The sequence below is a fragment of the Micromonospora sp. LOL_013 genome (genome assembly GCF_048060315.1).
In the GTDB taxonomy this organism is placed as follows: Bacteria; Actinomycetota; Actinomycetes; order Mycobacteriales; family Micromonosporaceae; genus Micromonospora_E.
Genome location: NZ_JBHMIQ010000036.1, coordinates 1 through 57451, shown reverse-complemented (window position 1 = coordinate 57451; position 57451 = coordinate 1). Strand labels below are relative to the sequence as shown.

49 protein-coding genes and 1 riboswitch (1 of these 50 cut by a window edge) are annotated in these 57451 nt (G+C 72.0%); of the genes, 20 read left to right on the top strand and 29 right to left on the bottom strand.

All coding sequences use genetic code 11. The features are described from left to right. The 3 genes in view from ACFHWS_RS22290 to ACFHWS_RS22280 are tightly spaced (at most 30 nt apart) and all read left to right on the top strand, a layout consistent with a single transcriptional unit that may run on beyond the window. Positions 1–588: the 3' portion of an arsenate reductase ArsC gene (locus ACFHWS_RS22290; RefSeq protein ID WP_416568946.1), read on the top strand. It extends 93 nt beyond the left edge of the window; 588 of the gene's 681 nt are visible here — the last part of the coding sequence; its start codon lies beyond the left edge, outside the window; the stop codon is at positions 586–588. Beyond that, the gene (locus ACFHWS_RS22285) at positions 585–1409 is read left to right on the top strand and encodes an aquaporin (protein WP_416568945.1); all 825 of its coding nucleotides are present in this window, start codon (positions 585–587) and stop codon (positions 1407–1409) included. The genes ACFHWS_RS22290 and ACFHWS_RS22285 overlap by 4 nt, the downstream gene beginning before the upstream one ends. A gap of 30 nt (positions 1410–1439) precedes the next feature. Next, positions 1440–1853, top strand: a complete 414-nt coding sequence (locus ACFHWS_RS22280) for an arsenate reductase ArsC (protein WP_416568944.1) — start codon at positions 1440–1442, stop codon at positions 1851–1853. Here ACFHWS_RS22280 and ACFHWS_RS22275 read toward each other — a convergent pair. From ACFHWS_RS22275 to ACFHWS_RS22260, 4 genes are all read right to left on the bottom strand, one after another. Then, positions 1846–2850 carry an anion permease gene (locus tag ACFHWS_RS22275; RefSeq protein WP_416551863.1) on the bottom strand — a complete coding sequence of 335 codons (1005 nt, stop codon included), beginning with the start codon at positions 2848–2850 and terminating at the stop codon, positions 1846–1848. The genes ACFHWS_RS22280 and ACFHWS_RS22275 overlap by 8 nt on opposite strands. A 5-nt stretch (positions 2851–2855) precedes the next feature. Then, entirely contained in the window at positions 2856–3482 is a 627-nt protein-coding gene (locus tag ACFHWS_RS22270; RefSeq protein ID WP_416551864.1) for a DUF47 domain-containing protein, read from the bottom strand. A gap of 138 nt (positions 3483–3620) precedes the next feature. Then, on the bottom strand, positions 3621–4529 hold the full coding sequence (locus ACFHWS_RS22265; RefSeq protein ID WP_416551865.1) for a PPK2 family polyphosphate kinase: 909 nt from the start codon (positions 4527–4529) through the stop codon (positions 3621–3623). Between the two features lie 85 nt (positions 4530–4614). After that, positions 4615–5121, bottom strand: coding sequence for a DUF402 domain-containing protein (locus ACFHWS_RS22260; RefSeq protein WP_416551866.1), 507 nt, complete (start codon positions 5119–5121; stop codon positions 4615–4617). 111 nt (positions 5122–5232) lie between these two features. On the opposite strand from ACFHWS_RS22260, the gene ACFHWS_RS22255 reads away from it, so the two are divergent. Continuing rightward, positions 5233–7374, top strand: a complete 2142-nt coding sequence (locus ACFHWS_RS22255) for an ATP-dependent DNA helicase (protein WP_416568943.1) — start codon at positions 5233–5235, stop codon at positions 7372–7374. Positions 7375–7428: 54 nt separating this feature from the next. Here ACFHWS_RS22255 and ACFHWS_RS22250 read toward each other — a convergent pair whose 3' ends face one another. After that, positions 7429–8709 carry an AI-2E family transporter gene (locus ACFHWS_RS22250; RefSeq protein ID WP_416551868.1) on the bottom strand — a complete coding sequence of 427 codons (1281 nt, stop codon included), beginning with the start codon at positions 8707–8709 and terminating at the stop codon, positions 7429–7431. 189 nt (positions 8710–8898) lie between these two features. Here ACFHWS_RS22250 and ACFHWS_RS22245 point away from each other — a divergent pair, with 189 nt between their 5' ends. Next, positions 8899–9237 carry a GroES family chaperonin gene (locus tag ACFHWS_RS22245; protein ID WP_416551869.1) on the top strand — a complete coding sequence of 113 codons (339 nt, stop codon included), beginning with the start codon at positions 8899–8901 and terminating at the stop codon, positions 9235–9237. Between the two features lie 365 nt (positions 9238–9602). Next, a complete protein-coding gene (locus tag ACFHWS_RS22240; RefSeq protein WP_416551870.1) occupies positions 9603–9857 on the top strand; it encodes a hypothetical protein in 255 nt (84 codons plus the stop codon). A gap of 7 nt (positions 9858–9864) precedes the next feature. Here the strand turns inward: ACFHWS_RS22240 and ACFHWS_RS22235 are convergent, their stop codons facing one another. Then, the gene (locus tag ACFHWS_RS22235; protein WP_416551871.1) at positions 9865–11538 is read right to left on the bottom strand and encodes a PrsW family intramembrane metalloprotease; all 1674 of its coding nucleotides are present in this window, start codon (positions 11536–11538) and stop codon (positions 9865–9867) included. A gap of 74 nt (positions 11539–11612) precedes the next feature. Further along, complete coding sequence (locus tag ACFHWS_RS22230; RefSeq protein ID WP_416551872.1) at positions 11613–12779, bottom strand: FUSC family protein; 1167 nt, start codon at positions 12777–12779, stop codon at positions 11613–11615. A 99-nt stretch (positions 12780–12878) separates the two neighbouring features. On the opposite strand from ACFHWS_RS22230, the gene ACFHWS_RS22225 reads away from it, so the two are divergent. Further along, on the top strand, positions 12879–14273 hold the full coding sequence (locus ACFHWS_RS22225; protein ID WP_416568942.1) for an FAD-binding oxidoreductase: 1395 nt from the start codon (positions 12879–12881) through the stop codon (positions 14271–14273). A gap of 3 nt (positions 14274–14276) precedes the next feature. Here ACFHWS_RS22225 and ACFHWS_RS22220 read toward each other — a convergent pair whose 3' ends face one another. After that, a complete protein-coding gene (locus ACFHWS_RS22220) occupies positions 14277–16112 on the bottom strand; it encodes a glycerol-3-phosphate dehydrogenase/oxidase (protein WP_416551874.1) in 1836 nt (611 codons plus the stop codon). A 107-nt stretch (positions 16113–16219) separates the two neighbouring features. Between ACFHWS_RS22220 and ACFHWS_RS22215 the strand changes: the two genes are divergently transcribed. After that, positions 16220–18676, top strand: a complete 2457-nt coding sequence (locus ACFHWS_RS22215; protein ID WP_416568950.1) for a S8 family serine peptidase — start codon at positions 16220–16222, stop codon at positions 18674–18676. Between the two features lie 92 nt (positions 18677–18768). Here the strand turns inward: ACFHWS_RS22215 and groL are convergent, their stop codons facing one another. Continuing rightward, positions 18769–20391 (bottom strand): chaperonin GroEL, encoded by a 1623-nt coding sequence (gene groL, locus ACFHWS_RS22210; protein WP_416551875.1) that lies wholly within the window; start codon positions 20389–20391, stop codon positions 18769–18771. Positions 20392–20900: 509 nt separating this feature from the next. After that, a complete protein-coding gene (locus tag ACFHWS_RS22205) occupies positions 20901–21104 on the bottom strand; it encodes a cold-shock protein (protein ID WP_067305333.1) in 204 nt (67 codons plus the stop codon). Between the two features lie 236 nt (positions 21105–21340). On the opposite strand from ACFHWS_RS22205, the gene ACFHWS_RS22200 reads away from it, so the two are divergent. Continuing rightward, the gene (locus tag ACFHWS_RS22200) at positions 21341–22267 is read left to right on the top strand and encodes a serine hydrolase (protein ID WP_416551876.1); all 927 of its coding nucleotides are present in this window, start codon (positions 21341–21343) and stop codon (positions 22265–22267) included. A 194-nt stretch (positions 22268–22461) separates the two neighbouring features. Beyond that, complete coding sequence (locus ACFHWS_RS22195; protein WP_416552084.1) at positions 22462–22965, top strand: GNAT family N-acetyltransferase; 504 nt, start codon at positions 22462–22464, stop codon at positions 22963–22965. A 70-nt stretch (positions 22966–23035) separates the two neighbouring features. Here ACFHWS_RS22195 and paaN read toward each other — a convergent pair whose 3' ends face one another. The 6 genes from paaN to ACFHWS_RS22165 form a co-directional block, all read right to left on the bottom strand. Beyond that, entirely contained in the window at positions 23036–24712 is a 1677-nt protein-coding gene (gene paaN / locus ACFHWS_RS22190) for a phenylacetic acid degradation protein PaaN (protein WP_416551877.1), read from the bottom strand. 14 nt (positions 24713–24726) lie between these two features. Continuing rightward, positions 24727–25740 (bottom strand): GNAT family N-acetyltransferase, encoded by a 1014-nt coding sequence (locus tag ACFHWS_RS22185; RefSeq protein WP_416551878.1) that lies wholly within the window; start codon positions 25738–25740, stop codon positions 24727–24729. Positions 25741–26065: 325 nt separating this feature from the next. Next, entirely contained in the window at positions 26066–27370 is a 1305-nt protein-coding gene (gene thrC / locus ACFHWS_RS22180) for a threonine synthase (RefSeq protein WP_416551879.1), read from the bottom strand. A gap of 10 nt (positions 27371–27380) precedes the next feature. After that, positions 27381–27521: riboswitch (SAM riboswitch) on the bottom strand. 118 nt (positions 27522–27639) lie between these two features. Further along, the gene (locus ACFHWS_RS22175) at positions 27640–28011 is read right to left on the bottom strand and encodes an STAS/SEC14 domain-containing protein (RefSeq protein WP_416551880.1); all 372 of its coding nucleotides are present in this window, start codon (positions 28009–28011) and stop codon (positions 27640–27642) included. 113 nt (positions 28012–28124) lie between these two features. Continuing rightward, positions 28125–28943, bottom strand: coding sequence for an inositol monophosphatase family protein (locus ACFHWS_RS22170; protein WP_416551881.1), 819 nt, complete (start codon positions 28941–28943; stop codon positions 28125–28127). A 68-nt stretch (positions 28944–29011) separates the two neighbouring features. Further along, positions 29012–29272 (bottom strand): hypothetical protein, encoded by a 261-nt coding sequence (locus ACFHWS_RS22165; RefSeq protein ID WP_278171781.1) that lies wholly within the window; start codon positions 29270–29272, stop codon positions 29012–29014. 282 nt (positions 29273–29554) lie between these two features. On the opposite strand from ACFHWS_RS22165, the gene ACFHWS_RS22160 reads away from it, so the two are divergent. Next, on the top strand, positions 29555–29758 hold the full coding sequence (locus tag ACFHWS_RS22160; RefSeq protein WP_416551882.1) for a hypothetical protein: 204 nt from the start codon (positions 29555–29557) through the stop codon (positions 29756–29758). A 223-nt stretch (positions 29759–29981) separates the two neighbouring features. Here ACFHWS_RS22160 and ACFHWS_RS22155 read toward each other — a convergent pair whose 3' ends face one another. Both ACFHWS_RS22155 and ACFHWS_RS22150 read right to left on the bottom strand, forming a co-directional pair. After that, positions 29982–32006: an Hsp70 family protein gene (locus ACFHWS_RS22155; protein WP_416568941.1), complete on the bottom strand. Its 2025-nt coding sequence runs from the start codon at positions 32004–32006 to the stop codon at positions 29982–29984. 166 nt (positions 32007–32172) lie between these two features. Next, positions 32173–33642 (bottom strand): dynamin family protein, encoded by a 1470-nt coding sequence (locus ACFHWS_RS22150; RefSeq protein ID WP_416551884.1) that lies wholly within the window; start codon positions 33640–33642, stop codon positions 32173–32175. A gap of 396 nt (positions 33643–34038) precedes the next feature. Between ACFHWS_RS22150 and ACFHWS_RS22145 the strand changes: the two genes are divergently transcribed. From ACFHWS_RS22145 to ACFHWS_RS22135, 3 genes are all read left to right on the top strand, one after another. Further along, the gene (locus ACFHWS_RS22145) at positions 34039–36399 is read left to right on the top strand and encodes a LuxR C-terminal-related transcriptional regulator (protein WP_416568940.1); all 2361 of its coding nucleotides are present in this window, start codon (positions 34039–34041) and stop codon (positions 36397–36399) included. Positions 36400–36563: 164 nt separating this feature from the next. Further along, entirely contained in the window at positions 36564–38213 is a 1650-nt protein-coding gene (locus ACFHWS_RS22140; RefSeq protein ID WP_416568939.1) for a hypothetical protein, read from the top strand. A gap of 161 nt (positions 38214–38374) precedes the next feature. Next, positions 38375–40195 carry a dynamin family protein gene (locus tag ACFHWS_RS22135; protein WP_416551887.1) on the top strand — a complete coding sequence of 607 codons (1821 nt, stop codon included), beginning with the start codon at positions 38375–38377 and terminating at the stop codon, positions 40193–40195. Positions 40196–40267: 72 nt separating this feature from the next. On the opposite strand, the gene ACFHWS_RS22130 is transcribed toward ACFHWS_RS22135, so the two are convergent. From ACFHWS_RS22130 to ACFHWS_RS22120, 3 genes are all read right to left on the bottom strand, one after another. After that, complete coding sequence (locus ACFHWS_RS22130) at positions 40268–40939, bottom strand: hypothetical protein (RefSeq protein ID WP_416568938.1); 672 nt, start codon at positions 40937–40939, stop codon at positions 40268–40270. Between the two features lie 75 nt (positions 40940–41014). Beyond that, a complete protein-coding gene (locus ACFHWS_RS22125; protein ID WP_416551889.1) occupies positions 41015–41917 on the bottom strand; it encodes an ABC transporter permease in 903 nt (300 codons plus the stop codon). After that, positions 41917–44730, bottom strand: coding sequence for an alpha/beta fold hydrolase (locus ACFHWS_RS22120; protein WP_416568937.1), 2814 nt, complete (start codon positions 44728–44730; stop codon positions 41917–41919). Before ACFHWS_RS22120 ends, ACFHWS_RS22125 begins: the two co-directional genes overlap by 1 nt. A 75-nt stretch (positions 44731–44805) precedes the next feature. Here ACFHWS_RS22120 and ACFHWS_RS22115 point away from each other — a divergent pair, with 75 nt between their 5' ends. Continuing rightward, positions 44806–47046, top strand: a complete 2241-nt coding sequence (locus ACFHWS_RS22115; protein WP_416551891.1) for an AAA family ATPase — start codon at positions 44806–44808, stop codon at positions 47044–47046. Between the two features lie 70 nt (positions 47047–47116). On the opposite strand, the gene ACFHWS_RS22110 is transcribed toward ACFHWS_RS22115, so the two are convergent. Together ACFHWS_RS22110 and ACFHWS_RS22105 are read right to left on the bottom strand one after the other, a co-directional pair. After that, positions 47117–47638, bottom strand: coding sequence for a GNAT family N-acetyltransferase (locus ACFHWS_RS22110; protein WP_416568949.1), 522 nt, complete (start codon positions 47636–47638; stop codon positions 47117–47119). A 203-nt stretch (positions 47639–47841) separates the two neighbouring features. After that, a complete protein-coding gene (locus ACFHWS_RS22105) occupies positions 47842–48708 on the bottom strand; it encodes a hypothetical protein (protein ID WP_416568936.1) in 867 nt (288 codons plus the stop codon). Between the two features lie 160 nt (positions 48709–48868). Between ACFHWS_RS22105 and ACFHWS_RS22100 the strand changes: the two genes are divergently transcribed. Continuing rightward, complete coding sequence (locus ACFHWS_RS22100) at positions 48869–49081, top strand: hypothetical protein (RefSeq protein ID WP_282232450.1); 213 nt, start codon at positions 48869–48871, stop codon at positions 49079–49081. A gap of 51 nt (positions 49082–49132) precedes the next feature. On the opposite strand, the gene ACFHWS_RS22095 is transcribed toward ACFHWS_RS22100, so the two are convergent. The 4 genes from ACFHWS_RS22095 to ACFHWS_RS22080 are packed head-to-tail and all read right to left on the bottom strand — an operon-like array spanning position 49133 to position 52501. Continuing rightward, the gene (locus ACFHWS_RS22095; RefSeq protein ID WP_416568935.1) at positions 49133–49612 is read right to left on the bottom strand and encodes a DUF3263 domain-containing protein; all 480 of its coding nucleotides are present in this window, start codon (positions 49610–49612) and stop codon (positions 49133–49135) included. Between the two features lie 31 nt (positions 49613–49643). Continuing rightward, positions 49644–50654: an ABC transporter permease gene (locus ACFHWS_RS22090; RefSeq protein WP_416551895.1), complete on the bottom strand. Its 1011-nt coding sequence runs from the start codon at positions 50652–50654 to the stop codon at positions 49644–49646. After that, positions 50651–51655: an ABC transporter ATP-binding protein gene (locus ACFHWS_RS22085; RefSeq protein WP_416551896.1), complete on the bottom strand. Its 1005-nt coding sequence runs from the start codon at positions 51653–51655 to the stop codon at positions 50651–50653. The genes ACFHWS_RS22090 and ACFHWS_RS22085 overlap by 4 nt, the downstream gene beginning before the upstream one ends. A gap of 60 nt (positions 51656–51715) precedes the next feature. Further along, positions 51716–52501 carry a DeoR/GlpR family DNA-binding transcription regulator gene (locus ACFHWS_RS22080; RefSeq protein WP_416551897.1) on the bottom strand — a complete coding sequence of 262 codons (786 nt, stop codon included), beginning with the start codon at positions 52499–52501 and terminating at the stop codon, positions 51716–51718. Between the two features lie 250 nt (positions 52502–52751). Between ACFHWS_RS22080 and ACFHWS_RS22075 the strand changes: the two genes are divergently transcribed. The 3 genes from ACFHWS_RS22075 to nagA are packed head-to-tail and all read left to right on the top strand — an operon-like array spanning position 52752 to position 55818. Beyond that, positions 52752–53684, top strand: coding sequence for an SIS domain-containing protein (locus ACFHWS_RS22075; protein ID WP_416551898.1), 933 nt, complete (start codon positions 52752–52754; stop codon positions 53682–53684). Beyond that, positions 53681–54703: an ROK family protein gene (locus ACFHWS_RS22070; protein ID WP_416568934.1), complete on the top strand. Its 1023-nt coding sequence runs from the start codon at positions 53681–53683 to the stop codon at positions 54701–54703. The genes ACFHWS_RS22075 and ACFHWS_RS22070 overlap by 4 nt, the downstream gene beginning before the upstream one ends. After that, the gene (gene nagA / locus ACFHWS_RS22065; protein WP_416568933.1) at positions 54700–55818 is read left to right on the top strand and encodes an N-acetylglucosamine-6-phosphate deacetylase; all 1119 of its coding nucleotides are present in this window, start codon (positions 54700–54702) and stop codon (positions 55816–55818) included. The genes ACFHWS_RS22070 and nagA overlap by 4 nt, the downstream gene beginning before the upstream one ends. Before the next feature lie 7 nt (positions 55819–55825). Here nagA and ACFHWS_RS22060 read toward each other — a convergent pair whose 3' ends face one another. After that, complete coding sequence (locus ACFHWS_RS22060; RefSeq protein ID WP_416568932.1) at positions 55826–56083, bottom strand: hypothetical protein; 258 nt, start codon at positions 56081–56083, stop codon at positions 55826–55828. A 22-nt stretch (positions 56084–56105) separates the two neighbouring features. Further along, positions 56106–56363, bottom strand: coding sequence for a hypothetical protein (locus ACFHWS_RS22055; RefSeq protein WP_416551902.1), 258 nt, complete (start codon positions 56361–56363; stop codon positions 56106–56108). A 425-nt stretch (positions 56364–56788) separates the two neighbouring features. Between ACFHWS_RS22055 and ACFHWS_RS22050 the strand changes: the two genes are divergently transcribed. Further along, positions 56789–57418 (top strand): XRE family transcriptional regulator, encoded by a 630-nt coding sequence (locus tag ACFHWS_RS22050; protein WP_416568931.1) that lies wholly within the window; start codon positions 56789–56791, stop codon positions 57416–57418. Positions 57419–57451 lie beyond the last annotated feature (33 nt).

Genomic DNA, 57451 nt, shown 5'->3' with positions numbered 1-57451 from the left:
GACGGCACCTACAACACCGAGACGATCGAACGGTTCCTGGCATCCAGCTACGACCAGTTCGCCACCGGCAGCACCATCCCCAACTATCTGCCGCTGCTCGCCGAGCGGTTCGCCCGGCAGCGGCTGCAGGCCCTGGCCCGGGTCGAGGGCCTGCACTCCGACGGCCGCCCGGTGGTGCTCTTCCTCTGCACCCACAACGCCGGCCGCAGCCAGATGGCGCTCGGATTCCTCACCCACCTGGCCGGCGACACGGTGGTCGCCTGGTCCGGCGGCAGCAAGCCGGGCCACGACGTCAACCGGGCAGCGATCACGGCGATGGCCGAACGCGGCATCGACATCTCCGGCGAGTACCCGAAGCCGTGGACCGACGAGGTGGTCCGCGCCGCCGACGTGGTGGTCACCATGGGCTGCGGTGACGCCTGCCCGGTCTTCCCCGGCACCCGGTACGAGAACTGGGAGCTGGACGACCCGGCCGGGCAGGACGTCGACGGCGTACGGCCGATTCGCGACGAGATCGAGCGCCGGGTCCGCCGGCTGCTGGACGACCTACAGAAACTGGACGACCTACAGAAACTGGAGAACGCGTGAACCCGATCGCACTCTGGCGACGGCTGCTGGCCGAGTTCGCCGGCACCGCCCTGCTGGTCACCTCGGTGGTCGGTTCCGGGGTGATGGCCCAGACGTTGTCGCCGGACGACATCGGGCTGCAGCTGCTGCAGAACTCGATCGCCACCGCCTTCGCGCTCGGCGCGCTGATCCTGATCTTCGGCCCGGTCTCCGGCGGGCACTTCAACCCGGTCGTCTCGACCGCCGACTGGTTCCTCGGACGACGCAGCCGCACCGGTCTGACCCTGCCGGATCTGACCGGCTACGTCGCCGCGCAGGTGACCGGCGGCATCGCCGGGGCGATCCTGGCCAACCTGATGTTCGCCCTGCCGGCGGTGACCTGGTCGGCCAAGGAGCGGTCGGCGGGCAACCTGTGGCTCGGCGAGGTGGTCGCCACCGCCGGCCTGGTCCTGCTGGTCTTCGCGCTGGCCAGGTCGGGCCGGGCCGGCGCGGCACCGGCTGCGGTCGGTGCCTACATCGGTGCCGCCTACTGGTTCACCTCGTCGACGTCGTTCGCCAACCCGGCGGTGACGATCGGCCGGGGCTTCACCGACACCTTCGCCGGCATCCAGCCCGCCTCGATCCCGGCGTTCCTGGTCGCCCAGGTCGTCGGGCTCGCCGTCGGAGTCGCCCTGCTGCTGTCGCTCTACCCGGGGGTGGGACGCGCCGCCGACCAGGTCGTGGTGCCGGCCGAGCCCGCCCAGCCGACCGTTCCCGCCCAGCCGGCAGATCCCGCCCAGCCGGCAGATCCGGGCGGATCGGCGACCGACGAGGCCGACACCCTGGCGACCGCCCGACGCTGACCGACCGCCCCACCCCTCGAAGGAGATACCGTGAGCAAGCCCAGTGTGCTGTTCGTCTGCGTACACAACGCGGGCCGGTCCCAGATGGCCGCCGGCTGGCTGCGTCACCTCGGCGGCGACGCGGTCGAGGTCCGCTCGGCCGGCTCGGCGCCGGCCGAGTCGGTCAACCCGGCGGCGGTCGAGGCGATGCGCGAGGTCGGCATCGACATCACCGACCAGACCCCGAAGCGGCTGGAGTGGTCCACCGCCGAGTCCTCGGACGTGGTGGTCACCATGGGCTGCGGCGACGCCTGCCCGGTCTTCCCCGGCAAGCAGTACGAGGACTGGCAGTTGACCGACCCGGCCGGCAAGGGTGTCGAGGCGGTCCGGCCGATCCGCGACGAGATCCGCCGCCGGGTCGAGGCGCTGCTCGCCGACCTGGTGTCGACGACCCGGGTCAGCTGAACAGCGGGCGGACGACGAAGTACATCACCGCGCCGATGCTGCCGGCCGCCGGGAAGGTCAGAATCCAGGCGCCGACGATGTTGCCGGCGACGTTCCACCGTACGGCCGACAGCCGCTTGGTCACCCCGACGCCCATGATCGCCGAGGTGATGGTGTGCGTGGTGGAGATCGGCGCGCCGAGCACCAGGGCGTTGAAGTAGAGCACCGAGCTGGCGACGGTCTCGGCGGCGAACCCCTCGGGCGGCCGCAGGTCGATGATCTTGCGACCGAGGGTACGGATGATCCGCCAACCGCCGGCGTAGGTGCCCAGCGCCAACACGGTCGCCGAGGTCCAGAAGACCCATTCCGGGATCGTCTCGGCGTCGGACTGGAACCCGCCGACGAACAGGGCCAGCACCACGATGCCGATGGTCTTCGCGGCGTCCTGCATGCCGTGCCCGACCGACATCGCCGCCGCCGAGACCGACTGGGCGATCCGGAAGCCCCGGTTGAGCTTACCGGGCTGTCCGTTACGGAAGATCCACTGCACGGCGAGCATGACCAGGAAGCCGAGCGCGAAGCCGACCAGTGGGGAGAGCACCATCGGCACCACCACGTCGCCGGCGATGCCGCCCCACAGCACCGTGCCGGAGGCGGCGATGGTGGCGCCGACCAGGCCGCCGATCAGCGCGTGGGACGACGACGACGGCAGCCCGAAGTACCAGGTGATCAGGTTCCAGGTGATCGCGCCCACCACACCGGCGAAGACGATGCCGAGGCTGGAGACGCCGGCCGGCAGCTCGACCAGGCCGCTGCCGACGGTCTTGGCCACCTCCGCACCGAAGTGGGCGCCGATGAAGTTGCCGACCGCGGCCATGATCAGGGCGACCCGTGGGGTGAGCGCCCGGGTGGAGATGCTGGTGGCGATGGCGTTTGCCGCGTCGTGGAACCCGTTGGTGTAGTCGAAGACCATGGCAACGGTGATCACCGCGAGGACGGCGATGAGTTCGGCGCTCACCCGGCTCAGGACTCCTTGACCGCGATGGTCTCGACGGTGTTGGCCACGTGCTCGAAGGCGTCGCAGGCAGCCTCCAGCTCGTCGGCGACCTCCTTCATCTTCAGCACGGTGAGCGCGTCGTACTCGCCGGAGAAGAGCCGGACCAGCAGCATCCGGTACGCCCGGTCACCCTCGTTCTCCAGCCGGTTGCACTCGATCCAGTAGTCCTCCAGGTCCTTCATCGCCCGTAGCCGGGGCATCGCCTCGGCGGTCACCCGGGCCTGCTGATCGAGCACCGCGATCAGCTCGTGCATCTCCCGGGGCAGCGACGGCAGCTGGGTCAGCCCGTAGAGGTAGAGCAGGTTGCCGACCGCCTCCAGGTGGTCCATCACGTCGTCGAGCTGACTGCCCAGCCGGTAGATGTCCTCCCGGTCGAACGGGGTGATGAACGCCGAGTTGATCTTCTTGTAGAGGTCGTGGGTGATCTGGTCGCTGTCGTGCTCGACCTCGGTGAGCCGCTCGCTGACCGACTGGACGTCGACTCCGGGCAGGGCGAGTTCGTTGAGCAGCTCGGTGCCCCGCACGAGGTTCCGCGCGGCCTTGGTGAACAGTTCATAGAAGGCGCCCTCGACCGGGCGGAAGGAGAACTTCACAGCGCAGACCTCGTCGGAGACGGTGGGGAACAGGGGCTGGCCACGGGTAACGCCCGCGCGCTCTGCAGGGAATGCTAGGTAACAGCGAATCACGCCTGCTCGCGGCCCACCCCTGTACACCTACGAGTCAGTCTCTGTTCATCCGCCGTTTACTTTCGGTCCATCCCCGGCGAGCAGCCGAGCATGCTCCTTGCGCAGGTCGAAACGAGCTGGCGGGTAGCTCAGGTCCAGATCCGCGAAATGTTCCCGGAGCAGGTGCGCCAACGCCCAGTCCCGGTACCACTTGCGGTCGGCCGGCACCACGAACCAGGGCGCGGCGTCCGTGGCGCAGCGGCTCAACGCCTCCGTGTACGCGGCCTGGTAGTCCGGCCACTTGGTGCGGGCGTCCACGTCCCCCGGGTGGTACTTCCAGTGCTTGGTCGGATCGGTCAACCGGGACAACAGCCGCTCCCGCTGCTCCGCGTACGAGATGTGCAGGAACACCTTGATCAGCACGAACCCCTCGTCGACCAGCCCGGCCTCGAATTCGTTGATCTCGTCGTAGCGGGCCCGCCAGGTCTCCTCCGGCACCAGCGACTCGACCCGTACCACCAGCACGTCCTCGTAGTGTGACCGATCGAACACCCCGACCTGGCCGGCGTCCGGCAACGCCCGGCGGATCCGCCACAGGAAATGGTGCGCCAACTCCTCCTCGGTAGGCGGCCCGAACGCCCGGATCCGCAGGCCGAGCGGGTTCATCGCGCCGGCGACCCGCTTCACCGCGCCGCCCTTGCCGCCGCAGTCCATGGCCTGCAGCACCAGCAGCACCCGCCGACCGGCCGCGCTGCCGGCGACAGCCTGGGCGTGCAGCATCTCCTGCTGCTCGGCCAGTTCGTCGCCGATGCGGCGGACCTCGGCGCGGGCCCACGACTTGCGGTCCGGCCCGGTCACCGACAGCGCCGGCAGCCCCGGCGTCGACCTCGGGTCGATCGCGGAGAGGTCGACCGGCCGGCCGGCGCCGACCCGTAGCAGTTCCCGGACAGGTGGCTCGTACAGGTCAGCAGTCATCCGACGATCATCACCCAGCCGGCCCCCGGCCGACCAGCCGACCGCTACCCGACCGGCCGGCCGGCCGACCGGCGAGCCAGCCGGATCAGCAGACCAGCGCCAGCCACTTCCGGTAGGCCGAGGCGAACGGCTCGGTGCCGTCGCCGAGCGCGTCCTGCAACCAGCGGGCGGCGGCCCAGGCCGACTCCACCACGTCCTCCGGGTAGCCGTACCGCACCCGGTGCTCGGCGAACTCGTCCTCGTCGCGCAGTTCCACGAGGCCGGTTGCCCGGCGCCGTACCACATCAAGATCAAGATCAATGAGGTGTACGGTGGAATCGTCCTCCCAGCGGGCCGGGCTGGCGATGTCGCAGTAGACCTCGCTGGTGCGCGGCGGCGGGTTGAACATGCAGGTCCACCACTGCTCACGCGGCACCAGCAGGACGAACGGGATCTGCTCCACCGACGGGCGACCGTGGTAGATCGACTCGGTGCCCCGGGGCACGCCGAGCCACACGCCGACCTCGTCCTCAGTCAACCGGCGGGCCGGATAGTCCCGGTGGGCCGAACCGTCGTACTTGCGATAGACCACCCGTACGACACCGCTCGACATGTGTCGCACCTTAACCGATGGCCGCTCACCGGAAGGCAACGTGCAGGTGACGCCCCAGTGCCGGCGCCAGCACCCGGGCGTCACCGGGCGACACCGGCCGGCACGCTGTGGATGACCGCCGAGGACGACGGTGGTGATCGGTACTGTCACCGGGTGACCCCTGCGACGACCACCAGCACCGCGTCCGCTCCGGCGGCCCCGCCGCGCCCGGCCGGCCGCTCCGGCACCGGTCGGCCGAGCGCCGCCCAGTTGCTCGCCGCCGCGGTCGGCGCGGTCCCCGGCGGCGCGGCCCGGCCCGGCCAGCAGGAGATGGCGTCGGCTATTGCCGACGCCATCCGTACCCGGCACCACCTGCTCGTGCAGGCCGGCACCGGCACCGGCAAATCGCTGGCCTACCTGGCACCCGCGCTGACCGTCGACGGCCCGGTGGTGGTCTCCACCGCCACCCTGGCGCTGCAGTCGCAGCTGGTCGAGCACGACCTGCCCCGACTCGCCGACGCGGTCGAGCCGATCCTGCGCCGCCGGCCCACCTTCGCCGTCCTCAAGGGCCGGCACCACTACCTGTGCCTGGCCCGGCTGGAGGACTCGGCCGAGGAGGAGCCGACGGACCTGTTCGACGCCGCCGGCGACAACGGCGACAGCGGCGGTAGCAACGGTGGCGGCGGCACCCGCTGGCTGGGCGCTGCCAACCGGCTCGGCAAGCAGGTGCAACGGTTACGTGACTGGGCGATGGAGACCGACACCGGCGACCGCGACGAGCTGGACCCCGGCGTCGACGACCAGGTGTGGCGGCAGGTGTCGATGCCGGCCCGGGAGTGCGTCGGGGCGGCCCGCTGCCCGTACGGCGAGGAATGCTTCGCCGAGGCGTCCCGGTTCCGGGCCCGCGAAGCCGACGTGGTGGTCACCAACCACAGCCTGCTCGCCGTCGACATGCTCGCCGACCGGCACATCGTGCCGCCACACAAACTGCTGATCGTCGACGAGGCCCACGAGCTGGCCGACCGGGTCTCCTCGGCCGCCCAGGCCGAGCTCACCCCGGACGTGATCGACCGGGCCGCCCGGCGGGCCCGGCCGCTGCTGCCGCCGGAGACCGCCGAGCAGCTCACCGAGGCCGGTGACGCCCTCGCCGTCGGGCTGGGCGAGTCGCCGGCCGGGCGGCTGACCAGCGGTCTGCCGCCGGCGCTGCGCGAGGCGTGCACCCTGCTGGAGTCGGCGACCCGGGCCGCGCTGGACAAGATCGGCGACATCAAGGCCGACGACCCGGACCCGGTGCGCAAACAGCAGGCCAAGTCGGTGCTGGACGAGCTCTCGACAACCGCCCAACGGCTGCTCGACGAGGCCGAACACGACGTCGCCTGGGTGGAGAAGCCGGACGGTCCGGCCGCCAACCGCCGGGCGCTGGTGGTGGCACCGCTGTCGGTGGCCGGCACCCTGTCCAGCCACCTCTACGAGGAGCGGACCGTGGTGGCCACCTCCGCCACCCTGACCCTGGGCGGGCGGTTCGACACGGTGGCCCGGTCGCTGGGTCTGGAGACCGCCGCCCCGGCCACCGAACAGACCGAGGCGGTCACGGCCGACGATCTCAGCTGGCGGTCACTCGACGTCGGTTCCCCGTTCGACTACCCCAAGCAGGGCATCCTGTACGTCGCCGCGCACTTGCCCCGGCCGACTGTCTCCGGGCTGCCCGCCCAGGCCGGCGAGGAGCTGCTGTCGCTGATCGGCACACTCGGTGGCCGTACCCTCGGATTGTTCTCGTCCCGGCGGGCCGCGCAGCAGGCCGCGGAGCTGGTCCGGGCGCGGACCGGGCTGACCGTGCACGTGCAGGGCGAGCAGGCGTTGCCGCTGCTGGTCCGCCGGTTCCGGGAGGACCGGGCGAGCTGCCTGTTCGGCGTGATGTCGCTGTGGCAGGGGGTGGACGTGCCCGGCGACGCCTGCCAGCTGGTGGTGATCGACCGGCTGCCGTTCCCCCGGCCGGACGAGCCGCTGGCCGCCGCCCGCGCCGCCGCCGTGGACGCCGCCGGCGGCTCCGGGTTCGCGGCGGTCAGCGTGCCGATCGCGGCGGTACGCCTGGCGCAGGGAGCCGGGCGGCTGATCAGGTCGACCGGTGACCGGGGCGTCGTGGCGGTGCTGGACTCCCGGCTGGAGACCGCCCGTGGCTACGGCGCGTTCCTGCGCCGGTCGCTGCCGCCGTTCTGGTACACCACCCGGCCCGAGGTGGTGCAGGGCGCGCTGCGCCGACTCGCCGCCAGCTGACCGCCGCGAACGCCGCGAGTCAGGCGGGTCGGCCGCCGGCCGGCGGCGTTCAGATCACGGTGGGCTGGTGCCGGTCACCACGGACTCCGGCGGTGGCGGCGGCGGCGGGACGTGCCGGCGGCGGGCCAGCCGGCGTACCGCCGTGTTCAGCACCGCGATCAGCGGTACGGCGACCAGCGCGCCGACGATGCCGGCCAGCACCACACCGGAGGTCACTGCCAGCACCACGGCCAGCGGGTGGATCGCCACCGCCCGCCCCATGATCAACGGCTGCAGGACGTTGCCCTCCAGCTGCTGCACCGCGATCACCGCACCCAGGATGATCAACGCGGTGACCCAGCCGCTGTCCACCAGGGCCACCAGGATGGCCACCGCGCCGGACAGGGTCGCGCCGACGATCGGGATGAACGCCCCCAGGAACACCAGCGCGGCCAACGCGAACGCGAACGGGATGTCGAACAGCACCAGGAAGATCCCGATGCCCACGGCATCGATGAACGCCACCAGCACGGTCGCCCGGACATAGGCGACCAGGGTCGTCCAGGCCGCGCTACCTGCGTCGTCGACCCGCCACCGGGCACCGGTCGGGAACAGCCCCACCAGGAACCGCCAGATCCGCTGCCCGTCCCGGAGGAAGAAGAACGTCGAGAACAACACCAGCAGCGCACCGGTGAACAGTTCGACGACCGTCCCGGCGGTGGAGACCGCGCCGCTGGTCAACGTCTGGGTGTTCTCGTTGATCCAGTTCTGTCCGGCCTCGACGTACTGGTCGAGCTGTCCATCGTCGAGCTTCAGCGGACCGGTGCGCAGCCACTGCTGGATCTCCCCGATGCCGCTGGACGCCTTCTCGCTCAGGTCCGGCAGTCCGGTGATGAACTCGTTGACCACCAGGGTCAGCGTGCCGACCACCCCGGCCAGCCCGGTGATCAGCACCACCGCCGTGGCCAGGGTGCGGGGCACGTGGGCCCGCAGCAGCCAGCCGACCGCCGGGGCGAGCAACGCGGCGAGCAGCAATGCCACCAGCACCGGAATGATGACGATCCGGACGTTGCCGATGACCCGCAGCAACGCCCAGCCGACGATGCCGATCACGATCAGCCGCCACGACCAGGCGGCGGCGATCCGGAGCGCGTGCGGCACGTCCGCGTCGTCGCGGCTCGTGGTCGACAGGTGCCCGTCGCCCGGCGGCGGGGTCTCCGCGCCCGGCTCGGCACCCGCGCCGGCCAGCTCGTCGGCGGCACCGGCCGCGGCGGCCCGGCGGGACCGTTCCCGCTCCCGGGCGGCCCGCACCGATTCCCGCCCAGCCTCGTACGCCTGGCGTAGCCGCCCTCTCATTTGTTGCAGCCGGCTCAAGCCAACCCCCGGAGTCAAGTAATCGGTCCGTACACGGTAACGGGCACATGTCCACCGTTGTTGCCGCTACCTCCCTGAACTCTCCCCGAAGTGCCCCGTACGGGCATCGGGCAACCATCCGGCCGACCCACCCGCGACCGGCCGGCACACCCCACGCGGTACGGTTCGGTCGTGACCGCCGACCCACCGCACGACAACGGTTTGCCGATCCGCCTGCTGCACGACCGAGTGCTGGTCAAACTCGAAGGCGGCGAGGGCGAACGCCGCTCCACCGCCGGCATCGTGATCCCGGCCACCGCGTCGGTGGGCCGGCGACTGTCCTGGGCGACCACGGTCGGGGTCGGGCCGAACGTACGCTCGATCGTCACCGGCGACCGGGTGCTGTTCGACCCGGAGGACCGCTCCGAGGTCGAGCTGCACGGCCGGGGTTACATCCTGCTCCGCGAACGCGACGTGCACGCGGTGGCCGCCCAACGGGTCGAAGAGGACTCCACCGGCCTCTACCTGTAGTTCAAAGGCCCACGCCGTCTCTGCACGCCAGCGGCGGGGCCCGTTGCGGTGGCATCCGACAGCTCGCCGGGAACCTACAGCGGTCTACGCGTTCCGTTGCTGGTGGTGTAAGCGCAGGCGCCGCCTTCTCTGCCCGCGCGTCGCTGACCAGCCCGCGACACCGTACGCATGATCAGCACCAGTCGACGTCGGGCGATGGGCCAGGAGCTGGCGAAGCTCGCCACGTTGATGGACGGCCAGGCCGCCTGACCTGACACCGCCGCTCTGCGTTGATCCAGTGCGCCCCATCAACTCGACACGCCGACCCCACCTCAGATCACCCCTGCAGGCCGGGTTGGCCGCTGCCGGCTGCGGCGACACTCACGGTGTCAGTGGGCTGCTCGGCCGGGCTGCCGGCCGAGCACCGGGCAGCGTACCTGGTGGACGCCGCACGCGCGTACCTCGACGTCGCTGACTTCACTGCGGCAGGACGGTGGGTAGTCGAGGCGGACCGCGTCGCACCGGCTGAAATCCGCTCCCGGCCTTCCGCCCGTACCCTCGTGGCTGAGATTTCCCGCCACGGACCGCAGGTCGCCGGCGTCGCCCGGCTGGCGACGGCGCTCGGGTTGACCCGCTGCTGATCTCCCGCTAGCCCGGGGGCGGGCCGTAGCCGGGCGGCGGTGGGTTGTAGTAGCCGGGCCGGACCTGATATCCGGACGGCGGACCGTACCCAGGCGGGGGCGGAGCGCCGTACCCAGGTGGCGGAGCGCCGTAGCCGGAGAACGGGGGCGGGCCGTAGCCGGGCGGGGTGCCCGGACCGGCACCGGGCCAGCCTGGGTAGCCGGCGAACATCGGCGGCGGAGGGGGCGGTGGCGCGGTGAGCACCACCGGGATCGGCACCACCGGCTCATCCGGCGCGGGCACCTGCCGCTGGCTGCCGTCCGGGAAGGTAATTTGGTAGTCCGCCCCGTTCCACAGCGCGTGCGGCGCCTGCGGGTCCCGGCCGACGAACGCCTGCCGGTAGGCGGCCAGCGCGGTCAGCAGCCGCTGCTCCTCCTTGGCATGGCGGGCCAGCTCCTCCGGTTTGCTCTCCAGGCCGCGCAGCAGCCCGTCGCGCAGCAGCGCCAGCTCGGTGGCGGCGGCCTGGAAGTCGCGCATCGCCCGTACGCCCGGCTCGCCGGCCACCCGGCTGGCCCAGCGGCGCGCCGAGTGCCGCCGGCCCAGGCTGCCCAGCGCCGCCACCTCCGGCGGGGTAAACCAGCCGGCCCGGACATAGTCGGGCAGCACCCGCTCGGTCAGCCGCCCTTCCCAGCTGCGCAGCCACACCGCCAGGCCGACCATGCCGAAGAAGATCGGCACCATCAGGCCGATGTAGCCGTACAGCAGGATCAGGGTCTGGCCGGTCGCCTCGACCAGCGTCGGGATCAGGTTCCAGGCCCCGTGCAGCATCATCGCCAGCAGCAGCCCAGCGGTCGGCGCGAGCACCCGGATCCGCCGGTCGGCACTGCGCGCGGCCACCCCGAGACCGACACCGGCCATCGAGGTGAACAGGGGGTGGGCGAAGCCGGTGAAAAGGATCCGGACGATGAAGATGGCGAAGACGTTCTGCGCGCCGGTCGCCGGGCCGTACTGCTCGGCTCCGGCGGCGTAGCCGTATCCGCCGAGGTAGAGGATGTTCTCCACCATCGCGAAGCCGATCGCGGACATGCCGCAGTAGACGATCCCGTCGGTGATGCCGGACCACTCGCGGCGGCGGGTCAGCAGCAGCAGGATCGGGCCGAGGGTCTTGGTCAGCTCCTCGATGAACGGCGCCACCAGCACCGCCACCAGCGCTTCCGAGTAGCCCAGATTGTAGAGCAGATCCGCCGAGAAGGTGTTCACGTTCAGCGAGGCGTACGTGGAGACGAACGCCCCCCAGGCGAAGCAGAAGGCGAGGTAGCGCACCGGCTCCGGTTCGTACCGGTCCAGCCACAGGAAACAGGCGACCAGCACCGGTACGGGCAGCACTGCCGCGATGACGCCGACGGTCAACGCGACCGGGCCGAGCGCGGTGCCGAGGTAGACCAAAATGGCGACGCCGCAGCCGGCGATCAGCACCACGATGCCGGCCAGGGTCAGCCAGCGCAGCCAGACGCTGCGCCGCAGCCGATCGGCCGGCACGGTCCCGTCCGCCGGCTCCGCCGGAACGGCCGCTGGGGCCGCTGGCTCAGCCGTTGAAGCCGCTGGCTCAGCTGCGGTTGGCGGGTCCGCCGCAGGTACCGGCTCGGTCGAAGCCGCCGCAGGGCGGGAGCCGGATGGACCACCGGGGACAGTGTCGGACATTGGGCTAGCGTAGCCAGCGTCGACGAACGGCGGGCAGCGTGTCACCCGGTGGGTACGCCAGGAATGCTGACCGGTTAGTCCGATTCCTCGTTCCCGAACGCCTCGCTGATCATCTCTTCCACCACCCCGGCCTCGGTGCCACTGGCCCGGACCAGGTCGCTCGCGGTAGCCCTGATCTGGGCGACCACCACGCTGCCGTTGAATCCCACCCCGGCGCCGTACGCCGCACCGGCGCACCTGGCGGCGTCCAATGCCCGACGTCGGGTGCGCACCGGGTCGGTACCCGTGTCGAGTTCGTGGCGCAGGATGCGCACCGCGTCGCCGAGGTGGCAGACCGCCTCCGGCAGAGCAGACGGCACCGGCTCGTCCTCGGTCAGCAGGGAGACCACCCGCCGGGTGAGCACCCGCGAGTTGCGCAGCCCTCGGGTGACGTACTCGGCGCTCTCGGCGTACTGGGCCAGTGGGCCGCGGGCCCGCCAGCGCGCCGGCGCCAGGACCGCCGTCTCGTGTCCCGCCTCGACCGCCTCCCGGAACTCGGACAACTCCTTCTCCGCATCGTGCAGCCGCTTCGATGCGGCCTCTGCCCGGCGGCGGTCCCGCCCAGCCAACGCCTTTCCGCTGAGGATCAGCATGTCGGACAGTACGTCCAGCGCCGGGTCGGCGGCGCGGCGCACGATGACCAGCGGGTTGAGCGGCAGCAGCAGGATCAGCACCACCAGCCCGACCAGCCCGCCGACCAGGGCATCGATGAACCGGTCGGGGTAGAGGTTTTCCGACTGCGACGTCAGGGTGGCGACCAGCACTCCGGACGACGCGGCCTGGGTGACCAGGGCCGCGCCGCTGCCCAGAAAGACAGCGGCCACCACCGCGAGCGGCACGATCAGCAGCAGCTGCCAGGTGCCGGTGCCGATGGTGATGACGATCAGGTCGCCGATGGCGATCCCGACCGCGACCCCGACCACCAGTTCGGCGGCGCGTTTGAGTCGTTGCCCGATCGAGGCGCTGAGAATGATCACCGCCGCGATCGGGGCGAAGAAGGGCACCGGGTGGCCGATCACCCGGCGGGCGATGAACCAGGCCAGCGCCGCCGCCAGACCAGCCTGCAGGGCGAGTACGAGGTTGGCGCGGACCCGGTCCGACCGTTCCCGGAACTCGGTTCCGACCCGGCTGCGGGTCAGCGTGAGCAGCCCGGTGAGACGGGGTGCCGCCGCCGCACGTGGTGGCTTCCCGGCGTCGGCCATGCGGGCAGCGTACCGAGCAATTCGCGGCTTATGGTGGTATTGCCCATCCGGTCACGCCCGCGGTGGCCGATCTGGTGCCGCGCTGGCTAGCCTGCGAAGATGTCCGACCTCATCGAGGCACTCCGCGCGGCCTTGCCCGACACCGCGGTCCTCACCGACCCCGACCTGCTGCGCGGCCACCAGCGCGACGAGGCCGACCTGTGCGCCGCCGGCACCCCGGCCGTCGTGGTCCGACCCCGGACAACCGCCGAGGTGGTCGCCACCGTCAAGGTTGCCGCCCGGTACGGCGTACCCGTGGTGCCGCAGGGTGCCCGGACCGGGCTGGCCGGCGCGGCGAACGCGGTCGACGGCGCGGTGGTGCTCTCCACCACCGCGATGGACCGGATCGTCGACGTCGACCCAGTCAACCGCACCGCCGTCGTCCAGCCCGGCGTGGTCAACGCCACCCTGGCCGCCGAGGTGGCCCGGTACGGGCTGCGCTACCCGCCGGACCCCGGCTCGTGGGAGTCGTCCACCATCGGCGGCAACGTGGCCACCAACGCCGGCGGCATGTGCTGCGTCAAGTACGGCGTGACCGGCGAGTACGTCATCGGGCTCGAAGTGGTGCTGGCCAGCGGCGAGGTGCTGCGCACCGGCCGGCGCACCGCCAAGGGGGTCGCCGGCTACGACCTGACCCGGCTCTTCGTCGGCTCCGAAGGCACCCTCGGGGTGATCACCAAGGTGACCGTCGCGTTGCGGCCGGCCGCCGACGCCTCGCTCACCCTGGTCGCGGTCTTCGACTCCACCGCCGCGGCCGGCACCGCCGTCGCCGGCATCGCCTCCGGCGGGCTCAGCCCCAGCCTGCTGGAGCTGCTGGACCGCACCCACCTGCGGGCGATCGAGGCGTACCGGCCGATGGGGTTACGCACCGACGCCGCCGCGCTGCTGCTCGCCTCGGTCGACACCGGCACCGCCGCCGGCACCGACCTGGACCGGATCGCGCAGGTGTGCACCGCCGCCGGCGCCGCCGAGGTGTACGCCGCCAGCGACGCGGTCGAGGCCGCCGCCCTGCTGCAGGCCCGCCGGCTGGCCCACCCGGCGATGGAACGTCTCGCCGCGCAGACCTTCCCCGCCGGCAACGGCGGGCTGATCATCGACGACGTGGCGGTGCCCCGCTCGACGCTGGCCCGGATGCTCGACGGTGTCGAGGCGATCGCCGCCGAACACGCCGTACCGATCGGCGTCGTCGGGCACGCCGGCGACGGCAACCTGCACCCGAACATCGTGGTCGACCGGGCTGACCCGGACAGCCTGACCCGCGGCCGGGCCGCCTTCGACGCGATCATGCGACTCGGGCTGGAGCTGGGCGGCACCTGCACCGGCGAGCACGGGGTCGGCCTGCTCAAACGCGACTGGCTGGCCGAGGAGATCGGCCCGGTCGGCATGCGGGTGCATCGCGCCGTCAAGCAGGCGCTGGACCCGACCAGCCTGTTCAACCCCGGCAAACTGCTCTGACCTTCAGCCGGTCGGCATACCGGAGTCGGTCGGCCAGTCCACACCCCGGTCGGCGGCGAAGCCACGGACGTCCGCCGCACCGAGGCGCGCCGCATCGGCGGTCGCGTCGTCCGGCATCCGCTGCGACTGCAGCTCCGCCGCCACCCGGGCCCGGTAGTGCTCCACCTCGCGGTCCCGCACAGCCTCGTCCCAGCCAAGCACCCGGCCCATCACCTCGGCGGCGTGCCCGGCCGACTCGTTGCCCCGGTGCGGCGTCTCGATCGAGATGCGGGTCCGCCGGGTCAGCACGTCGTCCAGGTGCAGCGCACCCTCGGCGCGGGCCGCGTACGCGATCTCGACGGCCAGGTACTCGGGTGCGCCGGGCACCGGGCTGGCCAGCAGCGGATCGTCGTCGATCAACGCCAGCAGCTCCACCGCGAGGGTGCCGTACCGCTCCAGCAGGTGCTCCAGCACCCCGACCGGGACGCCGTGCCGGCGGGCCACGTCGGCCCGGTCCCGCCACATCGCGGCGAACCCGTCGGCACCGAGCAGCGGCAGGTCGGCGGTCCGCGACGGCCGGTCCACCCCGAGCCGGGCCGCCGCCCGGTCCACCACGTCCGCGGCCATCACCCGGTACGTCGTGTACTTGCCACCGGCCACCAGCAGCAGACCCAGCATCGGCTCGACCACGGCGTGCTCGCGGGACAGCCGCGACGTCGAGTCCGCCTCACCGGACAACAGCGGCCGCAGACCGGCGTACACCCCTTCGATATCGCGCGGCGCCAGCGGCCGGTCCAGCACCGTGTTCACCTGGTCCAGCAGGTAGCCGATGTCGCGTTCGGAGGCGGCCGGGTGGGCGCGGTCGAGCCGCCAGTCGGTGTCCGTGGTGCCGATGATCCAGTGCCCGCCCCAGGGCAGCACGAACAGCACCGAGGTGGCGGTACGCAGGATCAGCCCGGCCTCACCGGTGATCGCCGACCGGGGCACCACCAGATGCACGCCCTTCGACGCGCGTACCCGCAGGCCGGGCCGAACCCCGACGTCGCCGAGCATCCGCGACACGTCGTCGCTCCACACTCCGGTGGCCGCGATGACGGTACGGGCATGTACCTCGAACTCGGCGTCCGGATCGCCGGGCCGGGCCTCCATGTCCCGGACCCGCACCCCGGTCACCTCGCGGGCCTGGCGCAGCAGGCCGACGGCGCGGGCGCTGGTCACCACGGCCGCGCCGAGACTGGCTGCGGTCCGCGCCAGGGTGACCACCAGCCGGGCGTCGTCGACCTGACCGTCGTAGTAGCGCACGGCACCGGCGACGGCGTCCGACCGCAGGCTGGGGAAGACCCGCCGGGCGCCTTCGCGGGACAGGTGCCGGTGCAGCGGCATCCCCCGACCGCCGCCGAACACCCCGGCGAACACGTCGTACGCGGCGACCCCGGCGCCGTAGTAGGCCCGCCGCCAGACCCGGCCGGGCAGCGCCCGTGGCCCGCTGGCGCCGCCCTGCGGCAGCGGAACCAGGATCGGCACCGGCCGGACCAGGTGCGGGGCGATCCGGGTAGCCAGCAGCCCACGCTCGGTCAACGCCTCGTGCACCAGCCCGAACTCGAGCTGCTCCAGATAGCGCAGCCCGCCGTGAATCAGTTTGCTGGACCGGCTGGACGTGCCGGCGGCGTAGTCGCGGGCCTCGACCAGCGCCACCTTGAGCCCACGGGACGCGGCGTCGAGCGCGGCGCCGACGCCGGTCACCCCACCCCCGATCACCAGTACGTCGAACCGCTCGCCACGGAGGCGGCGCAGATCGGCGGCGCGGCGGGTCACGGACAGTTGGCCGGCTGCGTACCGGGAGACGGCAGGGTCACGCACCTCTCCACCGTATCCCGCCGCCTAGGGTGGCGGACATGACGCAGCCGCCCGGTCATCCCGGCTACCCGTACCCCGGTCAGCCCTACCCGGTGCCGCCGCCGTACCCGATGCAGCCGTCCGCCGCCGCCGGGCCGCCGCCGGCCAGCGTGTGGCCGACGGTCGCCGCGGTGGCGATCGCGATCTGGTCGGTCGGTGTGACGGTGTTCGCGCAGGCTGGCGGCTGGCTGACCGATCAGGTCCTGCTGGCCAGCGGGTTGCCCACCCCGGCGGTGGTCTGGCCGTTGATCGCGTTCGGCAACGCGCTGCTGGTCGGCGTACCCACCATGCTGCTGGCGCTGGTGCCCCGGTCACCGGCGGTACGGGCGACCGGCCGGGCCTGGCTGGTCGCCGCGTTCGCCCTCGGCGGTTTCGGGCTGCTGCGGGCCGTACCGACCGTCCACCACGAGCTGTACCTGGCCGCGCTCACCGTGCTCGCCGCCGGCGGCGCCGCCGGGCTGCGGGCGCTACGGCGCCGGGCCGAACCGGACCAGGCCGAGCCGGCTCAAGCCGAGTCAGGTCGGGCTCAGTCAGGTCCGGCCGAGCCAGCTCACGCTCAGTCTGACAAGGCGGACCGGATGGTCGCTGTGCTACTCGCCGTCGCGGCCGGGCTGGTCATGCTGCTGCCCTGGTGGTGGGTCGGCGCGCTGGGCGGCGCGGTGGAGACGGCACTCGCCGTCGCCGCAGCGGCCGCGACCGGCTGGTACGCCGCCGAACTGCTGCCCCGGCGGTTCTGGACGGCGATCGGTGCCGGCCCGCAGGGGCGCTCGGCGGTGCGCACCATCCTGCTCGGCGGGACGGTCGCCGGGGTTGGGCTGCTGCTGCTCGCCGCCGGCATCGGCCAACCCGGCGGGCAGCTGGCCGCGATCCTGGTGCTGCCGCCGATCGGCTACGCGGCTGCGGCGATCGGCTGGGCCGCCGACCGGTCCAGCGCGCCGGTCGGCGTACTGGCCGGGCTGTCCGTCGGCGGACCGCTGGCCCTGCTCGACCCGGAAGAGGTATCGCTGCTCCTGGCCATCGGCCGTGACCTACCGTTCTGGGCGTCGGTCGGTGCCGGCGTCGGAATGGCGCTGGCACTCGCGTTGGGTGTCGGCCTCGGCTTCGGTCTCGGTCGGCGGCGGGCGGGTCGACCACCACGGCTGGCAGGTCGACCACTGCGGCGGGTGGCGGTGGCCACCGTCGTGGTGCTGGCGGCGGCCGGTGCCGCCGTGCACCTCGCCGTCGGGCAGCCGGGGCTGCACGGCGAACGGCTGTTCGTGATGCTGCGGGAACAGGCCGATCTGTCCGACGTGCCGCGCGGCACCGGACCGCAGGCCCGCGACGAACGGGTCCGGACGGTCTTCCAACGGCTGGTCGACACCGCCGAGGCCAGCCAGGCCGACCTGCGCGACGATCTGGACCGGTGGGGGCTGTCCTACTCGCCGTACTACCTGGTCAACGCGATCGAGGTGGACGCCGGGCCGGCGCTGCGGCCCTGGCTGACCCGGCGGGACGACGTCGACCGGGTGCTGATCAGTCAGCAACTGCGGCCGCTGCCGGCCACGGTCGAGCCCGAACGGGGCGACCAGCCCGCTCCGCGTACCCCGCCGTGGAACATCACCATGCTCGGTGCCGAACGGGTCTGGACGGAGCTCGGTGTCGACGGCGCCGGCATCGTGGTCGGCGCCTCGGACTCCGGGGTGGACGGCGACCATCCGGCGCTCGCGGACGGGTTCCGGGGCGGCGACGACTCCTGGTTCGACCCGTGGAACGGCACCGGTACCCCGACCGACAACAACGGACACGGCACCCACACGCTCGGCTCGGCCGTCGGCGACACCTCGATCGGCGTCGCCCCGGGTGCGTCCTGGGTCGGCTGTGTCAACCTGGACCGCAACCTCGGCAACCCGGCACGCTACCTGGACTGCCTGCAGTTCATGCTGGCCCCGTTCCCGACCGGGGGCGACCCGTTCGCCGACGGGCGACCGGAACGCGCTCCGCACGTGCTCACCAACTCCTGGGGCTGCCCCGAGCTGGAAGGCTGCGACCTGAGTTCGCTGCGGCCGGCCTCCGAGGCGCTGGCCGCCGCCGGGCTGATGATGGTGGCCGCGGCCGGCAACACCGGCCCGTTCTGCAGCTCGGTCGATGACCCGCCGGCCCCGTACACCGATGTGCTGACCGTCGGCGCGGTAGACGCCGACCGGGAGGTTACCGACTTCTCCAGCCGGGGCCCGGCGCCGGACGGCACCGTCAAACCGGACCTGGTGGCACCGGGCGCCGACGTGCTGTCGGCGATGCCCGGCGGCGGGTACGCGGCGCTGGACGGTACGTCGATGGCGACCCCGCAGGTGGCCGGGGTGGTGGCGCTGCTGTGGTCGGCGCGACCGGAGCTGATTGGTGACCTGGACGGCACGGCGCGGATCCTGCGGCAGACCGCCGCCGAGGCCGGCCTCGGCGGCGGTGACAGCTGCGGTGACCCGGCGAACCTCACCGGCGCCGGTCTGGTCGACGCGTACGCGGCGGTGCAGGCCGCCCGGTCCGGCGGCTGATCGCCGCTGGGCCGGAGACGCCGCAGGGCGGTTACCGGGAAGCTGCCCGGTAACCGCCCTGCGGTTCTGTCGCTACTACGGCGTGGCTGGACTCAGAAGTCCATCTCGCCGCCGCCCGGCGCACCCGCCGGGGCCGGGGTCTTCTCCGGCTTGTCCGCCACCACGGCTTCGGTGGTCAGGAACAGCGCCGCGATCGACGAGGCGTTCTGCAGCGCCGACCGGGTCACCTTGGCCGGGTCGATGATGCCCGCTTGCAGCAGGTCCACGTAGTCGCCGTTGGCGGCGTTGAGGCCGTGGCCGGCCTCCAGGTTGCGGACCTTCTCCACCACGACGCCGCCTTCGAGGCCGGCGTTGACGGCAATCTGCCGCAGCGGGGCGTCCAGCGCGATCTTCACGATCTGCGCGCCGGTCGCCTCGTCGCCGACCAGGTCGAGCTTGTCGAAGGCGGTCTTGCCGGCCTGCACCAGAGCGACGCCACCACCGGGGACGATGCCCTCCTCGACGGCTGCCTTGGCGTTGCGCACCGCGTCCTCGATGCGGTGCTTGCGCTCCTTGAGCTCCACCTCGGTGGCCGCGCCGACCTTGATCACCGCGACGCCGCCGGCCAGCTTGGCCAGCCGCTCCTGCAGCTTCTCGCGGTCGTAGTCGGAGTCGCTCTTCTCGATCTCGGCCCGGATCTGGTTGACCCGGCCCTGGATCTGCTCGGCGTCGCCGGCACCGTCGACGACCGTGGTCTCGTCCTTGGTCACCTGGACCTTGCGGGCCCGGCCCAGCATGTCGATGGTCACCGCGTCGAGCTTCAGGCCGAGCTCCTCGCTGACGACCTGGCCGCCGGTGAGGATCGAGATGTCGGTCAGCATCGCCTTGCGGCGGTCACCGAAGCCGGGAGCCTTGACGGCAACCGACTTGAAGGTGCCGCGCACCTTGTTGACGATCAGGGTGGCCAGCGCCTCGCCCTCGACGTCCTCGGCGATGATCAGCAGCGGCTTGCCCGACTGCATGATCTTTTCCAGGATCGGGAGCAGGTCCTTGACCGAGGAGATCTTGCTGTTGACGATCAGGATGTAGGGGTCGTCGAGGACGGCCTCCATCCGCTCCGGGTCGGTCCAGAAGTAAGGCGAGATGTAGCCCTTGTCGAAGCGCATACCCTCGGTGAGCTCCAGCTCCAGGCCGAAGGTGTTGCTCTCCTCGACGGTGATGACGCCTTCCTTGCCGACCTTGTCCATCGCCTCGGCGATGATCTCGCCGACGCTGGCGTCTCCGGCGGAGATCGACGCGGTGGACGCGATCTGCTCCTTGGTCTCCACGTCCTTGGCGAGCTTGCTCAGCTCCTCCGCGACGTTGGCGACGGCGGCCTCGATGCCCCGCTTCAGGGCCATCGGGTTCGCGCCGGCCGCGACGTTGCGCAGGCCCTCGCGGACCAGGGCCTGGGCCAGGACGGTCGCCGTCGTCGTGCCGTCACCGGCCACGTCGTCGGTCTTCTTGGCGACCTCCTTGACCAGCTCGGCGCCGATCTTCTCGTACGGGTCCTCGAGCTCGATCTCCTTGGCGATGCTCACACCATCGTTGGTGATGGTGGGAGCGCCCCACTTCTTTTCGAGCACGACGTTGCGGCCCTTCGGGCCCAGCGTCACCTTGACGGCGTCGGCGAGGGTGTTCATGCCCCGCTCGAGACCGCGGCGCGCCTCTTCGTCGAACGCGATCATCTTGGCCATACGGCGTTGTCCTCCTGGACGCTCGCAGCACCGGAGCCGGTCAGCTCCGCCATGCCGCCTGCTCTACGCACCTTCGGACGTCGCTACCCAATGACAGTGACGTCCGCCGGCCGGGCCGGATAGCCCGCGACGACCGGCCATCTCCGTCACCCCGCGAAGCGGGACGACGGCGGTGGCCCCACCGCCCCGACCTTTGGCACTCCCGGTTGGCGAGTGCCAATCCTTGTTTAGCACTCTCCCCTGTCGAGTGCAAGCGAACAGCAACTTGCCGCCCGACGTACCCCTTCGGGCCGCACGGCCGCAGACGGCGGTCACGGTCAAGATCGGGTGGGCAGGATCGCCGGGCGGCGAAACGATGAAAGGCGCCGGCTCCACGAGGAGAACCGACGCCTTGCGGGTGCGCAGACCTGTGTCGAGCTATCAGCTACGTCGCCGTCCGGTCGGGCGGCCGCACCGGCCACCGGACGCGCAGTTGGCCAGCAGGGTGACCGCGCCGGCCAGCAGGGTGACTAGGCGATGACCCGGACCCTCTCCGCCTGAGGACCCTTCTGCCCCTGAGCGATCTCGAACTCGACGCGCTGCCCGTCGTCGAGCGCCTTGTAACCGTCCATCTCGATGGCGGAGAAGTGGACGAAGACGTCCTGACCCCCGTCGACCGCGATGAAACCGTAGCCCTTTTCGCTGTTGAACCACTTCACGGTGCCCTGTGCCACGGTGCACTTCCTCACTTCTGTCGTGCCGGGCCTCTGCCGGCCCTCTGACCGGCGTGTTCGCCGGCCGGAGCCACCGATCGGGACTCTCGTACGGGTTGCCCGAGTACAGCAGCCGGAATCGCACGCTACACGAGGTCTGACGGCACCGCACTATCCCAAAAGGGGACATCAACCCCCAGTCAAGTCTCCCTGGCACCACATTTCGTTGACCACGTGTGTCCCGTACACCGCAGAACGTGAAGCCCGGACGGCATCGCGCGCCTGGCAGCCGGGCCGCCCGACGGTCGGACCGCACCGCGCCCCGACGCGACCGCGTCCGCCAACGCCACCCGGCGGCCGCCGCCGTCGGGCTACTCATCGTGCTGTCGGCGTTCACCGGCGGCCTGCCCGGGGACGCCGGCAAACCACCGCCGCGCGAGCCGGGCTGGACCGTCGCCGACCAGGACCACGACCACCAGCAGCGCAGCGTGTTGCTGCGCGCCGGCCCGGTGCCGACACCGACCGACGGATTCTTCTCCTGGGCGGCGCTGAACCGGCGTACCGGGCTGATCACCGGGTCACCGAACTTCACCGCGCAGAGCGACACCATGTCGTTGATCAAGGTGTGGCTGGCTGCCGACGACCTGCGCCGCGCCGACGAGCAGGGCAACATGCTCCGGACACCCCAGCTGGCCCAGCTGTCGTCGATCATCCGGGACAGCGACAATCCCGGCGCGGACGCCACCTACGACCGGGTCGGTGGCCGGGAGTCCATCGAGCGGATGGTACGGCTCTGCGGGCTGACCGACTCGGCCCCGGAGCGCGACCGGTGGAGCAACACGGTCGTTTCCGCCCGCGATGTCACCAGGCTGGGGCGCTGCATCGCCGACGGACGGGCGGCCGGGCCGCAGTGGACGCCGTGGCTGCTGTCCGAGATGCGCGCCGTCCGCGGCGCAGGCGACTTCGGCCCACGGGACGCGCTCACCGCCGAGTACGCGGCCACCATCGCCATCAAGAACGGCTGGCTGCTGCGCGACGAGGACGGGCTCTGGCACATCAGCTGCCTCGCGATCGGGGAGACCTGGGTGATCGGCGCGCTGGCCCGCTACCCCGGGCGGCAGGGGCTCGACCACGGCATCGCCTACTGCCGGCAACTCGGCACGGCTTTGCTGCTGGTCGCGTGACCCCGTTGCCGGCGAGGGCGCGACCGTCGGCGGCTGGTGGCGTGACCGGTACGGGCCGGGCCGAAGGCGGGATTCCGGTTGTCTGCGAAGCCGCGCCGGGCGAGCATGCCGACGTGGAAACTGGGACCGGCCCCGCTCACGTCGTACCGCCGGTGGCCGCGGTCCGGCGGATCCGGGCCGACGACGCCGCCCGGATGCGCGCGCTGCGGCTGGAGATGCTCGCCGATTCGCCGCTGGCGTTCATCGAGCGGCTCGCCGACGCGGCGGCCCGTCCGCTGCACGAGTACGCCGAGCGGGCGGCCCGGTCCGCCGTCGGTGACCTGATCGCCCAGTTCGTGGCCGAGACCGGACCGGCCACCCCGGAAGCCGGCCCGGCACCGGCTGGCGAGCCGGCCGGCCGGCGGTTCGTGGCGCATGCGGGAGCGCACGTCTGGCGGGACGACGCGTCGGTGTCCGTCCTGTTCGCCGTCTACATCAGCCCGGCCTGGCGCGGCCGGAACCTGCTCGCCGAACTGGTCGACGCGGTCGCCGCCTGGTCACGCGCGACCGGTCGGCCGGAGCTGCTGCTGGAGGTGGTGGTCGGCAACGACCGGGCGGTACGGGCGTACCAGCGGCTCGGCTTCGCCGACACCGGCGTGCGTCTGCCACACCCGACCCGGCCGGACCTGACCGAGTTGCAGATGCGCCGGCCGGCGTGACCGGCCCGGCCAGCTGGCCGGGCCGGTCGGCATCCGTGGCGGGTCGGACGTGCCGGCGGGACTGGACGTTTCAGACGTGCCGGCGGGACTGGACGATCCGGAACCGGCCGGCGACGTACGCGCCGTCGGTCAACGCCGAGTTCGCCGCGGCGTTGGCACCGCTGGCGTGGAAGTCGGAGAAGGCGGCCGACTGGTTGACGAACACCCCGCCGGTGAGGTTCGCCGACAGGTGCACACCGACGTCCAGCGCGGCGGCCTCCACGTCGGCGAGCACCTGCTGGTCGGTCGAGTAGACGCCGGCGGTCAGCGCACCGCGGGCTGTGACCGTACGCCGGAATACTTCGACGCTGCGCGCGGTGGACCCGGTGGCGACGACGAAGCTGACCGGCCCGAACCACTCCCGGCCGTAGACGTCGTCGGCGTCCGCGCCCAGCTTGACGACCAGTGGGGTACGCACCACTGCGTTCGGGTACGCCGGGTGGCTGATCTCCCGCGACTCCAGCACCGGCTCGCCGAGCTTCGCCGCTGCGGCGAGCCGGTCGAGGACCGCGTCGTCGACGATCGCGCCGATGAGCTCGACCGCCCGCGCCGGATCGCCGGTCAGTTTGCCGATCGCGGCGGCGATGCCGGCGGCCACCTCGTCCGGGCTCTTGCGCCCCTGATCGGTTTCGATGCCGCCGGCCGGCACCAGGATGTTCTGCGGCGTGGTGCACATCTGTCCGCTATAGAGTGACAAGGAGAAGGCGATGTTGCGGCACATGCCGACAAAGTCCGCCGTGGAGTCGACGATGATCGTGTTGACGCCGGCCTTCTCGGTGTAGACGGTGGCGTGCCGGGCGTTGGCCTCCAACCAGTCGCCGTACTCGGTGGAGCCGGTGAAGTCGATGATCCGCACCTCGGGGCGGCCGGCGAGGACGGTCGCCAGCCGCTCGCCCGGCGCCTCAGCGGCGAGCTGCACCAGGTTGGGGTCGAAGCCGGCCTCGCTGAGCACCTCGCGGGCGTAGCGGACGGTGATCGCCAGCGGCAGCACCGCGCCGGGGTGTGGTTTGACCAGCACCGGGTTCCCGGTGACCAGGGAGGCGAACAGCCCCGGGTAGGAGTTCCAGGTCGGGAAGGTGTGGCAGCCGATCACCAGGGCGACGCCGCGCGGCACCACATGGAATGTCTTGGTCATCCGCAGCGGCTCGCCGCGGCCGGTCGGCTTCTCCCAGCCGGCGGTGCGCGGGTGGCGGGTCATCTCGGCGTACGCGTAGGCGATGGCTTCCAGGGCGCGGTCCAGCGCGTGCGCCCCGCCGGCCTGGAACGCCATCACGAACGCCTGACCGGTGGTGAACTGCACCGCGTTGGCCAGCTCGAAGCTGTGTTCGTGCAGCCGGGCGAGAATCTCCAGACAGACGCCGGCCCGACTGCGCGGTCCGGCGTCACGCCAGGCGGGCAGCGCGGCCTGGGCGGCGGTGATCAGCTGGTCGACGTCGGCGCGGGGGTACCGGACGCCGAGTTCGATGCCGAACGGGCTGTCGTCGGTGGCGACCGCTTCGCCGGTGGCGGTGGGCTGGTCGAGGGGGAAGTCCTTGCCCAGATAGGCGTGGAACGCCGCCGCGCCCTCGGCGGCGGCGTGTTCGCCGTAGATCCGCGGGCTCGGCGACTCGGGGTAGGCCGACCAGTAGTCGCGTTCGGCGATCGCGGTCAGCGCGCGGGCCAGGGTGTCGGCATGCGTGACGTACAGCGGGTGCGGGGTCTCCGTCATTCCGCCATCATGCCTCAGATGGTCTGCTGCCAGTTCTGCCAGATGTCGACCGCCCGGAAGCCGATCGCCTCGTTGATCGCGATCATGTGCTGGTTGCTGTCGGCGTTCCAGGTGTCGATCACCCGCAGCGCCGGTTCGTGGCGCAAGGTGAACCGCAGGTTCTCGATCTTGACGATGGTGCCCAGCCGGTGTCCGCGATGATCCGGGGCGACGATGGTGATCTGCTGGTAGGCGTGCCAGTCCGGTTCGGCTGGCCGGGTGATGTTGCTCCAGGCGACGATCCGGCCGCTGTCCAGATGCCGGGTCACCGTGTGGTAGCTGCGGGTGCGGGCCGCTTTTCGGGCCAGATCCGCTTCGTGGATCCGGTCGGCGTCGACGTTTTCCGGCTCCCACTCCAGGTCACCCATTGGCGAGTCGGTCACCATCCGCCCGTCCAGGTAGGCGAGATCGGCGCGGTACTCCTCCGGGCAGGGCCCGACCCAGGTCAGCAGCTCGTAGCCGGGGGCGCGGTGCCAGTACTCGGCGAGCATCACGTCGAGCGCCGGCTGGTCGACGGTGTCGATTTCGAGCCGACGGCGCGCCTCGACCAGGGCCGATTTGACCCCCATGGCGTGAGCGAAGGCGGTCGGCGCCGGATCGCGGGCGACGCCGCCGGGCATGGTGTCCGCCGAGTGCCCCATGATCCGGGTCCGGCCGGTCTCCCGGACCCGCCGCACGGCGTACGCGTACAGCGCTCGACCGATGCCGCGCCGCCGGTGCGCGGGGGCCACCTGGATGTCCACGCCGACGTTGTCGAGGTTGTCGAGCAACGGGAACTCCATGGCGACCAGCCCGACCGGTACGCCGTCCACACTGGCCAACGCGGCTTCGTACCGTACGCTGTGCCGCTGATGCCGCAGCAGGGCCTCGAACCACTGCCGGGGCGCCGGCGGCATGTCCGGGACAAAGCGGGCCGACCGCCTGATCTGGTACGCCTGCTCGAAGGCGGCCTCGTCGGCCGGATCCAGCGGGGTGATGGTGATGTCCATGCCGTCGAGCGTGACGGGGCCGGGCCAGCCGCGCGACCCAATTACCGGCCGGGGGACGTTGGTCGGGAGGACGCTCGCACAGCGCCTCCGGCGCCGCCGGTCGTTGGGACCCGGGGTTGAGATTGTTGCCAAGCTCGGTCGGGGCCCTTACGGCGAGTCGTCCTCCCGCACAGAGCATCCTGCGCCGTGCAAGTGCAGTCGTCAAGACCCCACCGGCGTATTTTCTCGACCTATGGCAAAACACTGACTACGGACCGCACATGAACATCGGCTGATCGGCGTACGCCGATCAGCCGATGCAGTGGAGGGTGTGCTGGTCAGAAGGTCAGCCGAGTAGTCCGGCCGCACGAACCGAACGCAACGACGGCTTCACCCGGTGAGTCGGGCCGACCTGCCCGGCGACCGCGTCGATGGTCTTCAGACCTTCGCCGGTGTTGTAGACGACCGTCTCGGCGGTCGGGTCCAGCTGTCCGCTGTCGACCAGCTTCTTCAGCACCGCCGTGGTTACCCCGCCGGCCGTCTCGGCGAACACCCCGGTGGTCCGGGCCAGCAGCCGGATCCCCTCCCGGATCTCGTCGTCGTCGGCGTAGTCCATCCAGCCACCGGTGCGCTGCACCGCCTCCAACGCGTACAGACCGGCGGCCGGGTCACCGATGTTGAGCGACTTGGCGATCCCGGTCGGCTTCACCGGCACGATCTGGTCGGTGTCGCGGTGCAGCGCGGTCGCGATCGGGTTACAGCCGGCGGACTGCGCGCCGAACACCCGCCAACCGTTCGCCGGCGCGTCGACCAGGCCGATCTCGACCAGCTCGGTGAACGCCTTGTCCACCTTGGTGAGCAGTTCCCCGCTGGCCATCGGAATCACCACCTGCTCGGGAATCCGCCAGCCGAGCTGCTCGGCCACCTCGTAGCCGAGCGTCTTGGACCCCTCCGCGTAGTACGGCCGCACGTTGACGTTGACGAACGCGGTGTCCTCGAACTCGTCGGTCTCCACCAGCTCGCTGCAGAGCCGGTTCACGTCGTCGTAGGAGCCGTCGATTGCGACCAGCTCACCGCCGTACACCGCGGTGGTGACGATCTTGCCGGGTTCCAGGTCGCCGGGGATGAAGACGATCGACGGTACGCCGGCGCGGGCGGCGTGCGCGGCGACCGAGTTGGCCAGGTTACCGGTGGAGGCGCAGGCAAACCGGGAGAAACCGAGCGTACGGGCGGCGGTGAGAGCGACGGAAACGACCCGGTCCTTGAACGAGTGGGTCGGGTTGGCGCTGTCGTCCTTGACCCACAGCGGCGCCCGGATGCCGAGCTCGGCGGCGAGCGCGGCGGCCGGGACGAGCGGGGTGAAGCCGGGATCCAGGCTGACCCGAGTGGCCGGATCCTGGCCAGCGGGCAGCAGCGGGGCGTACCGCCAGATGTTGGCCGGACCCGCCTCGATGTCGGCCCGGGTGACGCGAGCGAGAGCCGCCGGGTCGTAGCCGACCTCCAGCGGCCCGAAACACTCGTAGCAGGCGTGTTGCGCGGCGAGCGGGTACTCGGCACCGCAGCCGCGACAGACCAGGACACGGGCCGGGCTGGTGGTGCTCACCGGGGCGGAGTCAGGGCTGGTGGTGCTCGCGTCGATCAGCGACGTCATGGCGGCTGTCCTCTCATCTTTCCCTGCGCCGCGCGGTGCGACGGGGACGGAATTGGCACCTGCCCCGGCTGGCCGATTGCGACCGGCGCGACGGGTGGGGTGGTTGCCGGGGCTTCATCGGGCCGTGTCCCTCTGCCCCTCTGGATGAGGTATGAAGTTGTGTTCCCAGCGAGTGTACGGGCGCTGGTCGGACCGGGCACCCGGCGATCCCACGGTGTGAGCAAGCCCGCACCCGCCGCCACCGAAAGGCGCCCATGTGCGACCGGCCGTCACACCGGGCGGGCTCGGCGCAGCCAGTCCCAGGCCTGCCGCTCCGCCCCGGCGTGGAAGTGCCGCAGCTCGATCGGCGTCATTGCGCCCGAGGCCCGGGTCACCCACTCGGCCACCCGGTTGCCGCCGACCACCGCCGCCCGGTCGATGTCGGTCAGATGCTCCCGGGCGAACCGCAACCGGTCGTCGATCGCCGAGAGCTCCATACCCGGCAGGCTGTCGTCCGGCAGCCGGCCAAGGACCGAGACCGAGCCGTACTCGGCGATCGCCGCCCGCAGCTCCCGGTCCAGGTCGCGGTACTCCTGCTCGGTCAGTTTCCCGGCTACCTCGTAGCCGAGCACGTTCCCTTCCTGCCCGATCTTGGTGATCATCCCGTTCCTTCCCTGCCGCCGTCCGGATCCCGGATACCGCCCGGTCGTCGACCGACGCGGCCGTCCACTGCCGTTCCCGGATGGCGATCCCGCACACCTGCGAGTCGCCGTCGTCAGGTGAGCCCGCCGTCGTCAGCCGCCGCCCGTACCTGCGCGAGCACCTCGTCGAGCAGCGGTGGAGCCGCGGCGATCGTCGCGAACGAGTCGAGGCTGTGCGGCGTACCGTCGATGTCGACGACGGCGGCGCCCGCCTCCCGGGCGATCAACGTGCCGGCGGCCATGTCCCACGGCTTGTTCGACAGGGCGATCGACACATCGGTACGGCCGTCGGCCACCCAGACCAGGTCGATCGCGGCGGAGCCGAGCATCCGCACCCGTAGCGCGCCCCGGGCCATCCGCTGGGTGAGCGCTAGCCGGGCGGCGTTACGCTCTGCGGCTTCGTCGCCCACCGCGAAGTCACCGAGGTTGACCAACGCGTCGGGCAGCCGCGTCGTGCCCCGCACCCGGATCGGCCGGCCGTCGCGCCACGCGCCGCCGCCGAGGGTCGCGGTGTACCGGCTGCCCAGTAGCGGCAACTCGATCACCCCGACCACCGGACGCCGGTCCCGGACCAGGGCCAACGACACCCCGCAGAGCGGTACGCCGTGCGCGAAGTTGACCGTGCCGTCGACCGGATCCAGCACCCACTGGGGCCCGTCGCCGACCCCGGAGACGCCTTCCTCCTCGCCGAGGAACCCGACGTGCGGGGTGGCGTCGGCCAGGAAGGCACGCAGCTCCCGTTCGACAGCGAGATCCACTTCGGACGCGTAGTCCCGGTCGCCCTTGCCGGCCAGGTGTCCGGGCTCACGGGTACGGATCAGCTCGGCACCGCGTGCGGTGGCCTGTGTCGCGATTGTGAGCAGGTCGTCCAGGGCAAGCGAATCGTCAGCCATGCCGCCAACCCTAGACAGGCCACCAGCCCGGGACACACCGCCAACCGGGACAGCCGGTCGACGGCTGGTCAGAAGCTCGACGCGTACCCGCGGCTCGACTCGATCGCGCTCTGCGCGAGGGCGGCCGCTTCGGCCAGCTTCTGCTTGGCCTGCTCGACCTTGGCGATCGTCTCGGCCACCTGCGAATGGCTGGACCCGCTGGTGATCGCCCGCAGCGCGGCCCCGCTGGTGCTCAGCGCCTCCGCACTCGCCCGAATCGCCCCCACCTGCTGGCCGAGTTCGTCACCGAACCGGGCTACCCCTGCCTTGACCTCTTCGACCGAGCTCACGCCTGAACCCTCCCCATCGGACGACCACCGGACCGGTACGACGCTACCGGACGTGAACCATCGTCGAAGTCCACCGGCCGACCAATGCAATCACTAAGAGTAGTCATAGCGAGTCAAGATGTAGCAGCGGCGGACCCGCCGGAACGGCCGGTGGGCACCGGTCCCGGCCACCCACCGGCCGGCCGGTGCACCTTTCGATGATCACCGACGGCGACGATAAGGTAGGCCCGGCCGTGTGGGGCAGACCACGCTCAAAGGTCACGCTCGAGGTATGGAGTCGCTGTGGGACAGGGTCGCAATCAGGTAACCGCGCTGATCGAGTCGGATCACCGACGCCCGGTCCGGCCGGTACTACGGAGGCGGGACGTCGCCGCCTACACCGGGGCGACTGTCGAACACGCGCTGCGGCGGTTCATGCAGCTGGGTTCGGTCGGCGTTGACGACCGCGACACCGACCCGGGGCTGCCCCGGGTCGGTCGCCACTGACGAGCGCCGGAGCCGGCCCAGGTAGCCCGGCTGGTGAAGGCGACCGAGGGCGGCTGTACGGCGACCGCCCTCGGCCAAGCGTCACGACCCAGTCGGACTGACCGGCACCCGGTCCCAGGTCACCGGCAGACCCGCCGGCATCCAACAGCCACCCGGCGAGTGTTCCCGTGCCTAACAGCATCTCCACACAGGAACACTCGCGCGGTCCGGGTCGGCTACCGGGTCACTCCCAGCGAATCTTGACGCAGTTGCCGGTGGTGTAGCTGCCGTTGTCGTGCTGCGCCAGTTCGTGGGCAGAGTTCGCGATCCGGGCGCACACCTTCGGCTGGTCGCCGACCGCGTTGATGAACGCCGGGTCGTCGGTCCAGACCACCGACGGCTGCTTGGCCTCGACGTACCAGAATCCCTGCTGGCCGTCGGGGACGTGGCTGCCCATGATGTGGTCCGGCGGGTTGGTGCCGTCGCTGCCGTAGATGTGCAGGTGCCATCCGCCGTTGGTGGACGGCTGGTTCCCGCCGAACTCGGCCTCGTACTCCACGGTCAGTTTGCCGCCAGCGACCCGGGCCGAGGTGAGGCAGACCCAGGTCCAGTTGCTCTTGATCTCGTCAGTGCACTGTTCGTCGGCCGGAATGTCTGGGGTTTCCGGCTCCGGCTCGCCGGTCTGCTCCGGCTGCTGAGCCTGCGGCTGTTCCGCTCCGTCGTCCTGGTCCGGGCCGGGCGTGGCCAGGCCGCTGGCAACCTCTCGGCCGTCGTCGCCCTGTCCGCTGGTCAGCGCGTAGGTGACCCCGACGCCAGTGAGCAGCACCACCAACACGGCGGCGGCCACGATCAGCGGCCCCCGGCCACGCTTCGCCGACGACTTCTCCCCACCGCGTCGCCCCGGGGAGTCTTCAGTGCCGATGGAGTTCGCCGAAGCGAATGTCTCGGTACGGGACGGATAGCCGCTGCCGACGTCCGGGCTGCCGCGTCCGACGGAAGCAACGCCAGTGACGCCAGCCGGCGGCGGCGACGTGCGGTAGCCCGCTGCGGAGACCGGGGTGGTCGACGCGGTCGGCGGAACCGGCGCGGTCGACGGAACCGACGCGGTCGGCGGCACTCGGTAGGTGCCGGTCGCCGCAGCCGGCGGAGCCGGGATCGGGGTCGGGGTCGGGGTCGGGGCGGGCCCGGCCGGCATCGTCTGGCCGGTCAGCTCCGCTGCGGCCAGCCAGGCGGCACCGAGCGAGACAGAGTACTTGGGGTGTGCGTCCACCGCCACCGGCCGGCCCAGCTCGGAGCCGACCAGCTGGGAGACGATCGGCATCCGCGACGACCCACCGACCAGCAGCACCGAGTGCACCTGCTCCGGCGAGCAGCCAGCGGACCGTACGGCCCGGTGCAGCGCCTCGATCGAGCCGTGCAGCACCGGGCGGACCATCGCCTCGAGCTCGGAGCGGGTGAGCCGGATCTCGGTGGAGATGTTGGGCAGCAGCACCGGGATCGAGGTGTCGGTGTCCGACGACAGCGCCTCCTTGGCCTGAATGCACTCGTCGCGCAGCCGGGCGACGGCGGCGATCGCCGCCGGATCCTCCTCGTCGAGCTCCTCGAGTTTTCCGCCGAGCGTTGCCCGGACATGGTTGAACACCGCTGCGTCGAAGTCGATGCCGCCGAGTCGCTCGATGCCCTCCGGCTGGCCCATGATCTCGAAGCCGGTGGGGGTCTTGCGCAGCATCGCCGCGTCGAACGTCCCGCCACCCAGGTCGTAGACGGCGACGATGGAACCCGGCTCGATCCGCTGCTGCTCGGCGTAGTTGATCGCTGCGGCGGCGGGCTCGGTGGTGTAGGTCACCGGCACATCGAGGTTGGCCATCCGCACCGCTTGGCGGAGCAGGTCGAGCTTGTACGGCCCCCAGTTGGCCGGGTGCGAGACGCAGATCGCCGCAGGGAAGCTACCCTCTCGGCGGGCCACCTCCTCCACCACCGACCGTAGCAACCGGGACATCAACGCTTCGGCCGACTGCGGTACGCCGCCGAGCAGGATCGGGGTGGTGTCGCCGAGCCGCCGCTTGAACTCGCGGGCCACCCGCTGCGGCTCGGAGAGCCCACGACGGTGCGCCGCCTCGCCGGTGAGGAACGTCTCGTCCTGCCGTAGCAGCACCACGGATGGGATCGCGGAGCTCCGGCCGCCGAGTGAGACGGTCTCCACCCGGCCTTCCCGCCAGATCGCTGCCGCCGTGAACGTTGTGCCAAGGTCAATGCCGAGTGCGTACATCAGGGTTGCTCCGATGAAGTTTGTGGAGACAGGTATGGCCGGGTCTGGGTGGCCGACCGCCGGTGCGCCGCACACCACAGGGTCGGACAACTGCTGGAAACGGTAGTGGTACGAGGCGAGCGTCCGGCGGCGCCGCTGGGCCGGGGGGATCCCGCCGGGTACCCGGTCACCGGGGCCGCCGCTGGTCGGCGATGATGCCCTCGCAGGACCGAACCGCCACCCGGGCGGCCACGGCCAGCTCGTACGGGGTCATCGGGCTCTCGGCGCGCCGCTGCCAGCGGCCCAGCGCCTCGACCGCGCTCTCGGTCACCTCGGCGGTGGTCGCGTCGGCCGGCAGCCGCAGCCGCTGGTGCGCCGCCGCACCGGAGCCGCCGATCACCTGCTCGAGCTCGGCGACCACCGGGGCCTTGCCGGTGATCCACCCCGCCCGCAGGCTGGACAGTACGCGCAGCTCGTTGAACGGGTGCGCCGAGGCGATGATCTCCTCGACCGCGCCGGCCACCTGCTCACTGCCGGGTCGGACACAGACCCGGGTGACGTCGGAGAGCGCCAGCAGCGCCGACCGGGACTTGAGCACGTCCCGGCGCTCGAAGAACAGTGAGCCGAGGACCTCCCGCAGCTGGGTAAGCCCGCTGCGCTCGGTCAACTCCTGGGAGAGTTCGGTGGCGGTGGCCACGCCGTTGTGGCGCAGCATCGCGGCGGACAGTCGTAGACCAAACATGCCGAGCCGGGCCAGCAGCGCTTCCCGTTCGATCGTGGTCAGCCCGAGTTCGGGCATGTTCTGCACGAACCGGTCGGCGGAGAGCAGCAGCTGCTCGGCCTGGGCCACCGGCAGTTCGGCGACCCGGCGCAGCTGCGCGACCTCCACTTCGGTCAGCGTCGCGGCGGTCTCGGCGAGCAGGCCGGCGACCGGGACGACCGACTGCACCAGCCGTCGCACGTTCGCGTCGGTACTCAGCCGTTCGGCGATCCGCCGGGCGGACGCCATCGCGTCGAGCCGCCCGACGCCGATCTCGTCGGCCCGGGACAGGATGCCGATGGCGTTGACCGGGTTGGGCCGGGACACCTCCACGTCGTGGAAGGCCCGCAGGAAGTCGACGTCGTTGGAGTGCAGGTGGCGCATCAGGTAGACGACGGCGTCGGCCGGGGTCTCCTCCTCGTCCGGGACGAGTAGGTCCCAGGCGCGCCGGGAAGTTTGCTCGGAGAGCGAACCGATGCCGGGAGTGTCGATGAGCGTCACGTTGCGCAGTGCCTGCGACGGCCAGGTGATGTCCAGTTGCGCGACGTCGTCGACGGACAGATTGCCCAAATCGACGTCGATGGCGCCGTCCTCGCGGGTGAACCGGAGCTGGCGTGGCTCGCCCTCGGTGGGCGTCGCCAGCACCCGGTAGGTATGTCCGTCCTGGTACCAGGTGACGATCCGGGTGCACTCCCCGGCGTCGGTCGGGGCCAGCCGGTCACCGACCAGCGCGTTGAGCAAGGTGGACTTGCCCGCTTTGACCCGACCGGCGATCGCCACCCGCAGCGGCTCGTCGAGCCGGTCGCGGACGGTGCTGAGCCGCCGCTCGTACGCGGTGCCCCGGTAGACCTCGATGGCGTGGCCGAGCACGCTACGGGTCCGGTCGATCAGACTCATCTGGTCACCGCCGGTGACCGTAGCCTGGGGATATGGCTACAAACCAACTCGGACTCCACATTTTTCACACCGCTACTTCCTAGTCCGCCGGGGATGTGTCGTGTTGTCTCGCTCGTCGGAGTCGGCCATCGGTATCGGACCGACCCACGGATCCACCCGGGCAACTCTGTCGATCAACGAGTTGCTGACCGGCTGAACAGCCCAGCCGGGAGGCACAGCACAGCTGACCACGCGCACGTTCGGCGGCCGGCGGAACGCACGTACGGGATACGGCACACTCAGCGCCCAGGTCGGGCCGAGAGTACACGGTACACGCGTACGGGGTCAGGCCATGCGTCGGCCTGCGGAGCCGTCCGTACACTGCCTCACTGACACGGGCAAGGAGGGGCTGCACCGGTGACTGTCGTGGTGGGTGTGGACGGTTCCGGGCGATCGCGGCGGCTGGGCGAGATCGCCGCAGCCGCCGGCCGACCGGCCGTACGCGTGACGCCCGCGACAACCGACGACCTGCAGGTTCTTCTCGATCAGGCCCGAGCTGACGACGCCCTGGTCCTGGTCGACGACGCGCACCACCTGACCCCGGCAACCTTACGGTCACTGACCGTGGCTGCTCACGGCGGGGTGTCGATGGCGATCGCCCGGCGTCCCACGATCACCGGTCCGGAACTCGCCGACCTGGACGAGGCGGTCTCCGGGCAGGGCCCGGTCGAGCGGCTCGGCCCACTCGCACCGGCCGCCCTGGCCGAGCTGGCAAAGGAGGTCCTCGGCCGGCCGGCCACAGCAGAACACCTGGACGCGCTCCAGGTTGCCTCCGCCGGGCTGGCCGCCGTCGCCGTCGCGGTCGCCGCCGACCCGGCCGGTACGCCGCCCGCGCTGGTCGCCCGGCTACAGCGTCGATTCGCCGCCGCCGGACATGACGCCGCCGGACGCGATGTCGCCGGACGCGATGTCGCCGGGCTGGCCGCGGTCCTGGCACTCGACCTGGACCTGGCCGACGGCGTGGTCTGCGCCGCGACCGGCCTGGACCCGGCCGAGGCGGCCGCCACGATGCGGTCGCTGCGCGACGAGGGATTACTCACCCCCGACGGGGAACGGATGATCCCGGCGGTCGCCCGGGCGGTGCTGTTCGACCTGCCCCCGTCGGAGCGTCGTCGGCTGCACGAGACCGTGGCCACGGCACTGCTGGCCAGCGGTGCCGACCCAGTCCGCGCCGCCGGACAGCTACGCGCCGCGCGGGCCCGGACCCCGACCGCCGCCGACGTCTACCGGCAGGCCGGCGACCGGTTGCGGTTTACCGACCCGGGCAGCGCGCTGACCTGGTACGACGACGCGCTGGACGCCGGCGCCGAGCCGTCCACGGTGACCGCCGGACGGGCCGAGGCGGCCACCCTGCTGGGGGTGCCGGTCGACCTGGACGGGCCGGCTGCGGCACCGGCCGACACCGGCCGGATCGCGCTGGTCGCCGGGGCGGCGGCGGCGTACGACGGCCGCGCCGGTCGAGCGGCGGAGGCGTTGCTGGGCGCCGACGCTCCCGGCCCGGTCCTCGCGGTACCGGCCCTGGTGGTCACCGGTCAGCTGGCCGCCGCGCGGACGGCGGCGACCGGATCGGCTCCGCTACCGGTGCGGCGACTGGCCGACGCCGCGCTGGCGATGACGGATCCGGCGGCGGCGCTGCCGTTGCTGATCGAGGCCGCCGAGAGTTTCGAGAAGGCACCGCCCCCGGTTGCCGTACCGGACCTGCCGCACGCGGTCGGGGCGCTGGTCGCGGTGGTCGCCGGCGACTCCGCTACCGCCGAGCATCTGCTGGAGCGGGCGTCGACCAGCGGGGCCGGTGGTCCCGTCGCACTGGACCGGCACCGGACGTTGCTGGCCTGGGTCCGGATGCGTACCGGCCGGTACGACTCGGCCGTCGCCGAACTGCGCCGGCTGTCCGGTGCCATGCTGCCCGGCCGTGAACGGCTCACCTACGCCGGCCTCACCGCCGGGATCGCCCGCCGCAGCGGGGACATCGCCCAGCTGCGGACGGCCTGGTCCGTCGCCGAGCCGGTGCTGGCCCGGCGGGCCGTGGACCTGTCCCAGCTGGAAGTGGTCGAGGAACTACTGGTCGCCGCTGCCCGGCTGCGCCACCACCAGCGGATCGCACCGGTCCTGGCCGACCTGGCCGGCATCATCGACCAGCTGGGTCGACCGACGGCATGGACGGTGTCGCTGAGCTGGATCCGGTTGCAGATCGCGGTCGTGGGTGAGGAGCCGGCGGCGGCTGCGGCAGCGGCCGACGAGCTGGGTTCGCTCGACCCGGGCGGATTCCGGCAACAGGCGCAGTGCCGGGCCGCCGGCCGGTGGGCCGCCGTACTCGCCGGCGAGGTCGACCCGGACGCGGTGTTGGCCGACGCCGCCGAACTGGCCGCCGCCGAACTGCCCTGGGAGTCGTCCAGACTGATCGGCCAGGCAGCGGTCCGTACCACCGACGCGTCGGCCGCCCGCCGGCTCCTGGAACGAGCCCGGGAACTGTCCCGGATGGACCCGGTGCCGGACGAGTCGCGGCCGGGGGCCTCGCACGGTGGCCTGTCGGACCGGGAGGTCGAGGTGGCCCGGCTCGTGCTCGCCGGCCGGACCCACCGGGAGATCGGGACGCAACTCTTCCTGTCCCCCAAGACGGTCGAGCATCATGTGGCCCGGATCCGCGGCAAGTTGGGGGTTACCACCCGGGCCGAGATGGTCGCTACGCTGCGAAGTCTGCTCCCCGAGGAGTCCTGACTTGTCGGTTAGCTGACCTGAGCTTGGTGGCACCCCCCTAGACCCCAGAACCTGGCAGGGGGGAAGCCCCGATGCGAGGGGCGGGCGTCGACCCGCAGTCTTGTACCTGTCCGGCCGATCGGACGGACCAGAACCCCTACGAACCACGAATATCAGGAGACATCATGGCCGCGGTAGAAGTCACCCCGTTGATCGTCGAGAAGGTCAAGGCGCTGTTCGACAAGGTGTTCAGCAGCGAAGAAGAGACCGCCAAGTTCCTGGCCGACCCGGAGGGCGCGTTCGCCGCCAACGGGATCGAGGCGGAGACGCTCAACGAGCTCGACGTCGACCAGATCGTCAACGAGGCGGCGTTCGGCAGCAGCGAGGGATCCGGTGGGGGCGGCTTCGCCGGAGGTGGGGGCGGCGGGGGCGGCGGCTTCACCGGAGGGGGTAGCGGCGGGGGCGGGGGCTTCGCTGGCGGGGGGGCCGGTGGAGGCGCCGGAGGGGGCGGCGGCTTCACCGGAGGGGGCGGCGGCGCCGGTGGGGGCTTCGGCGCCGGCGCCGCCGCCAACGTACCGACCCCGGAGGTCGTGCAGCAGGTGACCCAGGTGACGCAGAACTTCACCAACCAGAACTTCATCGACAACTCGCAGACCTTCACCGACAACTCCACGGAGATTGACAACTCGGTGGACGTCGACGTGGACGGTCCGGTGCTGGGCGACATCGACGTCGACTCCGAGAACCTCAACCAGACCGGGGACGGCAACGTCGCCAACACCGGTGACGGGGACGTCAACGCGGCCACCGGCGACGGGGCGGTGGCGCAGCAGGGCGACGGCGACCAGGTCGCCGCGACCGGCGGGTCGGTAGCGGCCGGCGACGACGCGTTCGGCGTCACCGGCGACAACTCGTCGCTGGAGTTCGTCGACGGCGACAAGGTGATCGCCGACGATGGCGCGGTGGTCGGCACCGGCGGCGGCGACGTGCTCGGTGCGACCGGTGACGGCGCGTTCCTCGGCAACTCCGAGTCCGGCGACGTGGTCGGCAACACCGGCGACAACGCCGTCACCGCAGGCGACGACATCGACGGCGTGGTCAACACCGGGACCAACTCCGGCGTGATCGCCGATGGAGACGTCGACCGGACGGTGCTGGGCGACAACACCGGGATCGTCGCTGACGACGTCGACAAGGCCGTGGTCGGCGACAACAACCAGGCTGCCCAGTTCGACATCGACACCAGCGGGGCGGCCGGCGGCGACGCCAGCGGCACCGGTGGGGCCGGCGGCGTCGGTGGCGACGCCGACGCCGACGGGGGCAACGGCGGCGACGGCGGGACGGGTGCCGGCGTCGGTGCCGGCGTCGGTGTCGGGTTGCGAGGCAAGGGCGAAGGTAAGGGCGAGGGTGACGGCGAGGGCGGCGACGGCGGGGCCGGCGGGGCCGGCGGCACCGCGACCGGTGGCAGCGGTGCCGGTGGCGCCGGCACCGGCGGCAACGCCAGCGGCGGCGACGGCGGCGCGCTCGGGCCGATCAACATCAACTTCGGGGGCGGCAGCCAGCAGAACACCACCGACTCGAGGATCGAGGACTCGTCGCTGGCCTCCGGGGGCGACTCGGCCAGCACCCAGGACTCGTTCAACGACCAGTCCACCAACGACTCGTTCAACGACCAGTCGACCGACAACTCGGTGAACACCGACGACTCGTTCAACCAGGAGGACTCCTTCAACCAGGAGGACTCCTTCAACCAGGAGGACTCGTTCAACACGGAGGACTCGTTCAACAACACCGCCGAGGCGGACACCACTGCGGACCCGACCCTCGGGGCGTGACCGGACAACCACGGAGCGGGCCGGACGTCGCACGGCGTCCGGCCCGGTGAGCGCCAACATGGCGTGGCAGGTCCGGCCGGGGCCTGCCACGCCATGTTGGCGCTCGCACGTTTCCCCGCTGACCACCGCCTGCCGACACCAACCTCGATCGAGGAGCGACGTTGACCGCGAAAACGACACCCCCTGACGCTGACGGCACGCTGCAACGGGCGACACAGATCGTCGATCTCGCGGTACGCGCCTGCGAGGCGTACGACCGCCCCGACCTCGGTGGTCGGCTGGCCACCATCCGGCACACCCTGTCCGACCCGGTGGTGCACGTCGTGGTCGTCGGCGAGTTCAAACAGGGCAAGAGCTCACTGGTCAACGCGCTGGTCGGGACGAAGATCTGCCCGGTCGACGACGACGTGGCCACCGTCCTGCCGACCTACCTCCGGCACGGACCGCAGCCGTCGGCGCAACTGCTGTTCAGCGACGACCCCGCCCGGCGGGAGCCGCTGCCCATCGATCAGGTGCAGGATGTGGTTCTGGAACGGGCCACCGGCGGCGCCACCCCACCCGGGATCGCCGGGGTGGAGGTCCGGCTGCCGCGCAACATCCTGTCGAACGGCCTCGTCATGGTCGACACCCCGGGAGTCGGCGGTCTGGGCTCGGTCCACGCCGCAGCCAGCCTGGCCGCCGCGTCAATGGCCGACGCGCTGCTGTTCGTCACCGACGCTGCCCAGGAGTTGACCCGCAGCGAGCTGGACTTCCTGCGGCAGGCCCACGAGGTGTGCCCGACGGTGGTGTGCGTGATCACCAAGACGGACTTCTATCCGCACTGGCGGAAGATCCGGGACCTGGACGAGGGCCACCTGCGCCGCGAGGTCGAAATGCCGATCATCCCGGTGTCGTCCGCGCTGCGGCTGCGGGCAGTCGCCGGCAACGACAAGGAACTCAACGCCGAGTCCGGGTTCCCGGACCTGGTCAAGTTCGTGACACAGCGGGTGGCCGGTGGCGCGGCGACCCGGGTCGCCACACAGGCCGCCGCGTCGGTCGTCGGCATCTGCGAGCAGATGGAGAACCAGTTCAAGGCCGAGCACGCCGCGCTCGCCGACCCGGAGGCCGCCGCCACGGTGGTGGCCGAGCTCAACGCGGTGAAGCAGCGGGTCGAGTCGCTCAAAGCGGCCGCAGCGAAGTGGCAGCAGACGCTGAGCGACGGGATCTCCGATCTCAACGCCGACGTCGACTACGACCTGCGCGGCCGGCTCCGGCGCATCCTCGAAGAGGCCGACGCCGCGATCGAGGAGATCGACCCCGCTGACGCCTGGGACGAGACCGAACGCTGGCTGCAGGCCAGGGTGTCCAACGAACTGCTGGCCAACTACATGATGCTGCGTGACCGGGCGATGAGCCTGAGTGACGACGTGGCTCTGCACTTCCAGGAGGCCGCTGGCGAGGTGCTTCGCCACGTCGCGATCCCCGACCCGGTCCCGTTGGTCGGCACCGCACAGGTGGACCACAAGATCGAGCTGGCCAAGATGAAGCTTGGCAAGCAGGCGATGGTGGCGCTCAAGAGCGCCTACGGAGGCGCGCTCATGTTCGTCATGCTCGGCTCGTTGACCGGGATCGCGCTCGGCCCGATCGGTATCGGAATCGGGCTGGTGATGGGCCGCAAGGGCCTGCGCGAGGAGAAGAAGCGGCAACGCGTCAACCGGCAGAACCAGGCGAAGAACGCCGTCCGGCGGTACTGCGACGAGGTCAGTTTCGTGATGACCAAGGACTCCCGGGACACGCTGCGCCGGATTCAGCGCCAGCTCCGCGACCACTACAGCGCGCTGGCCGAGGAGTTGTCCCGGTCGAACGCCAAGGCGCTGGCCGCCGCGTCGGAGGCCGCTCAGCGGACCAAGGCCGAGCGGGAGAGCCGGCTCCGCGATCTGAACGCCGAGTTGGACCGGCTGCGTCAGCTACGCGAGCACGCCACCGCGATCGTCGGCGCCTGACGTCACATCGGACCGCAGGACATCGCCAGAGGGTCCACACCGGCTCGGCCCGGGTCGGCCACGCCGATCCGGTCAGCCGGCCCCGAGGTCGTCGATCTCTGCGACACCGTCCACCCCGGCGGTGCCCTCGGATATCGGCGGCAACGCCCACGGGTCACCGGACGGTAGCGGACCGTCCAGGAGATCCGCCGCGTCCGGTTGGCCGTCATGGCTGGCCGGTTCGGCGTCGTCCCCGGTCGGGCCGGCCGGGAATGGCTCGACCGTTGCCGGCTCACGATCGTCGACGGACGGGCCGTCGCCGCGGCCGAACGCCGCGTCCATCCCCGGTCCGGCCGCGAAACCCGGGTCGTCGAACCCGGCTGGGGTGTCGAACCCCGGACCGTCCGGCGGCGCCGCGTCGAGCCCCAGGCCGTCCAGGTCCGGGCCGTCGAACGCCGGATCATCCGGCATGGCAGCGTCGAACGCCGGGGCCGGAGCCGTGGCGAGCAGGTCGAGCGGCGAGGCCAGCTCATCCGGTACGGTGCCGTCGCCGCCGACCTGGCTGTGCGCCGTGACGAACGGGGCCAGATGTTCGGCCACCTCAGCCGGGGCGGTGTCCGCGAAGCTGACCACGGCCTGCGCCAGCAACTCCGGGGGAAGGTCCGCGTAGCCGTTGGCATCGAGCACGGCAGCGACGTCGCTGTGGGCTGCGGCGTCGCCGGGCAGCCCAGCGAAGATCTCGTGCAGGGATCGCGCCGGTGCCATGTGACCACTGTAAGAAGAGCACCACCCGGACCGGCAAGGGGGACATCCCCGCCCCGCCCCCTAACCCTGCGACGGTCAGGACGTGACGTCCTTGCGGGTGAACCGCCAGAACGCCAACGACAGGAAGACCGTGGCGTACGTCAACGCCGACACGCAGCCGCGTACCACGTCGTCGGTCTGCATCGGGGTCGACAGCAGCCCCAGCCAGGCGGTGCTGAAATGGGTCGGCAGGAAGTCCCGCAGCACGCCCAGCGCGGTGATCTGGTCCAGGATGCTGGACAGGATCCACAGCAGCACCGCGCCGCCGACCGCGCCGAGCGCCGCGTCGGTCGACACCGACAGCAGGAACGCCAGCGACGCCACGATCAGCAGCACCACCGCCAGGTAACCGAGGATGCCGAGCAGCCGCAGCGTGCCCTCCCCGGCCGGGATCTCGGCAGCCACCGTCGAACGCAGCGGCGACCAGCCGTACCGCAGGGTGCCGACCAACAGCGCGGTCGCGGCGAGGACCAGAACCGACAACCCGGAGTACGCCAACGCGGCGACCAGCTTCACCGCCAGCAGCCGGGCCCGGGGCACCGGCACGGCCAGCAGATAGCGCAGGCTCCCCCAGCTCGCCTCGCTGGCCACCGTATCGCCACAGAACAACGCCACCGCCACCACCAGCAGAAACGTCGACGACACGAAGATGGTGAACAGGGCGAAGTTCAACCCGCCGGTGGTGGCCAGCTCGACCAGGCTGGCGAACTCGCCGCCGCCGTTGTCGTCGTCACCGTCGTCGAACTCGAAGGCGATCAGCACGATCAACGGCAGCAGCACCATGAAACCCAGCGTCAGCTGAGTGCGACGGCGGGCCGCCTGGCGGCGTACCTCGGCCCAGAACGGCAAGGTGGCGCGAGCCCGGTAGCCGGCGGCGGCGCCGGACTGATCGACCGGCCGGTCCGGCTGCCGCACGTCCGATGATCCGACGGTAGCCATCAGCGGTCCCCGCTTCCCCGTGAGTTCTCGCCGACCAGGGCGAGGAATGCATCCTCCAGCCGGCGGCGGGGCACCACCCGGTCCACCGCCACCCCGGCCCGGACCAGCTCCGCGACCACCTCGCTGCGCGGCGTACCGTCGACGTCGACGATCAGTCCGCCGTTGTCGGCGGCGACGGTACGCACCCCGGCCAGCCGCTTCAGCACCGCTTCGGCGGCGGCCACGTCCGAGACGTCGAACTGCACGCTCGGCGAATCCCCGACGATGTCGTCGACCGGTCCGGCGGCCACGATCCGGCCCTTGTTGACCACCACCGCGTGGGTGCAGGTCTGCTCCACCTCGGCCAGCAGATGGCTGGAGACCAGCACCGCCCGCCCACCGGTGGCGTACCGCTTCAGCACCCGGCGCATCTCGGCGATCTGCGGCGGGTCCAGCCCGTCGGTCGGTTCGTCGAGCACCAGCAGCTCCGGCAGCCCGAGCATGGCCTGGGCGATGGCCAGCCGTTGGCGCATCCCATGGCTGTAGTTGCGGATCCTGCGGTGGACCGAATCCCCCAGCCCGGCAATCGCCAGGGCCTCGTCGAAGTGCGCGTCCGCCGCCGGGCGTCCGGTGGCCCGCCAGTACGCCCGGAGGTTGTCGATGCCGGACAGGTGCGGCAGGAACCCGGGCCCCTCGACGAGTGACCCGATCCGGGACAGCACCGGCGCGCCGGGCACCAGCCGGTGGCCGAAGACCAGGATCTCACCACGGGTCGGCTGGGTCAGCCCCATCAGCACCCGCAGGGTGGTGGTCTTGCCGGCACCGTTCGGCCCGAGCAGGCCGACGACCTGGCCGCGTTCGACGGTGAAGTCGACCCGCTCGACCGCGACGAACCCGTCGGCGTACTCCTTGCGCAGGTCCCGCACCACCAGCGGGGTCTGCGCGCGCGCGGCGTCGACGGTGTGGTCGGTGCGCCGCTGCCGCAGCCGCACCACGGCGAGGACCACGACCAGTCCGACGACGATCGCGGCGACCAGCCCGGCGAGCACCCAGCGCCACAGCGCTGCCGAGGTGGCAATCGGCTCACCGGCCACCTGCGGCAGGACGACCGGCGCGCGGTCGGTGCCCCCGGCCGCGGTGCCGTCGCCGACCGCGACCGTGTAGACGGTCGGCTCGACCGGGGTGGCGTACCCCTGGTCCGAGGTGGCGACCACGATCCGCAGCCGGTTGCCGGCCTCGAACCGGTGCACGATCGCCGGCAGGGTCACCTCGACCGGTTGCGCCTGCGCGATGTCCGCCGGCAGGCCGGTCAGCCGCACCGGCGCGACCAGCCCACCGGGCAGGCTCATCGCGCCGTCCGGGTCGACGTCGTACAGCTTGACGAACAGCACCGCCGCACCGGTCGGCGACGCGGCCCGGACGGTCACCGTCGGCGCGCCGACCACGTCGACCGGGTCGGCCAGCGGCGCCGAGTCGAAGTGGCTGTGCTGTCCGGGCAGTTCGCTGACCAGACCACCGGCCACGCCACCGAGCGCGCCGGCCAGCCCGCCGGCCATCGGCAGCGAGGAGACCGCCGCCGGGTTGCCGGCCGGTGGGTTGACGATCAACTGCGGCGGACCGTCGACGGTGACCGTCGTCGTTGCCGTGCCGGCGGTGCCGGGGTAGTCGGTGATCCGGTAGCCGGTGGCGACCAGTCCCCGGTCCATCGCGTCGAAGCCGGCGATCCGCGACCAGGTGAAGCTGCCGCCCGGGGCCTCGCCGTCCCCGGCGACGTGGTGGTCCAGCCACTGCGCGGTGAGGAACTTGACCCGGTCCTGGTCGGTCAGCGGACCGCTGCCACCGTCATGACCACCGGTGTACCAAGCGACCCGCACCGGGGTGCCGCTCGCGGCGATGCCCCGGGCGTTGGCGTCGGCCTGGGCCAGCGGGAACAGCGTGTCCGCCGTGCCCTGGATCAGCAGCGTCGGCGCGGTGATCCGGTCCAGCACCTGAGCCGGGCTGGACCGCTGCAGCAACGCCACCGCCGCTGGGTCCCCCCGGCCGGTGGTGGCGATCCGCAGGTACGCGGCGCACACGTCGGCGGCGAACCGCCCGCACTGCGGATCGGGCCCACCCGGATCCGCCGGCACACCCGGCCCGCCGGCGGGTGCCCCGGCGCTGCCGAAGAACAGCCCGGCCCAGCCCTTCTTGAACACCCCGTCGACCGGGTCACCGCCGGTCGACTCCGGCAGGAACGCACCGGCCAGGTCGTTCCAGGTGATCATCGGCACGATCGCGTTGACCCGGTCGTCGGCGGCGGCCAGCAGCAGCGCCAACGCGCCGCCGTACGAGCCGCCCACCACCCCGACCTGCGGGTCCCCGGCAGCGTCGGTACGCACCTCCGGGCGCTGCGCCAGCCAGTCGAGCAGCCGGGCGGCGTCGCGCACCTCGTGGTCGGGGCTGTTCAGGTGGATCTGTCCGCCGCTGGCCCCGAACCCGCGCGCCGAGTACGCCAGTACCGCGTACCCGAGGGTGGCCAGCTCCTCGGCGTCGGCGGCCACCGACTGCTTGGACCCGCCGAAGCCGTGGGCGAGCAGCACCGCCGGCACCGGATTGGCCGCCGAGGCCGTCTCCGGCAGGTAGAACGTGGTGTCCAGGTCGACCGGCTGGTCACCGTCCGGGCCGGAGCGGACCGTGAGCCGCTGCTCGGTCACCGCGTACGGCACCGACTCGGGCCAGACCGCCCAGGTGACCACGCCGGCGACCAGGGCGAGCGCGAGCAGCCCGCCGGTCAGCCGCCGCTGGTACGACCCGGGCAGGACCCGACGCAGCCGCGTGGACAAGGGAGTCGGCATGTGCCACACGGTACGGCCACCGTCCGCCGGCCAGCTGTGAACCCTCTCAGCCGCAGCGGTGGATAGGCTCGGCGGGTGGCCGACCCCGAACTGACCTTGACCGCGAGCCTGCGGCCCGCCGCGTTGGACGCCCGCCGGGGCATCGTCCGACTGCACCCGGAGGTGCTGGCCGCGCTCGGCGTCACCGCCGGCACGCCGGTGCGGCTGACCGGGCGACGCAGCACCGCCGGGGTCGCGGCCCGCGCCGAGGCCGGCGCCAGCCGCGCCCTGCTGTACGCCGACGACCTGACCCTGGGCAACCTCGGTGTCCGTGACGGCGGTCAGGTGACCGTGGCCCCGGCACCGGAGGTCGCCGCCCGCCGGCTGACCCTGGACGGACCGGTCGAGATCGCCGCGGTGGTCAGCCCGGAGATGCTGCGGCTGGCCCTGCTCGGCAAGGTGGTCACCGCCGGTGACGACGTGTCGCTGCTGCCGCAGGACGTCTTCTCCGACTCGGCGCACCGCGGCCTGATGGAGGCGGCCAGACGCAGCCTCGCCAACGTCGTCGGGTACGCCTGGACCAGCACCCTGCTGACGGTCGCCGACGCTGAGCCGGCCAACCTGGCCCGGACCGGGGACCCGGTGCTGGTCACGATGGACACCGTGGTGGCCTGGCGGCACGGGCCGGCCACCCACGGGTCGTCCGGGGAGGAGGTCCGCCCGGCCGGGCCGGTGTCGCCGGCACCGGCACCGGACTTCGTCGACGAGCCGGCACCCAACCTGGATGACCTGCCCGGCCTGCGGGCCCAGGCACACGAGCTGACTGAGCTGCTCGACCTCGGCTTCCACCACCGGGAGGTGCTGGACCGGCTGGGCACCACCGTGTCGCTCGGCGTACTGCTCAGCGGGCCGGCCGGGTCCGGCAAGTCGGCGCTGGTGCGTGCGGTCGCCGCCGACCTGGACGCCCGGGTGGAGACGCTCTGGGCGCCGGAGCTCGCCGCGCTCACCAACGACGCCGCGGCACAGCGGCTGCGTCGGGCCGCCGAGTCGGTACGCCGCGGCGACGCCGCAGTGCTACTGATCGCCGACGTGGACGCGGTCGCGCCCCGCGACGAGCCGGGTCCGTTGTCGACCGTGTTCCGGCAGGTGCTGGCCGAGACGGTGGCCGCCGGGGCGGCGGTGGTCTGCACCACCAGCCACCCGGAGGCGCTGGATCCCGGGCTACGCGGCCCGGACCTGCTCGCCGTGCAGGTCGCGGTGCCGCTGCCGGACGCCGCGATGCGTCGGGAACAGCTGGCCGTGCTGACCCGGGGCATGCCGTTGGAGGACGACGTCCGGCTCGACGACGTCGCCGGGCGTACCCCCGGGTTCGTCGCCGCCGACCTGGCCGCGCTGGCCCGCGAAGCCGGGGTACGGGCGGCGCTGCGGCAGAAGTCGGCGGAGGCGCCGATGGTGGCCGCTGCCGACTTCGAAGCCGCGCTGGAGGTGGTCCGGCCCACCTCGATGGCGACGTCCACTCTAGAGCTGGCGCGGGTGACACTGGACGACGTCGGCGACATGGCCCAGGTCAAGCAGATGCTGACCGAGTCGGTGCTCTGGCCGTTGACCTACCCGGACACCTTCGCCCGGTTGGGCGTGCAGCCGCCGCGCGGGGTGCTGCTCTACGGTCCGCCGGGCTGCGGCAAGACGTTCCTGGTGACCGCGCTGGCCGGCACCGGCAAGGCCAACGTGCTGTCGGTCAAGGGCGCCGAGCTGCTGTCGAAGTGGGTCGGGGAGAGCGAACGGGCGGTCCGCGAACTGTTTCGCCGGGCCCGCGAAGCAGCGCCGACCCTGGTGTTCCTGGACGAGGTGGACGCCCTGGCACCGATACGCGGGCAGGCGTCCGACGGCGGCACCACCGACCGGGTGGTCGCCGCGCTGCTCACCGAACTGGACGGGGTCGAGGCGCTGCGCAACGTCGTGGTGATCGGTGCGACGAACCGGCCGGACCTGGTCGACCCGGCCCTGCTACGGCCGGGCCGGTTGGAGCGGTTGGTGTACGTACCGCCGCCGGACGGTGCCGCGCGCACCGAGATCCTCAAGGCGGCGGCGAAGTCGGTGCCGCTCGCCGACGATGTGGAGCTGACCGAGCTCGCCGCGTCGTTGGACGGGTTCTCGGCGGCGGACTGCGCCGCGCTGGTCCGCGAGTCGGCGCTGGCCGCGATGCGGGAGTCATTGGAGGCATCATCGGTGACCGCCGCGCACGTCGCGGCGGCCCGGGACCGGATCCGGCCGTCGCTGGATCCGGCGCAGGTGGCCTGGCTGGCCGCGTACGCCGAACAGCAGTCCGCCCGGTAGGGGCACGTCGCGCCCTTGAAGTGCCGCTGCGCGCCAGACGCGCCGGCATACCCGGGTCAGCGCGCCCGGATCAGCCGGCCAGGTCAGTGGTGAACGCCTCGTCCAGCCAGAACCGGGCGTGCACCTGGCCCTGCTCGACCCCGATGATCGCGCCGCACCGCCGCAGCAGGTTGATCGCCGACCGGTTGGCCGGGGTGGTCCGGGCGATGACCAGGTGGGCACCGAGCCGGACCGCTTCGTCCAGCACCGCGCGTAGCGCGGCGGAGCCGACCCCCCGCCCACGGGCGGACCGGCCGAGCCAGATGCCGGTCTCCACGACGGAAGGGGTGTCGAGCCGGCTGAGCCGGATGCCGCCGACCACGTCCCCGCCGATGGTGACCGCGTAGACGATGGTGCCGGCGGGCCCGAACTGCCCGCCGCCGAAGTGGGACCGGTAGAACGTGCGAAAGGCGTCCCGGCGGGCGGCGGTCCAACCGGCCGGGCCGGGCACCGGCGGCATCACCTCACCCGGCTCGGCTTCGGCCACGGCGGCGGAGAGCAACGGCTCCAACAGGTCGTCGCTCATCGGGGTCAACCGCACGTCGTGCCGCACGGCGGTAGTCTCCCAGGCCGGTGCCGATTCCGCCTTACTCATTCCGCACCTCCCGTCTACCCAGCTACCGGCCCCTGGGACGGATACTTGCTCAGTTCCAGCGCTGCCGAAACGGCCTTCGGGACACCGGTCACCCGTCGACCGGCGGCCCCGGTCCAGCCCGCCAGCTGTTGTCCCAGCTCAGTACGCATCGACTGACCGGATCAGCCGGTATCGAAAAGGCAGAATATCGCCGTGGCGTCGTCGTGCCGCTTGTGACCGGTCGACGGATCCGGCTCGGCGGTCTCGGCGACCCGTACCTGGCGGATCAACTCGGCCGACCCGGCCTCGGCGAGCAGCTCCATCAGCTGCGGCCAGCTGTACAGCCCGAACCGTTCGACGGCCCGCGACGCCCCGTCACTGAGCAACGCCGCCCGGGTGATCCGGCCCGGTCCGGTCAGCGGCAGGGTGCCGCAGAGCGCCCGGTCGGCCGCAGCCGGGTCGGCGGCGGCCACCCAGTAGCCGTCCGGCTGGTTCATCCACTGCCGCTGCCACCGTACGGCCCGGTGGTAGCGGTGCCGCGGGTCGTCGGTGGCCGGCGGATCGTGCTGTCCGCGCAGCCTGGCCATGATCTCGGCCAACCGGTTGTCGGCCACCACGCCGACCTGCCCGGCGGCTTCGAACACCAGTGGACTGTCGCACAGCACCAGGTAGTCCAGGTGCCCACCGGAGCGGCGCAGCAGGCACACCGTGGCCGACGGGGTGCCCGGGTGGTCCACGTCGCAGGTGGCCGCGTGGTCGTCGCGGACCGCCCGGATGGCCTCGGCGAGCAACCCGGCCAGCGGCGCGGCCGGTGTAGCAGCGCTGGCCAACCCGAGCCGGGCGGCGAGCCGGCGCACGTACCAGGCCGGCCCGTGGCTACAGCCGGTGTCGAAGCCAGCCGGTGTGGTGGCACCGTCCAGCACACCGACCAGGTCGCCGTACTGCAGGATCTGGTCCTCGTTGTCCGATTGTCCGGGCGCGGCAACGGAACATGCGTCCACCCGCATGGTCGGCAGGCTGGTCGGCGGGACCGACGGCTGGCTTGTCACCGCCGGCACCGGAGTCGGTCGGGAATCACCCTGAGCATCTCTCACCAACTCTCGGAATCCAGTCCGTCACCGACGGTAGCTTGACCGGTAGGTGGGTGTCGAGGATCGCGGGCCGCGCGGCGCACGTGACAGCGGCGCCCGGGACACAGGGGGACCACAGATGTTGCGTCAACTGCACGAGAAGGGCCTGCGGGCCGAACACATGTACGTCGCCGGCATCGTCAGCATCGGGATATCGCTGACCAGTTGGGTGCTGTCCAAGCGGTTCGAGGCGGCGGGCGTCGACCGGGCTGACCGGTGGGGCATCTTCGTCGGCGAATGGGCACCGACGTTCATCGCGCTCGGCAACGGGCTCAAGATGTACGAGAAGTGACCGGCCGACACCGACTGGCCGGCCCTGGCCGGCCTGCCCCGGCGGCCCGGCTCAGCCGCGCCGGGCTCGCGACCGGGCGGCCCGAAGCCGGCGGAGCCGGGCCACCAGCACCGGTTCGACGGCCAGCGCGGCCGGGTTGTCCAGCAACTGGTTGAGCAGCTGGTAGTAGCGGGTGGCGGAGAGACCGAAGGTGTCCCGGATCGACTGTTCCTTGGCACCGGCGTGCTTCCACCACTGCCGTTCGAAATCGAGGATCCGCTGCTCACGCTCGGTCAGCCCGGTCGCGGCCGGGCCGGCGGCAGCCGTACCGCTGACGGTGTCGGCGCCGACCGGCACGGTGCCGGCGTCGGACCCGCCGGCGTCGACCGGCTCGGTGCCGGCGTCGTCGTACCCGTCGGCGTCGAGCGGCTCGCTGCGTTGCCGGGGAACGCCGGCCGTCGTCCGGGGGACCGACCCGGCGCCCGGTCCGGTCCGGGGTTCGTCAGCAGCCGGCACCTCACCAGGGTAATCGCCCACCCGACGGGTACGCATCCGCCGGTTTGCGCCGTCGGGTGTGTCGGGCTCAGCTGACGTCGCGCCGACGCACCGTCCACGCCGCGACGACCGACACCAGCAGCACCACCGCCGCCATCAGCACACCGGTGTGCATCCAGGTCAGTTCCATGGTCGGCGGTACGCAGCCGGGCTGCCCGCCGCAGGCCTGCCAGTTGGTCAGCTCGATCGACGAGTCCATCCAGGCGATCCAGTACACCGGCAGCAGCCATGCCTCGACGAAGGTCGCGTCGGTCACGTCGGCGAGGAAACTCAACGCGGACTGGCCCAGCACGAGTACGGCGAGGACGCCGCCGAGCGCCAACGCGGTGTGCCGGCCGATCGCGGCCAGCCCGAAGCCGACCGTGGCGGCCGCGACCACCAGCACCACCACCCGCAGCTCGGTCAACGCGATGGACCGCCAGGCGCCGGCGGTCATCTCGGCGGTCGAGCCGCGCCACACGGCGGTGGCCCAGAGCGCCGCCGTCCACAGCAGCACGGCGGGCACCGTCACCGCCAGTACGCCGGTCAGCAGCGCGGCCAGCTTGGTGAACAGGACACGGAGCCGGCGTGGCCGCCACAGCAGCAGGTTCATCATCCCGCCGGAGGTCCACTCGGCACCGATGAACGACGCCCCCGCCACGAAGAAGACCAGGGTCGACAGGGTGGCGAAGACGTACAGGGTGGCCGGAAACTCGCGGTGGAAGGTGAACGTCGCCGGCAGGTACGGCTCGGCCGGGTACATGTCCCGGGTCGGCGGCACGATGTCGGCACAGTTCGATGGGAAGCGGTTCGGGTCGGCGGCGCCGCTGGTCTGGCTGCGCTCGCATTCGGCCTGCCACTGCTCGGCCCATTCGACCCCGGCCCGGTACTCGGCCTCGGCGGTGCGCTCGGCTTCGGCGAACGCCGCCGGGCCGATCTTCTGGTTGCCGAGGAACGTCCCGACGGCGATCGCGACCAGCGCCAGCAGCACGGCGGCCACCAGGTAGCGGACGAAGCGTCGTTTGCCGAGGCGGCGCAGCTCGGCCCGGTACAGGTTCATCGCCCGGCTCCCGTCGGGTCGGCGGCGACCGTCTGCTCGGCGTCGGCGGCATGGCCGTCGTCGGCCGTCGGGGCGTCGTCGGCGGTCAGCTGGAGGAAGACACTTTCCAGGTCGGCGGTGACCGGGGTCAGTTCGCTGACGTACAGGCCGGCGGCGGCGAGGGTACGGGTCACCCGGGCCGGCTGGTCGACCCCGTGCACCACCAGGTGGTCGGCGTGCCGGGTGACGGTGACCGGCGGGCCGTCGGCGGCGGTGAGGGCCGTCTCGGCGGCCGGCAGGTCGGCGGCGGCTTCCAGGCGTACCCGCAGACCGCCGGCGGAGTGCGCGGCCAGCACCTCGGCGACCGGGCCGGCGGTGACCCGGCGGCCCCGCGAAATGATCGTCACCGAGTCGCAGATCACCTGGATTTCGCCGAGGATGTGGCTGGACAGCACCACGGTGGTGCCGGCGGCGACCAGGTCACGCATCAGGGTGCGCATCTCCCGGATGCCGGCCGGGTCGAGGCCGTTGGCCGGCTCGTCGAGGATCAGCAGCGCCGGTTCCTTCAGCAGCGCCGATGCGACGGCCAGCCGTTGACGCATGCCGAGCGAGTAGGTGCGGACCCGCTCGCCGGCCCGGTCGGCGAGGCCGACAAGGTCCAGCACCGCCGGCACCCGCTGCGGAGCAAGACCGCCCGCTTGGGCGAGCAGCGACAGGGTGTCCCGGGCGGTGAAGTGTGGGAAGAACTGTGGACTTTCCACGATGGCACCGACCCGGCCGATCACCGCCGGCAGCTGCTGCGGGACCGGCTGGCCGAGGATCGCCATCCGGCCGCCGTTCGGCGCGACCAGGCCGAGCAGGGTACGCAGTGTGGTGGTCTTGCCGGATCCGTTCGGGCCGAGGAAGCCGTGCACCTGGCCGGCCTCGACCCGCATGTCGAAGCCGTCGACGGCATGCCGGACCCCACGTCGACGGCTGCGGTAGGTCTTACGCAGCCCGGAGATTTCCAGTACGGCCGTCATCCGCCACCTCCGCCGCGTACCCGCCGTCAGAACAAGGACACACCATACGGGACAGACGGCTCAGGCGGTGACCACCGTCACGCCGAGTTCGCGGAAGACGGCGACCGTGCCGGGCTCGGCGCCGGAGTCGGTGATCAGGGTCTCCACCCGGTCGATCGGGCAGATCCGGGCGAAGGCGTGCCCGCCCAGCTTCGACCCGTCGGCGATGATCACCACCCGCTTGGCGCGGGCCACCATCAGCGCGTTCATCGACGCTTCGCCCTCGTGGTGGGCGGCGGCGCCGAGCTGCGGGTCGATCGCGTCGACGCCGAGCAGCGCGACGTCCAGGGTGACCTCCCGCAGCAGCGCGCCGCCGAGCGGCCCGACCAGCTCGAACGACTGCGGGCGGACCACCCCGCCGGCGACGACGATCTTCATCCGGGAGCGGACCAGCAGCTCGTTGGCGATGTTCAGCGCGTTGGTGACCACGGTCAGCTGGGCGCCGTCCGCGCTGGTGTTCAGATCCGGGCGTACGGCGAGCGCGCGGGCCACCTCGGTGGTGGTGGTGCCGCCGTTGAGCCCGACGACCATGCCGGGTTCGACGAGTGCGGCGGCGGCCGTGCCGATGCGCTGCTTCTCCGCCGAGTGCTTGGCGGTCTTGTAACGCAGCGGCAGGTCGTAGGAGACGCCGTTGGCGACCGCGCCGCCCCGGGTACGGGTGATCATCTGTTGCTGGGCGAGCTGGTCGAAGTCGCGGCGGATGGTGGCCTGGGAGACGTCGAGGCGGGTGGCGGCGTCCTCGACGGTGATCCGGCCGCTGTCGGTGAGCAGTTCCAGCAGAGCGTTCCACCGTGCGTACCGATCCATGCCGCCCCTTCCCACGCCTCGCTGCTACCGCGCCTCGCTGCTTACCACGTCCAGCTGCGCAGATGGTGACCAGTTTGCTGCACACTAGTGCGCGAAACGCCCGGTAGCAAAACCTCCGTCTGCGCGATCGGGCATCACCCCAGCCCGGTTGTTGCCACCCGGTCACGAGAACGCGCACAATGACGCGCGAAAAGGTGCCAGTTCGAGCCCGAACGAGCACCGCTGCTTGTCGTCAGCGAGGAGTGTCGCGATGAGCTACGTCGACGCCGAGATCGCCAGCCAGCCGGAGTGCTGGCGCCGGGCGGCCGCACAGGCCGCCGACACCCCCGCACCGGCGCTGCCCAGCCCCGGCGAGCGGGTCGCCGTGGTCGGCTGCGGCACCTCCTGGTTCATGGCGATGGCGTACGCCGGGCTGCGGGAACGCGCCGGCCACGGTGAAACCGACGCCTTCCAGGCCTCCGAGTTCCCCACCGGCCGGCACTACGACCGGATCATCGCGATCAGCCGCTCCGGCACCACCACCGAGATCACCGACCTGCTCGCCGCCGTCGACGACCCGCAGCGCACCACGGTGCTCGTCGGCGACCCCGGCTCCCCCGCCGCTCAGCTCGCCGGCCACGTCGTCGCCCTGCCGTACGCCGACGAACGGTCTGTGGTGCAGACCCGCTTCGCCACCAGCGTGCTGGCGCTGCTGCGGGCCCACCTCGGCGCGGACGTCGCGGCGATCGCCGCCGACGCCGAGGTCGCCGTCCGGGCCCGGCTGCCGATCGACCCGGCGCTGATCGACCAGGCCACCTTCCTCGGCCGGGGCTGGACCGTCGGCCTGGCCCACGAGGCGGCGCTGAAGTGCCGCGAGGCCGCCATCTTCTGGTCCGAGGCGTACCCGGCGATGGACTACCGGCACGGGCCGATCGCGATTGCCGGGCCGGGCCGGATGGTGTGGGCGTTCGGCGAGATCCCCGACCACCTGGCCGACGACGTGGCGGCGACCGGCGCGGCGTTCGTGCACAGCCGGACCAACGGCGTGTACGCCGTCCTCGACCGGTGGGCCGCCGGCCGCCGCCCGCTCGACCCGATGGCCGACCTGATCCTCGCCCAGCGGTTCGCGGTGGCCCTCGCTGCCAGCCGGGGCCTCGACCCGGACAACCCGCGCCACCTGACCCGGTCGGTCGTGCTGACGTGACCCTGGCCGGCGGAGTCGACCCGACACCGCCGGGGCCGTCCGACGAGGTCGTCATCGCGTTGGACGTCGGCGGCACCGGCATCAAGAGCGCCCTGGTCGGGCTGACCGACCGGGCGGTACGGCACACCGAGCGGCGCCCGACCGCGGCGGCCCGGGGGCCGGCCGCCGTCGTCGACACCATCTGCGACCTCGCCGGGCAGCTCGCCGACACCGCCCGCGCCGACGGGCTCACCCCGGTCGCGGTCGGCGTCGCCGTACCCGGGGTCGTCGACGAGTCGGCCGGCGTCGCGGTCTGGTCGGCCAACGTCGGCTTCCGCGACGTACCGCTGCGTGACCTGGTGGCCGCCCGGGTCGGGCTGCCGACGGCGCTCGGCCACGACGTACGGGCCGGCGGGGTCGCCGAGGCCCGGATCGGCGCCGGCCAGGGCAGCCGGCACGTGCTGTTCGTGGCGATCGGCACCGGCATCGCGGCCGCCGCCGTCGTTGACGGCACCGGCTACCCCGGCGCGCACGGCGCGGCCGGCGAACTCGGCCACGTGGTGGTCCGCCCCGACGGGCCGGCCTGCGACTGCCGGCAGACCGGCTGCCTGGAGGCGGTCGCGTCGGCGTCGGCGATCACCCGCCGGTACGCCGACCGGGCCGGCCGCCGCACCGGCGGCGCCGCCGAAGTGGCCCGGCTGGCCGCCGCCGGCGACCCGACCGCCGGCCGGATCTGGGCCGACGCGGTCGACGCGCTCGCCGACGGCCTGCTGATCGGGCAGGCGATGTTCGACCCCGAGCTGGTGGTGCTGGGCGGTGGGCTGGCCGAGGCCGGCGACCAGCTGCTCGCCCCGCTGGACGCCGCCGTGCGCCGCCGGGCCACCTTCCACCGGCTGCCCCGGCTGGTCCAGGCCGCGCTCGGCGACGAGGCCGGCTGCCTCGGTGCCGCGCTGCTCGCGTCGGACCTGCTCGCGTCGGACCTGCTCGCGTCGGACCTGGTCGAGCGGGCCGCCGAGCCGGTCGAGCGGGCCGCCCGATGAGGGTCGAGGGCCGGCTGGTCACCCCCGACGGGGTACGCGAGCACGGCCGCCTGACCATCGACGGCGACACGATCACCGAGGTGGCGACGACCGGCGGCGGCCGGGCCGGGGTACACGCGTCGGCGTCGGGCTGGACCGTGCCGGGCTTCGTCGACATCCACAACCACGGCGGCGGCGGACACACCTTCACCACCGGCGACCCCGACTCGGCCCGCCGGGCCGCCGCCTTCCACCTGGCCCACGGCACCACAAGCCTGCTGGCCAGCCTGGTCAGCTCGCCGGTCGAGCTGATGCGCGACGCCGTCACCCGGTACGCCCCGCTGGTCGCCGACGGCACCCTCGCCGGGCTGCACTTCGAAGGCCCCTACCTGTCGGTCGTACGGTGCGGGGCGCAGAACCCGGCGTACCTGCGCGACCCGGAGCCGGCCGAACTGGCCGGGCTGCTCGACCTCGGCGACGGCGTGATCCGGATGGTCACCGTGGCCCCGGAGCGGGCCGGTGCGCTGGCCGCGATCGCCCGGCTGGTCGACGCCGGGGTGGTCGCCGCGATCGGCCACACCGACGCCGGCTACGACCAGACCCGGGCGGCGATCGACGCCGGAGCCACCGCCGGTACGCACCTGTTCAACGGCATGCGGCCACCGCACCACCGCGAACCCGGCCCGGTGTTCGCCCTGCTCGGCGACGACCGGGTCACCTGTGAACTGATCGCCGACGGGGTGCACCTGCACGACGGCACCCTCACCTTCGCCACGTCGGTCGGCGGCCCCGGTCGGACCGCGCTGGTCACCGACGCGATGGCCGCCGCCGGCATGCCCGACGGCGCGTACGAACTCGGCGGGCAGGCGGTGACGGTGTCCGGCTCCGTCGCCCGGTTGGCCCGCGACGGGTCGATCGCCGGCAGCACGCTGACCATGGACGCGGCGCTGCGCCGGGCGGTCGCCGCCGGCATCGACATCGTCGACGCCGTACGGATGGCAGCCACCACCCCGGCGGCGACGATCGGCCTGGCCGGCACGGTCGGCGCGATCGCCCCCGGGCACCGGGCCGACCTGGTCGAGCTCGACGACAACCTGCGGGTACGCCGAGTGATGCGCGCCGGCGTCTGGCAGTGAGCCACGGTCACCGGCTGGTCAGAATGCTGGTGGGCGGCAGTCGATAGCCGATTTGCTGGCCGTAGGTCATCAGGGGGCGCAGGGTCGGCAGCAGGGTGGTGGTCTCCGAACGCCAGTGGTGTCCCCGGTTACCGTCGAGTCGGCGGTGCCGGGCGGATGTCGTCTGCCGCAGCCGTAGGGCGCGCAGTCGCTGGGACGCCGTGGACCGGCCGGAGCGCAAGTCGAGCCAGCGCAGCCACCAGTCACGCAGTACGTCGATGATCAATTTTGTTCTCCCTGGTCAACAGTCACGTCGCGGTGCGTTTGGGAAATCGGTAAAGTCCGTGGCGCTGGACGAAGATCTCCCGCCGATCGATGGCGTTGCCGTGGCGATCCATCACGTAGCCGGTGAGCCAGATCCAGCCGTCGTACGTCCACTTCCGATCCACCGCGATCACCCGGAATCGGATGCCGCGGTCGTCGGCGAACTGGACGCTCGCCTCCCGCCCGATCAGCAGCACATCTCCTGGGCTCGGTTCCGGGGTCCGGAGCAGCCGGTTGTTCACCGGGTCACCCGTCGCCACATGGCCTTTCCACGCCGTCGGCGCCTCGCTCCATCGGCCAGGTGGCGCATCCGCAGCTGGGGCACCATCTGGACTTCACTCGGAACGACCACAGCCCCGCGCAGAAGCCGAGCAGCGCCGCCCCGACGAACGCGCCGACGCCTAGCATCGAGACTTCCAGATGGGTTGAATTGGCGTGAGGATCATGACCACCTCGTCTTCTCGTAGGTGTCGATCCACTCAGGTTCGCGCCAAGGACCGAGTGAGTACGGACCTCCTGTCCAACGCGCAACCCTTGCGGACGACTGCTCGCTGACGAGGTCCACTCTCGCCGGAGGGGAAGCCACAGCGTCACAACGCACTTTGCACGTCTAGGGACGTCCTGGTTAGGATAAAGTCGTCCCTCGAAGGGTTGCGAAGGGGTAGTCATGGCGAACGGCCGTCTACGGGAAGCCATCCTGAACGCCGGCCTGACACCGCTGAGTTTGGCTGAACGTGTCGGAGTCAGCCCCAAGACGGCCGAGCGGTGGATAACGCTCAACCGTGTCCCCTACCCACGACACCGACACGCCATCGCCGGCCTGCTGAAAGAGCGTGAGTCGTACCTCTGGCCCAACGCCGCATCACCCGAGCGCGTCGCACGGGTGGCGGAATCCGAGGTCGTGCACGTCTACTCCCGCCGGTCCGCCGTGCCGTACGACCTGTGGCGGCGACTGATCGAGCAGTCCAGCGAACGAATCGGCATTCTCGTCTACGCCGGCCTGTTCCTACCGGAACTGGTGCCTACCCTGATCCGAGACCTGCAAGAAAGGGCGCTAGCCGGTGTCGACGTCCGACTACTCCTCGGCAACCCGGAGTCGGAGGCCGTGGCCCAGCGAGGAGCCGAGGAGGGGATCGGCGACGCAATAGCGGGCAAGGTGCGCAACGTGATGGCCTTTTACAATCAGCTCCAGGACGTGCCAGGTGTACATGCCCGGTTCCACAGCACGACTCTCTACAACTCGATCTACCGGTTTGACAACGAGATGCTTGAGGCTTATTCAGCAGGGCCCCGATAACCCACAGTGGACCCCCCGATAAATGAGACGGCC

Coding starts and splice junctions, on each gene's coding strand:
- ACFHWS_RS22265 (WP_416551865.1), bottom strand. CDS start 4,529: ATGACTGCTGACCTGTACGAGCCACCTGTCCGGGAACTGCTACGGGTC.
- ACFHWS_RS22260 (WP_416551866.1), bottom strand. CDS start 5,121: ATGTCGAGCGGTGTCGTACGGGTGGTCTATCGCAAGTACGACGGTTCG.
- ACFHWS_RS22255 (WP_416568943.1), top strand. CDS start 5,233: ATGACCGCCGAGGACGACGGTGGTGATCGGTACTGTCACCGGGTGACC.
- ACFHWS_RS22250 (WP_416551868.1), bottom strand. CDS start 8,709: ATGAGAGGGCGGCTACGCCAGGCGTACGAGGCTGGGCGGGAATCGGTG.
- ACFHWS_RS22235 (WP_416551871.1), bottom strand. CDS start 11,538: ATGTCCGACACTGTCCCCGGTGGTCCATCCGGCTCCCGCCCTGCGGCG.
- ACFHWS_RS22230 (WP_416551872.1), bottom strand. CDS start 12,779: ATGGCCGACGCCGGGAAGCCACCACGTGCGGCGGCGGCACCCCGTCTC.
- ACFHWS_RS22225 (WP_416568942.1), top strand. CDS start 12,879: ATGTCCGACCTCATCGAGGCACTCCGCGCGGCCTTGCCCGACACCGCG.
- ACFHWS_RS22215 (WP_416568950.1), top strand. CDS start 16,220: ATGCAGCCGTCCGCCGCCGCCGGGCCGCCGCCGGCCAGCGTGTGGCCG.
- groL (WP_416551875.1), bottom strand. CDS start 20,391: ATGGCCAAGATGATCGCGTTCGACGAAGAGGCGCGCCGCGGTCTCGAG.
- ACFHWS_RS22195 (WP_416552084.1), top strand. CDS start 22,462: ATGCGCGCGCTGCGGCTGGAGATGCTCGCCGATTCGCCGCTGGCGTTC.
- paaN (WP_416551877.1), bottom strand. CDS start 24,712: ATGACGGAGACCCCGCACCCGCTGTACGTCACGCATGCCGACACCCTG.
- ACFHWS_RS22185 (WP_416551878.1), bottom strand. CDS start 25,740: ATGGACATCACCATCACCCCGCTGGATCCGGCCGACGAGGCCGCCTTC.
- thrC (WP_416551879.1), bottom strand. CDS start 27,370: ATGACGTCGCTGATCGACGCGAGCACCACCAGCCCTGACTCCGCCCCG.
- ACFHWS_RS22175 (WP_416551880.1), bottom strand. CDS start 28,011: ATGATCACCAAGATCGGGCAGGAAGGGAACGTGCTCGGCTACGAGGTA.
- ACFHWS_RS22170 (WP_416551881.1), bottom strand. CDS start 28,943: ATGGCTGACGATTCGCTTGCCCTGGACGACCTGCTCACAATCGCGACA.
- ACFHWS_RS22155 (WP_416568941.1), bottom strand. CDS start 32,006: ATGTACGCACTCGGCATTGACCTTGGCACAACGTTCACGGCGGCAGCG.
- ACFHWS_RS22150 (WP_416551884.1), bottom strand. CDS start 33,642: ATGAGTCTGATCGACCGGACCCGTAGCGTGCTCGGCCACGCCATCGAG.
- ACFHWS_RS22140 (WP_416568939.1), top strand. CDS start 36,564: ATGGCCGCGGTAGAAGTCACCCCGTTGATCGTCGAGAAGGTCAAGGCG.
- ACFHWS_RS22130 (WP_416568938.1), bottom strand. CDS start 40,939: ATGGCACCGGCGCGATCCCTGCACGAGATCTTCGCTGGGCTGCCCGGC.
- ACFHWS_RS22125 (WP_416551889.1), bottom strand. CDS start 41,917: ATGGCTACCGTCGGATCATCGGACGTGCGGCAGCCGGACCGGCCGGTC.
- ACFHWS_RS22120 (WP_416568937.1), bottom strand. CDS start 44,730: ATGCCGACTCCCTTGTCCACGCGGCTGCGTCGGGTCCTGCCCGGGTCG.
- ACFHWS_RS22100 (WP_282232450.1), top strand. CDS start 48,869: ATGTTGCGTCAACTGCACGAGAAGGGCCTGCGGGCCGAACACATGTAC.
- ACFHWS_RS22095 (WP_416568935.1), bottom strand. CDS start 49,612: ATGCGTACCCGTCGGGTGGGCGATTACCCTGGTGAGGTGCCGGCTGCT.
- ACFHWS_RS22090 (WP_416551895.1), bottom strand. CDS start 50,654: ATGAACCTGTACCGGGCCGAGCTGCGCCGCCTCGGCAAACGACGCTTC.
- ACFHWS_RS22085 (WP_416551896.1), bottom strand. CDS start 51,655: ATGACGGCCGTACTGGAAATCTCCGGGCTGCGTAAGACCTACCGCAGC.
- ACFHWS_RS22080 (WP_416551897.1), bottom strand. CDS start 52,501: ATGGATCGGTACGCACGGTGGAACGCTCTGCTGGAACTGCTCACCGAC.
- ACFHWS_RS22075 (WP_416551898.1), top strand. CDS start 52,752: ATGAGCTACGTCGACGCCGAGATCGCCAGCCAGCCGGAGTGCTGGCGC.
- nagA (WP_416568933.1), top strand. CDS start 54,700: ATGAGGGTCGAGGGCCGGCTGGTCACCCCCGACGGGGTACGCGAGCAC.
- ACFHWS_RS22050 (WP_416568931.1), top strand. CDS start 56,789: ATGGCGAACGGCCGTCTACGGGAAGCCATCCTGAACGCCGGCCTGACA.